Below are 57671 nucleotides of genomic sequence, written 5' to 3' on the forward strand. Positions count from 1 at the left end.
TCGGCTTCCGCGACGGCGCGGCCTTCTACCGCAACCGCTTCATCCGGACCGACGGCTTCCTCGCCGAGGCCGAGGCGGGCGCCCCGCTCTGGGCCGGTCTGGCCGAACGCCCCTCGCTCTCGCTGCGGGAGGGCTGGGGCGCGCGCGGCGGCCTGAAGGACTCCTCGTCGACCGACGTCATCGTGCACGCCGGGGTGGCGCTGACCAGCTTCTACCAGTGCGGCGACCTCTACCGGCTCGACCCGCTGACCCTGGAGACCCTCGGCAAGGCCGACTGGCACGGCGACTTCCCCTCCGCCTGCGGCGTCTCCGCGCACACCAAGGTCGACCCGCGCACCGGCGAGCTGCTGTTCTTCAACTACGGCACCGACGAGCCCTACATGCACTACGGCGTCGTCTCCGCCGACGACCGGCTGACCCACTATGTCGACGTGCCGCTGCCCGGCCCCCGGCTGCCCCACGACATGGCGTTCACCGAGAACTACGCGATCCTCAACGACTGCCCGATGTTCTGGGACCCGGCGCTGCTGAGACAGGGCAGGCACGCCGCCCGCTTCCACCCCGACCTTCCGCTGCGCATCGGCGTCATCCCCCGCACGGGTTCGAAGGTCCAGTGGTTCGAGGCGGCCTCGACCTACGTCCTGCACTGGGTGAACGCCTACGAGGAGGGCGACGAGATCGTGCTCGACGGCTTCTTCCAGGAGGACCCGGAGCCCAAGGACATCGGCGACGGCAGCTACTACCAGCGCATGTTCCGCTTCCTGGCGCTCGACCGGATGAAGACCAAGCTGCACCGCTGGCGGCTGAACCTGAAGACGGGTCAGTGCCGGGAGGAGCGCCTCACCGACTCCATCACCGAGTTCGGGGTGCTCAACTCCCGGTACGGCGGCGTCGGCTACCGCTACGCCTACGCGGCCACCGGCGTCGAGGGCTGGTTCCTGTTCGACGGGGTGACCAGGCACGACCTGCTGACCGGCAAGGAGGAGACGTACACGCTGCCCGCGAACGTCTACGGCAGCGAGCCCGCCATGGCCCCCCGGGCCGGGGCGGTCGCGGAGGACGACGGCTACCTGATCACCCTGACGACCGACATGAACCACGACCGGTCGGAATGCCTGATCTTCGACGCGGCCCGGGTCGCCGACGGCCCGCTGGCCCGCATCCGGCTGCCCGAACGCGTCTCCAGCGGCACCCACGCCACCTGGGCCCCCGGGGACTCGATCCCCGGCTGGCGGACCGCGGAGTCACCCGAACGGGCCGTCGGGCTTGCCTGACCCCGGATCCCGCCCCACCGCGCTGGCCCCGGGGGGAACCAACGCGGTCGGCATGACCCTCGGCCTGGTCGGCGACGAGTGGAACCTGCTCATCCTCCGGCACGCCATGATGGGCGTCCGGCGCTACGGCGAGTGGCGCACGGCCCTCCCCATCTCGCACGCCGTGCTGACCGGCCGCCTGGCCCACCTGACGGAGATGGGCGTCTTGGACAAGACGTCCATCGGGTCGAAGCGGCCGGAGTACCGGCTGACCAAACGCGGCCGTGACCTGTGGCCGGTCCTGCTGACCGTGTGGGCGTGGGAGTCGGCCTGGGTGCCCGAGCACGCGGAGTCGCTCCCGGTGATGGTGCACCGCGCCTGCGGCTCGCCGTTCGTGCCCGTCCTGGCCTGCCAGGGCTGCGGCAAGGCGGTCGTGCCCCGCGACGTCTCCGGCGCCTTCGGCCCCTCGGGGACGTGGGAACGCTCGGTGCCATCCGGCACCACCCGGCGACGTGTCGCCTCGTCTTCGGCCGGCCTCTTCCCGCAGACGATGACGCTGATCGGGAACCGGTGGTCGGCGGCGATCCTGGGCGGCGCGTTCCAGGGCCTGCACCGCTTCCGCGACTTCGAACAGCGCCTCGGCGCACCCCCGGCGATCGTGGCCGACCGCCTGAGGGTCTTCTGCGACCTGGGCATCTTCGAGCAGGTCCCGTCGGCCGACCGGGCCGACTGGACGACCTATCACCTGACCGACAAGGGCCGGGCCTTCTTCCCCGTGGTGGTGACCGCCATCGCGTGGGGCCAGCGCTGGTTCCGCGCCCCGGAGGGTCCGGCGCTCGTCTACCGGCACCAGGGATGCGGAGAGGGCTTCCTGCCCCGGCTGCTCTGCGGGGGATGCGGCGTGGCGCTGCGCGGGCAGGACGTCGTGGTCGCCGATCAGAGGAACTCGCAGAAGTATTCATAGTTGCATGCGTTCACCACGGCTACCGCCGGATTCGCGGCTGCCGCCTGCAAACACTTCTCCGGGCCGCTGAAGAAGTCGGACGTGGACGCGACCGCATGGCTCCATTCGTGGATGAGCGTGCCGGACTTGCCGTCGGGAATCCCGGACAGGGGAACACCCCAGAACGGTCCGCACAGCCAGACGGTATGAGAACCCGCATAGGTATAGCCCAACGTGCTTTCGTCGCAATCCCGCCCTCCGCTGAGCACGTAAGTCTGGACGGGGAACGTGGGGAAGTTCATGATCGATCTGATGGAATTGATGCCCATGGCGGCCACGGTGTAGGTCGTCAGGCCACCGAAAGGCAGATTGTATTTGGCGTTCACGCCGAACCAGCGCCGGTAGTGCCAATTGCCGGGGCCGGAGTTGATCACGTCGAGTGCTTTTCCCACCTTGAAAACCGCCTGGGCGTGAGCGGAGCGAACGTCCGCCTGCTGGGCGGGGGTGCCGCCGATGAGCCATGGCATGAAGGGCTCCCGCGCAGAGGGCTCCTGTCCCGGCCCACCCGGCAGCCTGGTCATCGATTCCAGCCGTGCAGCCTGACCGAGAGTCATTCTCGGCGGATCGCCGGCCTCCACAGTGAGCGTCGCACTCACGTGTTCGAGGGCATATCGTTCGTGGTTTCTGCGGACTCTCGGGGCGAGGGAGGAGCGGCCCGAAAGAGAATAGACATCGGCCAGTTCGGTGTTCAACGTGACCGTGTACTCACCCGGCAGCTGAATGGCGTAGAGCCTGGAGATGTCGACTTCGGCGGAGCGGGACTCGCCCGGCGCGAGACTGATGTACTCCTTCTCCGTGGGGTCAACCCGCCTGACCATGGGTCCGTCGTAGAGGAGCTCACTCCCCTCATGGCTGACCGACAGGAAGTTGAGCGGTGAGTCGAGCAGCGGTATATCCCAGGTCAGGATCCGATAGGGCTCCTCGCTCGTGTTACGGATCTCAAAGGAGACCAATATCTGGTCTCCCAGCCGATAGCGAGGCTGGGTCCGGAGCGCGCATTCGAACAGCTGAGTGTTCTGCATTGAAACTCCACCAAGAGTCGGTTTCACATGCGAACGCGTCGGCTGGTGCGTTGGCATTCAAGCGTGGTGATCTCCGATACGGCCGCCACCCAAACGCCCCCATCTGCTCACTATCCGGACATTTGCCCATTCGTTGGCCGGCTGGGATGGCATTGCGGGTCCACGGCCGGATCGAAATGATCGTGACCGGCGTCTCAGGCGATGAGCGGGGTGGCCACCTTCAGCTCGCCCTCGTCGACCAGCCGGCGGACCGACTCCAGGATCGCGTCCTCCGGGGAGTGATCCGGCGCGTAGCCCAGGAGGGTCGCCGCCTTCGCGATCGAGCAGTAGTGGTCGCGGTGGAGGTGCTCCCAGCTCGCCTGCGCGTGCTCGGCGGGCGTCTGCTCGCGGAACTCCTCCCAGGTCACCGTCTCCAGCGTCGCGGTCTGCCCGAACCAGGCCGCCGCCCGGTGGGCGTAGCCGCGCACGTTCAGGGCGGTGGCGGCGACGACGTTGAAGTCCTGGCCCGCCGCCGCGTCGCGCTGCCCGACCGCCAGTTCGAAGGCCTGGGCGACGTCGTCGGCGTGGACGTGGTGCATGAGCTCGCCGCCGATGCCCGGGATCCGGAGCGGGCGGCCGGCCGAGAGCGTGGTCCACACGCCGGGGTCGAGGTTGCCCAGGGGGCCGATCGGGTGCCAGCCGGGGCCGACGATGTGGCCGGGGTGGAGTGAGGTGGTGACCAGGCCGCCGCCGGCCGTCTCCTCCTTCAGCATGCGGGCGATCCGGTCCTTCTGGACGCCGTACTCGCCGACCGGGGCCGTGCCGGTGGCCTCGGTGATCGGCAGCGAGTGGCTGGGGCCGTAGCGCCAGATGGAGCCGCAGTGCAGCAGGTGGCCGGTCGCGCCGCGCAGGCGTTCCACCAGGGCGGTGGCCGATTCGAGGGTGAAGCAGACGAGGTCGACGACCGCGTCGGGGTCCAGGGCGGCCACCGTGTCGCCGAAGACGCCCTCGCGGTCCTGCTGTTCCCGGTCGGCGGCGACCTGCCGCACCTCGCGCCACTCGGGGGCGTCGGTGTAGGCGGCGCGGGTGCCCCGGCTGATGGTGACGACCTCGTGGCCGGCCCGCACCAGCCGGGGGACCAGGTAGGTGCCGATGTGGCCGCTGCCACCGATGACGACGACGCGCATGTTCGTTCCAATCCGTGCCGGATGTCCGCTGCGTCCTATCATCGCGCCATGGAGATCTGGCACGACCGCCACGGGACCGGCGACCCCCTGTTCCTGCTGCATCCGGGCGGCGTCGACTCCCGCGCCTTCGACGTGAACGTCGCCGGGTTGCGCGACCGGTTCACCGTCTGGCGGGCCGATCGCCGAGGGCACGGCCGGACGGCCGACGCCGACGGGCCGTTCACGTTCGCGGCGATGGCCGACGACATGATCGCGGTCCAGGAGCGGCACGTCGGGCCCGCCCACCTGCTGGGGTGCAGCGACGGGGCGGCGGTCGCGCTGACGATGGCGCTGCGGCGGCCCGACCTGGTCCGGCGGCTCGTGCTGGTCGCGGGGGTCTTCCACCACGACGGGTGGTTGCCCGGGGTGCTCGACGCCGACGAGGAGACGCTCGACTGGCTCGGGCGTGGCCACGCCGAGGTGTCGCCCGACGGCGAGGGCCACTACCGGGTCGTCGCGGCCAAGCTCGACGACCTGCACGCGCGCGAGCCGGCGTACACGGAGGAGGACCTGAAGGGGGTGACGGCCCGCACGCTGGTCATGGTCGGCGACGACGACGAGGTGCGGCTGGAGCACACGCTGGCCCTCTATCGGGCGCTGCCCGACGGGGAGCTCGCGGTGGTGCCGGGCGCCTCGCACGGGCTGCTGGTGGAGAAGCCCGAGCTCTGTCACCAGCTGATCAGCGAATTCCTGCTGCGTGATCCGGTGCCGACCTTCGCGCCGATACGCCGGCGGCCGGCGGGCGCTTCCGGGTGACGGGGCGGCCCAGCAGGATGCCCGCGAAGGTCAGCGCGAGGCCGCCCACCTGCACCGGGGTCAGGGTCTCGGCGGCGACCAGGGTGCCGACCACCACGCCGGTCACCGGGTTGAGCAGGCCGATGAGCCCGACCGTGCCGGCCGGGAGGCGGCGCAGGCCGGCGAACCACGCGGTGAAGGCCAGGGCGGTGGCGACCACCGAGACGTAGGCGTACGCGCCGATCGCCGGGGCGTCCACGGCCGGGGGCGCCCCCTCGGCCAGGATCGCGACCGGGAGCAGCACCAGGCCGCCCGCCGTGAGCTGCCAGGCCGTCGACGGCAGCACGTCGGCCCCCTTGCCCCACCGTTTGGCCAGGATGAAGCCCACGGACGACAACACCATCGCCGAGACCGAGGCCAGCACGCCCCAGCCGTTCACCGCCTCGGCGCCGGTCAGCACGGTCAGCGCGACGCCGGCCACGCCGACGCCCGCCCCGATCAGGTGGGTGACGGCCGGGCGTTCGGCGACCAGGCCCCAGGCGAGCAGCATCATCACCATCGGCGAGGTCGCCATGATCGTGGATGCGACGCTCGACGGCAGGAGCTGGGCGGCCAGGTAGATCAGGGCGAAGAAGACGCTCATGTTCAGCGTGCCGAGCACGAGTGAGCGCCACCACCACGATCCGCGGGGGAGCTTCCTGGTCAGCAGCAGCAGAAGCAGACCGGCGGGCAGGGCGCGGAACACGGCGCCGTAGAGGGGGTGGGAGGCGGGGAGGTATTCGTGGGTGACGTAGTAGGTCGTGCCCCACGCGATGGGGGCGATCGCCGTGACCGGGGCCCACCGCCAAGTAGCTTCCATGGAAGATAATATAGCTTCCAAGGAAGATATATCCTGACCCGCGTGATGGATCACGTCGCGCGCATCCAGCAGGAGTGGGCCCGGGAGCGGCCCGACGTCGACGTCGCGCCGGCCGGGGTGATCGGCCGCCTCCACCGCGTCGCCGGGCACCTGACCGAACGGCTCTGCCTCGTCTACCGGCGGTTCGGGCTGGCCGAGGGCGAGTTCGACGTGCTGGCCACGCTGCGCCGGGCCGGGGCCCCCTACGAACGGGCCCCCGGCGAGCTGGCCGCCCACACCATGGTGACCACTGGGGCGATGAGCAAGCGTATCGACCGGCTGGAGCAGGCCGGGCTGGTCACCCGCCGCCCCAGCGAGTCGGACGGCCGGGGCCGCGTGGTCGCCCTGACGACGGCCGGGCTGGAGCTGATCGACGCGGCGTTCACCGAGCACATGGCCAACGAACGCCGCCTCCTCGACGCGCTGGCCCCGGAGGACGCCGAGCGCCTGGAAGCGATCCTGACCACGTGGCTGGCCGTCTTCGAGCTGCCCGTCGGCGAACCTCCCACCTGAGACGCGTGAATCGTCGCGGCGTCCGGCCGGGCGGGTGCGGAGCGCCGGCCACGGCGCCGCCCGGGTGCGGCGGGCGGTGCCGTGGCAGGCGGAGCCGTAACGGAAAGGAGCCGTGACGGACCTGGGCCGGAGCGGACCCGAGCAGCGCCGGAAGTGCCCGACCCCTGGTCGGCTCAGCGGCGGAAGGGGCCCGTCACGCAGTAGGTGATGCCGCCCGAGGACGAACCCGACGTGCCGCGCTGCGAGGAGAAGTAGAGGCGGTCGCCCGCCGGGTTGAACGCCGGGCCGGTGATCTCGGAGGAGCCCTGGTTGTTGATGCGCAGGAACGTCGAGATCCTGTCGTCGGGGGTGATCATGCAGATCTCCATGTTCCCGCCGTCCTCGGCGACGTAGAGGTCGCCCGCGGTCGAGCCCGTCACGTTGTCGACGCCGGTCAGCGGGGGCGTGCCCGAGGTGACCAGGCTGTCGTCGTAGGCGAGTTCGTAGGTGTTGTTCGTCAGGTTGACCTGCCACACCCGGTTGTCGCCCTTGGTGGTGAACCAGACGGTGTCGTTGGCGTAGTAGCAGCCCTCGCCGCCGTTGAACGACTTCGAGCCGGACACCTGGTTGCGGGTCAGCGTCGGGCTGCCGTCGGGGTCGGGGACGGTGGCCCAGGTGAACGAGCCGCTGGTGGCCGAACCCGCCACCATGACCTGCAGCGTGCCCGACGACAGGTTGCCCCAGGTGGTCGGGACGAACCGGTAGAAGCGGCCGTTCGTCTCGTCTTCGGTCAGGTAGATCACGCGGCGGACCGGGTCGGCTGCGGCGGCCTCGTGGGTGAACCGGCCCATCGCGGGCCGCTGCACCGCCGCGCCGCCGAACGGGTAGGTCTCGTAGACGAAGCCCCGGCTGACCTCCTCGCAGGACAACCAGGTGTTCCACGGGGTCTTGCCGCCCGCGCAGTTCTGCCGGGTGTCCGACAGGATGCGGTTGGCCGAAACGACGTTGCCCGCCGAGTTGAAGCGGATCGCCGACGCGCCGCCGCCGGGGTTGATCTCGGAGTTGGAGACGTAGATCCAGCCGGACCCGTCGGCGAAGCAGGCCCCGCCGTCGGGGGCGTCGTGCCAGGTGTACGAGGTGCCCGGGACCGCCTGCCGCGACCGGGCGACCACCTGGCTGGTGAAGCCCGCGGGCAGCCGGATGCCGTTGGCGTCGGCCGCCTGGAGCGCGCCGTAGGGGCTGGTCGCCGGCTGGGCGGGGGCCGCCAGCGCGGCGCCCTGCCAGAGTGATCCGGAGAAGGCCACCGTGCTCGCACCCAGGACGGAAGCGCGAAGGAAATTGCGTCTTTCCATGATTTCTTACCTCCTTGACTGGGACTGTAAGCCTCGTAATGTTTACACACGGTGAACGCAGTGCGGGCGCTGAGTGACGGGTTTGGTATGTCCGAGTTTCCGGCATCATCCCGGAATGAGCACGTACACCCTGCCCTTGACCAGCGACTCCGCCGACGCCGGCACCGCCGGGGGGAAAGGCGCGTCGCTCGCCCGGCTCGCGTCGGCGGGGCTGCCGGTGCCGGGAGGGTTCCACGTCACCACCGCCGCCCGCGAGGCCGGGATGAACCGCGAGGTGACCGCCGAGATCACGGCGGCCTACCGGGCGATGGGCGACGACGTGCCGGTCGCGGTGCGGTCGTCGGCCACCGCCGAAGACCGGCCCGACGTGTCGTTCGCGGGGCAGCACGACACCTACCTCGGGGTCCGGGGGGCCGCGGCGGTGATCGACGCGGTGGAGCGGTGCTGGGGCTCGCTCGACAACGACCGCGCGCGGGCCTACCGCGAACGGGCGGGCATCCAGCGGCCGGGCATGGCGGTGGTCGTCCAGGAGCTCGTGGACGCCTCGGTGTCCGGGGTGCTGTTCACCGAGCTCGACGGGAAGCTGGTGATCAACGCGGCCTGGGGGCTGGGGGAGACCGTCGTGGGCGGCACGGTCACGCCCGACGTCTACGCCGTCGACCGCGACGGCCACATCGAGGAGACGATCTCCGACAAGACCGTCATGGCGGGCACGTCGGGGCTCGTGCCGGTGCCCGGCGACCTGCGGTCGGTGCCCACGCTGACGCGCGAGCAGGTGATGGCGCTGACCGGGCTCGGGCGGCGCATCGAGATCCTGTACGGGATGCCGATGGACGTCGAATGGGGCATCGCCGAGGCGAAGCCGTACATCCTGCAGGCCCGGCCGATCACCGGGCGGCGGGAGGTGTGGAACGACTCCCTGCGCGGCGACTACCTGTGGAGCAACGGCAACCTCGGGGAGGCCATCCCGAGCGTGATGACCCCGGTGACCTGGTCGGTCATCCAGCGGTTCATGGCCGACGCGATGATCGCCGGGTCGTTCGCCGGGCACCCGATGTGCGGCAACATCGGCGGGCGCTTCTACCTGAACCTGTCGGTCCTGCTCACGATCGGCGACTCGCTCGGCCTCAACCGGGTGATCAGGGACGGCCTGCGGCCGGTCTTCGGCCGGCTGCCCGACGACGCCGAGGTGCCGCTGCTCCGGCTGACGAAGCGGCAGCTGGCGCGGGCGGTGGTCCCGCTGCTGCGCGGCCGGCTGGCCCTCGTCCCCTACGCCCGGCGGCTCGACCGCATGTTGCCGAGGGTCCGGCGCCGGGCCGACGACCTGCGCACCCTGATCGCGGTCAGCAACGACCTGACCGGCCTGTGGCGGGGCGCGGTCGAGCCCTACTTCCGCGAGTGCAACCGCCTGCTGGCCGCCGCCGGACGGCAGGACGCCGGCAGCCTGGTCTTCCTGCGCAACCGCCTGGAGGACCTCGTCGGCGCGGCCGACGCCAACGCGCTGACCAGCGGCTTCGGCGCCCACCTGGAGAGCATGGGGCCCCTGCTCGGCCTCGGCGAGGTGAAACGCGGGCGGTTGTCGAGGGAGGAGTACGCCCACCGCTGGGGGCACCGCTGCCCCGACGAGCTGGAGCTGTCGGCCGCCCGGCCGGGCGAGGACCCCGAGTGGCTCGACCGCGAGCTCGACGGCCTCTCGGCGGACCCGATCGACCTGCTGAACCGGCAGGAGGGGGCGTCGCGGGCGGCGTGGCGGCGGTTCAAGGAGCACGACCCGCGCAACGCCTACCGCTACTGGGGCCGGATCCGGCGGTGGAGCGAGATCGTCCAGGCCCGCGAGGAGGCGCGGTCGGAGGCGGTCCGGGCCTTCTGGGTGCTGCGCGACTGGGTGCGCCGGGCCGGGTCGGTCACCGGGATCGGCGAGGACGTCTTCTTCCTGCGCGTCGGCGAGATCCTGCGGCTGCTCCGGGGCGACCGGGGCGTGCTCGGCCTGATCGACGCGCGGCGCGCGGCCTACCACCACTACCGGGCGCTGCCGCCCTACCCGGGGGTGATCCGGGGCGCGTTCGACCCCGAACGGTGGGCGGCCGACCCCGACCGGCGGTCCGACTACGCCGGCGAGACGACGGAGGCCGCCCCCCGGAGTGGGGCGATCAGCGGTTTCCCCGGCGCGGCCGGGGTGGTCGAGGGCATCGCCCGCGTGATCCCGTCGATGACCGAGGCGGAGCACCTGGCCGCCGGGGAGATCCTGGTGACGAACGTGACCAACGTCGGCTGGACCCCGCTGTTCCCCCGCGCCGCCGCCGTGGTCACCGACGTCGGCGCGCCCCTGTCGCACGCCGCGATCGTCGCCCGCGAGCTGGGCATCCCCGCCGTGGTCGGCACCGGCGACGCGACCAGCCGCATCCGCGACGGGGCCCGCGTCCGGGTCGACGGGTCGGCCGGGACGGTCGAGGTGCTGGACTAGGGAAGAATGGCCGGGTGGTCGAGACGGGTTGTCCTTGCGGTTCGGGCAAGGGATATCGGGAGTGTTGCGGGCGGTTCCACGCCGGTGCGGCGGCGGCGCCGACCGCCGAGGCGCTGATGCGGTCGCGGTTCTCCGCCTACGCCAAGGGCGACGCCTCCTACCTGCTGGTCACCTGGGCGGCCGCCACCCGGCCGATCAGGCTCGACCTCGACCGGAAGACCCGCTGGACCGGTCTGGAGATCCTCGAGACGACGGGCGGCTCGCCGGTCCACACCGAGGGCACCGTCCGGTTCCGCGCCCACTACACCGAGCGCGGGCGCCCCGGTGTGCTGGAGGAGCACAGCACGTTCGCCCGGGAAGACGGCCGCTGGGTCTATGTCGCCGCTCTCTGACCTCGGCCTGCGCCGGTTCCCCGACGACCCGCGCGACCCGTTCCGGGCCTGGGACGCCGCCGACGAGTACCTCCTCGGCGAGCTCGGCGAACCCCACGGCACGGTCGTCGTGTTCGGCGACCGCTGGGGCGCGCTGGTCACCGCGCTCGCGGCGCACCGGCCCGTCCAGATCACCGACTCCTACCTGACCCAGCAGGCCACCCGGGCCAACCTGGCCCGGCTCGGCCTGCCCGAGGCCACGCTGCTGTCGACCCACGACGCCCCGCCGCCCCGCGTCGACACGCTGCTGGTGCGCATCCCCAAGAGCCTCGCCCTGCTCGAAGACCAGCTGATCCGGCTCGCGCCGGCGGTCCACGAGGGCACCCGCATCCTCGGCGCGGGCATGGTCAAGGAGATCCACACCTCCACGCTGGCCCTGTTCGAGAAGATCCTCGGCCCCACCCGCACCTCCCTCGCGGTGAAGAAGGCCCGGCTGATCTTCACCGAGCCGCGCCCGACGCCGGTCGCGAGCCGGTTCCCGGTGACGTACCGTCACGAGGGCCTCGACCTGGTCAACCACGCCGGGGTGTTCTGCGCCGACCGGCTCGACGTCGGCACCCGGTTCTTCCTGAAGCACCTGCCCGCGACCGTCAAGGGGGAGCGGGTCGTCGACCTCGGCTGCGGCAACGGGATCGTCGGGGCGTTCGTGCTGCGCGACAACCCCGACGCCGAGGTGCTGTTCGTCGACGAGTCCTACGCGGCCGTCGCCTCGGCCCGCGCCAACGTGCCGGGCCCGGCGGAGTTCCGGGTCGCCGACGGGCTGGCCGGCGCCGAGCCCGGGTCGGCCGACCTGGTGTTGTGCAACCCGCCGTTCCACGCGCACCAGGCCGTCACCGACGCGACGGCGTGGCGCATGTTCACCCAGGCCAAGCAGGCCCTGCGGCCCGGCGGCGAGTTGCGGATCGTCGGCAACCGGCACCTCGGCTACCACGTCAAGCTGAAGCGCCTGTTCGGCAACGCCGCTCTGGTCGCCGGCGATCCGAAGTTCGTCGTGCTGAGCGCGGTCAGGCGCGGGCCTCGATGACCAGGTTGAAGTCGGTCGTCAGGGCGGTGCGCACCCGGCCGAAGCCGGCCTCGCGCAGCAGCGCCTCGATGCGCGCGGGGCCCGACTGGTTGCCCAGCCCCAGCCTGGCGCCCTCCGACAGGCCGTGCGGCAGGCAGAGCATGACCGACGACCCCGCGTAGATCGCCGCGATCGGGTTGCCGATCGTGTCCTCCAGGCGGTCGGCCGAGAAGGGCTCGACGACCAGGACGGTGCCGCCCTCGGCCAGCGCCGCGCGGGCCCGGGACGCCGCCGTCACCGGGTCGCCCATGTCGTGGAGGGCGTCGAAGAAGCAGATCAGGTCCCATTCGCCGTACTGCTCCTCGCCCGAGTCGGCGACGTGGAAGTGCACCCGGGCGTCGACCCCGGCGTCCTTGGCGGCCAGGCGGGCCGCCTCGATCGACGGCTCGTGGGTGTCGACGCCCTCGAAACGGGAGTTCGGGTAGGCCTCGGCCATCAGGATCGACGACGTGCCCATGCCGCAGCCGACGTCGAGCACGCGCGCCCCGGCGGCCAGCCGCTCGGTGACGCCGTCGAGGGCGGGCAGCCAGTGGTCGATCAGGCTGAACCGGTAGAGCGGGGCGAAGAACCGCGAGACGCCGTCGAAGAGGTTGTCGTCGTGGCGGTCCCAGGCGAATCCCTCGCCGGTGCGGAACGCCTCGGCCAGATGGTCGGCGGCCTTCCACGAGGCGGCCTGAATTTGCGAGGCCGAGGCGCGGGCGGCGATCGTGAGATCGTCGGCCAGCACCAGGGCGTGCTCGTCGGGCAGGGTGAACGTGCCCGCCTCGGGGTCGTAGCCGACGTGCTCGGCGACGGCCTGCACCCGCAGCCACTCGCGCACGTACCGCTCGGACAGGCCCGTGCGGGCGGCCAGGTCGGCGCTGGTGAGCGGGCCGGCGCCGGCCATGGCGCGGAAGAGGCCGAGCCGGTCGCCGAGGTGCGTCTGGAGGGTGAGGCCGGAGCCGAGGGCCTCCAGGGTGATCTTCATCGCGAAGTCTTCGATTTTCTTGGTGTCCATGTCGTACACCCTGCCCATTTCGCATTTCACCGCCCTTTCACCGTTCTGTCGCGGGTCATGAAAGGGTGAAATCTCGGACATTAGTATTGACGCCATTTCGGTGGGTAATGTGCATATTCCGGAACGGGGGATTTCGACATGCCGTACATCACCGCGAACGACGGGGTCAGGATCTTCTACAAGGACTGGGGGACCGGGCAGCCCGTCGTCTTCAGCCACGGCTGGCCGCTCACCGCCGACGTCTGGGACGGCCAGCTGCGCCTCGTCGCCGAGCACGGCTTCCGGGGGCTGGCCCACGACCGGCGCGGCGGCGGGCGGTCCGACCAGCCGTGGAACGGCAACGACATGGACACCTACGCCGACGACCTGGCCGCCCTGCTCGACACGCTCGACCTGCGCGACGTCGTCCTCGTCGGCCACTCGACCGGCGGCGGCGAGGTCACCCGCTACATCGGCCGCCACGGCACCGCCCGGGTCGACAAGGTGGTGCTGGTGAGCGCGGTCCCGCCGCACATGGCCGCCTCGATGCCGATCGAGGTCTTCGACGAGATCCGCGACGGCGTGGCGGGCGACCGGTCCCAGTACTACAGGGAGCTCGCGCTGCCCTTCTACGGCTTCAACCGGCCCGACGCCGAGATCAGCCAGGGCGCGATCGACGCGTTCTGGATGTGGAGCATGCAGGTCGGGGTCAAGAGCGCCTTCGAGTGCGTACGGGCGTTCTCGGAGACCGACTTCACCGAGGACCTGGGCCGGATCGACGTGCCGGTCCTGGTCGCCCACGGCGACGACGACCAGATCGTGCCGTTCGAGGCCTCAGCCCCGAAGACGGCCCGGCTGATCCCCGACGCCACCCTGCAGATCTACCCGGGGGCGCCCCACGGGATCAGGGGCGCGTACGAGAAGGCGTTCGACGCCGATCTGCTGACGTTCATCTCGAAGTAGCGACGCGGTGGTGCAGGGCCTTCATCTCGGCCTCCAGCGCGGGGATCGGGCCCTCGACGATCACGCCGGGCGCGACCTCCTGGATCGGGAGGGGGCGCACCGGCGCCGACGGCGCGCCCCACCCGTCGCGCCACTCGGACAGCTGAGCGGCCGAGACGACGTACACGATGCGGCCCAGGCCCACCCACGCGTGGGCGGCCGAGCACATCGGGCAGTGTTCGCCGGAGGTGTAGACGGTCGCGCCCGCCCGCTGCTCCGGCGTCAGGTTGTTCGCGGCCCAGCGGGCCAGGTCGAACTCGGGGTGGCGGGTCTGGTCGCCGGCGGCGGTCCGGTTGTGGTCTTCGGCCAGGACGGTCCCGTCGGCCGAGGCCAGCACCGAGCCGAACGGCTCCTCGCCCGCCTCGAACGCCTCGTGGGCCAGCTCGACGCAGCGCCGCAGATGCCGCAGGTCCGTCTCGGAAACCGCCATCGTCACCCTTTCACCGCACCGACCAGCCCGTTGACGAAGTAGCGCTGCAGGAACGCGAACAGCGCGATCACCGGCAGCACCATGATCAATGATGCCGCCAGCACCTCGTTGTAGCGGACGACGGTACCGGAAATCAGGGACTCCAGCCCGAGGGGCAACGTGTAGAGCGACTTGTCGTTCAGGGAGACCCGGCTCAGCACGTACTCGTTCCACGTCGGGACCGCCGTCAGCACCGCGATCGTGATGTGCGCGGGCCGGGTCAGCGGCAGGTAGACGCGCAGGTAGATGCGCGCCTCGCCGGCGCCGTCGGCCCGCGCGGCCTCGCGCAGCTCCTTCGGCACGCTCCGGTACGCCGCCGTCAGCAGCAGCACCGTCAGGGGGGCCGTGCCGTTGACGAAGGGCAGCACCAGCCCCATGTGGGTGCCGAGCAGGCCCAGCCGGTTCTCCAGGATCACCACCGGCAGCAGCACCGTGATCCCCGGCACGAACAGCAGCGCCACGAACAACCAGTAGAGCGTCTTGGCGCCCGGGAACCGGAGCACCGCGAACGCGTAGGACGCCAGGCTGTAGACCACCAGGACGCCCAGCACCGTCAGGCCGGTCACGATCAGGCTGTTGCGGAAGTAGTCGACGAACGCCAGCTGGTTCCACGTGGTCACGAGCGTGTCGAAGGTCGGCTCGCGCGGGATCAGGTGGCCGCCGTCGAGGATCTCCTCCCGGGTCTTGAACGCCCCCGACACCATCCACAGGAACGGATAGAGGCTCAGCGCGGCGTAGCCGATCAGCGCCGCGTAGGCGGCGGTCTTCGCGATGCGGGCGGCGGTCACCGCACCCTCCTCAGCAGCCGGGCGTTGGCCAGCGTCAGCAGCACGGCCGCCACGAACAACAACCAGCCGAGCGCGCTCGACAGGCCGAGCGTCGGCGCCAGCCCCTTGAAGAAGGCCAGCTCGTAGGTCTCCAGGGCGAGCACGTTGGTGTGCCCGCCGGGCCCGCCGTTGGTCATGATCAGGAAGATCTGGAACCCGTGCAGCGAGTCGCGCACGCCCAGCAGCACGATCCCGGCCGTCATCGGCGTCAGCAGCGGCACGATGATGCGCCGCAGCACCTGGCGCGGGGCCGCGCCGTCGATGCGGGCGGCCTCGACCATGCTCGGGTCGATCGCCTGGAGCCCGGTCAGGTAGAGCAGCGTCGCGGTCGGCACCGACGACCAGACCAGGATCAGGATCAGCGTCCAGAGCGCCGTCGACGGGTTGGCCAGCCAGCCCTGGGGTTGCGCCAGCGAGCCGAGGCCGACCGAGCGCAGCATCAGGTTGATCGAGCCCTCGGGTTCGAGCAGGTAGCGCCAGGCGTAGTAGGTGGCGATGCCGGTGGTGACGTACGGGAGGAAGTAGACCGAGCGCAGCAGCCCCCGCAGGCGGCGCACGGAGTTGAGCATGACCGCCAGCGGCAGCGAGATCAGCACGGTCAGCAGCGGCACCGCCAGGCACACCTGGAGGGTGTTCCAGGCGGCCCGGCGCACCCCCGGGGCCAGCGACGGGTCGGCCCACAGCAGGTCGGCGTAGTTCTCCAGGCCCACCCAGATCCACTCGGGGGTGAAGCCGTTCCACGACGCGAAGCTGAGCGCCAGGCCGCTGCCGATCGTGTAGACGCCCATCAGGGCGAAGAGGGCCACGGCCGGGAACACGAACGCCCAGCCGGTGACCCACTCCCTCCACCGGGTCGGCCTGGTTATTCGGCGGACTTCCACATTGCTCCGAAGATCGCGTCGAGCTCCTTGCCGGCCTGCGCCGGGCCGAGCTCCTTCAGCGGCGTCAGGCGGACGAACGCGTCACCCGGTTTGACCTGGTCGTAGCCGCCGGGGAAGAACGTCGTGTCGCCCGCGTCGTAGGTGCTCGCCGGGTCGCCGGTGAAGTACTTCTGCAGCGCGGCCAGCTCGGGCCCCATCAGCGTGGTGGCCTCGGCGCCCAGGTCGGTGGCCGGGAGGTCGAGCGACTCCTTGGCCACGATGCCCGCCCCGGCCGGCGAGGTGACGTAGTCGATCCACTTCAGCGCCGCGGCCCGGTTCTTGGACGTCGAGGTCACACCGAGGGAGGTCAGGGCCAACGGGGCCATCACGATGTCCTTGTGCGCCCCGGACGCCGACGGCGGGATCGGGAAGGTGAGCACCTTGTCGGGCGACATGCCGTTCTGGGCCAGGAACGCGAGGGTGAAGGTGCCGCCGACGTTGTAGGCCGACTTGCCCTGGGCGAACGCGATGTCGGCCTCGTCGATCCCGAGGGTCGTCGCGCCGGGCATCCAGTAGGGGGTGAGCTGCGCGAAGAGGTCGAGGGTCTTGACCCCGTCGGGCGAGCCGAACCCGGCCGTCGTGTCCTTGGCGAACAGCCCCTGGAACTTCTCCTTGCCCAGGTAGGCGTGGGCGAGCGGCTGGTAGATCCAGTTGAAGCCGACCTGGCTGACCTTCAGGCCGAGCGACAGGCCGCCCGCCTGCGGGTCCTTCTCCGTGGACGTCTTCAGCGCCGCCACGAACTCCTCCCAGCTGGCCGGGGGAGTGTCGGGGCTGAGCCCGGCCGCCTGGAGCTTCTCCTTGTTGGCGTAGACGATGCCGAACGCGCCGGCCGTGAACGGGACGGCGTACATCGACCCGGCCTTGGCCTGCTTGAACGGCGAGTCGGCCGCCGCGCGGTCGATCCGGCCCTGGTCGAGCACGCCCGCGTTCTGCGTGGACGGCAGGAACCGGCCCTTCCAGGCGTCGTTCACGTCGCCGCTGATGTCGGCGAGCAGGCCGGACGCGCCGAGCTCCAGGTCCTCGCCCGCGGCGTGGGCCTCCAGCACGTCGGGCAGGTCGCCCGTCTGGGCGGCGCTCTGGATCTTGCTCTTGAAGACGTCGTCGGGCGTGACGGCCTCGACCTGCACGCCGATGCCGGTCTGCGCGGTGAACTGCTCGGCGGCCTTCTGGAGTGCGGCCGCGTGGGACTGCTTGAAGGTCCACATCGTTATCGACTGTCCGGACGCGGCCGGTTCGCCGGTCTGCCCGCCGGTCTGCCCGCCGCCTGACGAACAACCGGCGGCCACCAAGGTGGCGACGGCGGCCAGGGACAGGATTCGCGCTTTCATAGATGCCATGTCGGCCCCCTGGGGGTGGGACGCAAATCGTTAAGACTGTCCCTGGAATTTACACGCGGGAAATCCTCTGTCAAGGGTCAGGCCGACTGGCGGCGGACCAGCCGGGCCGGGATGATCGTCTCGGTCGAGCTCTCGGCGACCGTGCCCGACAGGCGGGCGAGCAGGCGTTCGCCGCAGGCCCGGCCGATCTCGCGGGCCGGGTTGGCCATCGTGGTCAGCCGGGGCGAGACCAGGCTCGCGGCCTCGATGTCGTCGAAGCCCATCACCGCCAGGTCGCCGGGGATGCGCAGGCCGCGGGCCAGCGCGGCGTCGATCGCGCCCAGCGCCATGATGTCGTTGGCGCACAACACGGCGTCGGGCGGGTCGGGCAGGCCGAGCAGCCACGACGTGCCGCCCGCGCCGCCCGAGCGGCTGAAGCTGGTGTGCACGACCAGCCGGGGGTCGGCCTCGATCCCGGCCGAGGCCAGGGCCAGCCGGTAGCCGGAGACACGCTCGGCGGCGGGGCCCTCGGCGCGCGGGCCGCAGACGAAGCCGATACGCCGGTAGCCGGTCTCCAGCAGGTAGCGGGTCGCCTCGGCCGCGCCGCCCTCGTCGTCGCTGTGCACCAGGTCGACCCCGTCCTGCACCTGCACGCCGCCCAGCCGGACCACCGGCAGCCCGGCCTCGATCACCGGCAGCAGGTCTTCGGCGTGGGTGTGGAAGACGGCGAACGCCAGGCCGTCGACCTGCCGGGCGATCATCTGCTCGATCGCGGCACGTTCCATGTCGCGGTCGCCGTCGGTGTTGCTGATGATCTCGTCGTAGCCGGCCGGGCGCAGCACGTCCTGCAGCCCCCGGGCCAGCGCCGGGTAGAACGGGTTGGTGATGTCGGGGATGACCAGCCCGATCGTCTGGCTGCGGTTGGTGCGCAGCCCCCGGGCCAGCACGTTGGGCCGGTAGCCGAGCCGGTCGATCGCCTCGAGCACCCGCCGCCGGGTCTCGGCCGCGACCGGGCGGCGGCCGTTGAGCGTGTGGGACACCGTGGTCGCGCTGACCCCGGCCGCCTGCGCGACCAGCAGGATGCTCGGCCGCCGGGCGTCGGCGCGCGGAGCGGGGGCGCGGCGCACCGGCGGCGCGGCGAAGGAGGCCAGCGCCTCTTTCAGCTCGTCGCGGGCCTGCTCGGCGGCGGTGGGCGCGGGCGTGCCGTCGGCCACCCGCAGGATCGCCGACTCCCACACCCGCCGGGCCGCCGCCGCGACCAGCGCGCCGGTCACCCCGGCGCCGAGCTCCTCCTCACGCGCCGCGAACGCTTCGCGGGCGTGCGCCCGCAGGCCGGCGTCGTCGCGGTAGACCCGCGCCCGCTCCGGGTCGAGCACGCCGGTCGCGGCCACCCACCCGGCCACGACCTGCGGCACCGGCTCGGAGGGCAGCGGCCCGCGCGGCAGCAGCGGCGGGTCGGCGTCGAAGAACAGCTGCTCCTTGGCCGGGAAGTAGTTGAACACCGTCTTGACCGCGACGTCGGCCTCGGCGGCGACGTCGGCGACCGTGACGGCCGCGAACCCGCGTTCGGCGAACAGCCGCAGGGCGGCCCCGGTGATCGCCCGGCGCGTCTCGGCCTTCTTCCGCTCCCGCCGATCCATGGAGGGATCGTATATCCACACGCACCTTGCACCCGATGTAACTTCGTCACGGGGGTTCAACACCCCCGTCGGGGCGGCGGACGCGGGCCGACCAGCGCTCGTGGAGGTGCGTCACCGGCGGGTGCTTGGCGGCGGCGCGTTCGTCGAGGTCGACGCCCCAGCCCGGGGCGTCGTGGGGGAACAGGTAGCCGCCGACAGGGTTGATCGTGCCCGGGAAGACCTCGACGACCGGATCGGGGTAGACGTGGCCCTCCTGGATCTGGAACGCGTGGGTGGTGACGTCGAGCGCGATGTTGGCCGCCGAGCCGACGGGCGAGACGTCGGCGGGGGAGTGCCAGGCCGTGCCGACCCCGTTCAGCTCGCACAGCGCGACCAGTTTCCTGACCGGGGTGAGCCCGCCGACGGCCGAGACGTGCAGCCGGAGCAGGTCGACCCCGCCGTTCATGACCAGCCGGGCCGCGTCGGCGACCGAACCGAGTTGCTCCCCGGCCGCGATCGGCATCGGCGCGGCTACCCTGACCTCCGGGAGGCGGTCGTAGTACTCGGGCGCGATGGGGTCTTCGAGGAAGAACAGCCGGTACGGTTCGAGCGCCCGCGCCAGCTGCACCGCCTGCTTCACGGTGAGCCGCGAGTGGACGTCGTGCAGCAGCCCCGGCTCGTCGCCCAGCTCGTGGCGGGCCCGCTCGAAGAGTCTCGGGGTCTCCCGGAGGTAGCGCTGGACGTCCCAGCCGTCGGGGTAGGGCGCGTCCGGGTAGCCGTTGGGGGAGCCCGGCGCGCCGTAGTGGCCGAGGCCGGGCGCGCCGGTCTGCAGCCGGACGTTGCGGTAACCCGCGTCGAGGAGCCGGCGGGCGTGGTCGAGGGTGGCCTCGACGGTCGCGCCCTCGGCGTGGAGATAGGTGTCGGCGGCGGCCCTGACCCGCCCCCCGAGGAGCTCGTAGACGGGCATGCCGGCGCGTTTGCCCATGATGTCCCACAGGGCCTGGTCGACGCCCGAGAGCGCGCTGTTCAGCACCGGCCCGCCCCGCCAGTACGACGAGTAGTGCACCATCCGGACGATGTCCTCGATGTCGGCCGGATGGCGGCCGACCAGCATGGGGCCCACGTGCTCGTCGACGGCGGCGGCCACGGCGTGGAAGCGCTGGGTGAAGGTGGCGCAGCCCAGGCCGTACAGGCCCGGATCGGAGGTGTCGACCCGCACCACCACCAGCGGCGGCCCGCCGGGCGCGGTCACGATCGACCGGACCCCGGTGATCTTCAGGTTGTCGCGCGGCGGCCAGGGCGCCTGCGTCTCGGGGATCACGCGGCGGGACCGGGCGGAGCGGCGGCCGGCATGGGTCTCCATCAGACCTCCATCGGGAAGAGGTGCCGGGCGCGAAAGCCGAGCAGGGTCTCGGCGACCGTCAGATCGATGGGCGCCTCGCGGCCCTCGAACGGCCTGCGCCGTTCGACGCCGGGGTGGAAACGGTCGAGCAGCTCCTCGGTCGGCTGCGGGGCGAGGGTGTTCGGGGCCGTCACGAACACCGCGTGGTAGCCGGTGAGCGGGGCCGTCACGGCCAGCCAGGCCGCGCGGGCGGCGTCGCGGTCGTCGAGGTAGGTCCACAACTCGGCGGCCCCGGAGCCGGGGTCGTCCGCGTAGCGGGCGGCGGTGGTGTCGAACTTGTCGCCCGGCCCGCCGAGCAGCGGATAGCGCAGCGCCACCACGCCCATGCCGAAGCGCCGGGCCATCATCGCGCCGGTGGCCTCGTCGGCCTGCTTCGACAGCCCGTAGGGGTCCTCGTTCTGGAGCGGGAGCCGCTCGTCGATCGGCAGGTAGGCGGGGTGCAGCGGCTTGGCCGCCCACGGCATCCCGGTCACCGACAGGCTGCTGGCCAGCGCCACCCGGGACACCCCGGCCTGCCCGGCCTCCTCCAGGACCACGAAGGTCGAGCGGGTGTTGCCCGCGTAGACCGCCACCGGCGTGCCGAGCGTCGGCGCGGGGATCGCCGCGAAGTGCAGCACCGCGTCGACCCCGGCCAGCGCCCGCCGGACCGTCGCCGGATCGCCCGCGTCGCCCGCTACGGCCCCCGGCGCGTCGAGGGGTTCCCGATCGAGCGCGGTCGCCTCGACCCCCAGCTCGGCCAGCAGCGCGAGCGTGGCTTTCCCCAACCTGCCGGCGGCCCCCGTGACCAGCACCCGGCGGGGTGTGTCGGCCATTCGATCATCCTCTCGCAAAACGTTTTGCTTTCGAGCAAAACCCAGGGTGTGGGGGATTGTCAACGTACTTCGCCTGGGGATCTTGTAGTCGGTATATCAACCGGGCCCGCAGGCCTACGCTGGTCGCATGGTCGCATGGTCGACTGGGTGAACGCGCTCTGCGACATTCCCCTGGCCGTGGGCGAGGTCCCGGTCGCCGTCCAGATGGCTCCCGCCCGGCCGCACCTGTCCGATCGCGATGCGTTCCTCGCCGCCGTCAGGAGGCGCCTCGACGCCCGGCCGGAGCTGGTCGGGGCCTGGCAGGGCTACTCGTTCGACAAGCGCACCGGGGCCGGCCCCTATCTGGATCTCCGGCCCGGCTCCTGCCGGGTGGGCTTCTACGACGACGGTTTCCACGACGTGACCGTCCACGCCGACGCGGCCGGAGCCTGTGCCGACTTCATCCACCGTGAGGCGGTCTGGGTCTTGGGCAGGTGAAGCCGCACCGGTTTACGCCGACCGCCACCAGAACCGCCTGTGCGAGGCCGGCGGACGTATTCTCGATCTTCGCCGTGGTCGCAGGCCACCGGTTCCGGTGTCAGCAGCCGAGGGAGGCCGTGTTCCGGGGCCGGCCCGAGGCGGGGTCCAGGGTGATGGGGAAGGTGCGGCCGTCGTACACCCGGATCTCGATCGTGTGCGGGCCCGTCCACCTGACCGACTCGAAGCCCTCACCGAGGACGTCGTCGTTGAAGCAGCCGAGGTGCCATTCCCTGGTGAGCAGCCCGTCCTCCCTGCGGAGGCTGAGCCACATCACCTGGTCCGGCCCGAGTCCCGCCATCGACGACTGGAGCCGGATCTGGTAGGGGCCCGGCCCGTCGACGTGACCGGCCTCCTCGGCGGAGGAGAACATGACGGCGATCATCCCCTCGAACAGCGCGGTGACCAGGCCCAGCGCGGCGAGGACGACGACCGCGACTCGCATCCACGGCCGCCGCAGCCGGAAGGCGGCCACCGCCGCCAGGACGCAGGCCAGCGCGCCGAAGGCGTACGGGTGGTTCAGGTACGTCCGCAGGACCACCAGCTCGAAGGTGTGGACGTAGGCCAGCACCGCGAGGCCGCCCATGAGGAGCGCGAGGGCCGGCAGCAGGAGCGAGCGCTTCGATCTCATGACGGCCCCTACGGGAAGCGGATGAAATTCGGGGGCACGTGGGGGACCAGCCACACGCCGTTCGCGCTGACCCGGAACTCGTGGCCCTCGGCGTGCATGCGGCCCGACTCGACGGTCAGCACGATCGGGCGGCCGCGCCGCGCGCCCACCCGGGTGGCCGTCTCGACGTCGGGAGACAGGTGCACGTGGTGCCGCGCCATCTTCACCAGCCCCTCGGCCCTGATCGCGGCCAGCGCCGCCGGGGCGGTCCCGTGGTAGAGCACGGCGGGCGGCTCGACCACGGGCAGGTCGAGGTCGACCTCGATCGAGTGGCCCTGGCTGGCCCGGATGAGGCCGTCGTGGATGACGTACCGCTTCTTGTCGTTGGCCTCGACCACGTGGTCGAGCTCGGCCCGGTCGAAGGGGAAGCCGTGCGCGGCGGCGGCCGCGATCAGGGCCTCGACGGGGGTCCAGCCCTGCTCGTCGAGGACGAGGCCGATACGGCCGGGCTCGTGCCGCAGGTGCTTGGCCAGGTATTTCGAGATGCGCACCATGCGCCGTTCGTCCATGGTCGTCGAGTGTGGCCGGAAAAACCGGCCGCCGTCTTCCCGATTTCTGTTATCCGCAGGTCGTGGCGGGGTCTCCGGTTCAGACATCCCCTACGAAGGACAACCATGACTCAGACGACAGTTCCCCGCCGGCGCGCCGCGCTCGGGGGCGCCCTCGCGGTTGCCCTGAGCGCGTCCCTGATCACCGGCGTCGGGCCCGCGCAGGCCGCCGACACGCTGGTCTCGCAGGGTCGGCCCGCGGTGGCCTCGTCGGTCGAGCGGGGCGACCTGTCCGCGGCCGCGGCCTTCGACGGCAAGACGAGCACCCGCTGGTCCAGCAAGTTCGCCGACCCGCAGTGGATCCGCCTCGACCTGGGCAAGGTCACGCCGATCAGCCGGATCGTGCTCAACTGGGAGCGCGCCTACGCGACCGCCTTCCAGATCCAGACCTCGAACGACGCCGCGACGTGGCGGACCATCCACACCACCACCGCCGGCCGGGGCGGCGTCCAGACGATCGACGCGTCGGCCAGCGCCCGCTACGTGCGCCTGCACGCCACCAAGCGCTCCAGCCAGTACGGCGTCTCCCTCTGGGAGTTCCAGGTCTTCGGCACCGGCGGGACCACCCCCACCACCACGCCGGGCACGACCCCCAAGCCGACCCCCTCGTCGAGCCCCTCGACGACCCCCAGCACGCCCCCGGCCACCGCCAAGGGCAAGAAGGGCATCGCGGTCTGGCAGATCCCCGGCGTCAACGCCGCCGTGGCCAACGCCAAGGCCAGTTGGTACTACACCTGGGCCGTCGACCACGCCAACATCACCACCCCGGCCGACAGCCAGTTCGTCCCGATGATCTGGGGCGCCAACAGCGTCACCGACGCCAACCTGGCCAAGGCCAAGGCGGCCGGCCCCTACCTGCTCGGCTTCAACGAGCCCGACTTCGCCGACCAGGCCAACATGACGGTCGAGAAGGCCCTCGAACTCTGGCCCAGGCTCCAGGACGCCGGCAAGATCCTCGGCGCCCCCGCCGTGGCGTGGGGCGGCGACCGCGCGGGCGGCTGGCTCGACCGCTTCATGACCGGCGCCAAGCAGCGCGGCTACCGCGTCGACTTCATCCCGCTGCACTGGTACGGCGGCGACTTCGTCACCGAGCGCGCCGTCCAGCAGCTCAAGGGCTACCTCCAGGCCGTGTACGACCGCTACAAGAAGCCCATCTGGCTGACCGAGTTCGCCCTGATCGACTTCAGCAACGGCGTGCGCTACCCGACCGAGGCCCAGCAGGCGGCCTTCGTCACGGAGTCGGCCAAGATGCTCCAGTCCCTCCCGTTCGTCGAGCGCTACGCGTGGTTCGGCATCGGCGCGGGCGCGAGCGGCGTCAACAGCGGCCTCTTCCGCGACAACGGCACCCCGACCGCGGTCGGCCGCGCCTTCCAGGCGCTGCCCCGCTAGTCACCGAAACGGCAGGACCGCCATCCCGGGACCCGCACCCCCGGCTTTTCGCCCGGGTCCCGGGATGGCCCTTTTCTTCGGCATAATCCGACGATGCTCCGCTTGTTGATCTCCGTGGCTCTGGTGGCGGCGGCCGTGTCGGCGGACGGGGGCGCGGCGGCCAGGGACCCGTGGCCGCACATGTGGGACGTGTCGGTGTTCCTGTGCGGCGGTCTCGGCGCCGACCACTGGGGGTGCCCGGAAGAGGACCCGACGCCGGCTCAGCTGGCGTCCGCCACCGCCGCGGTCGCCGCCGATCCGAGGGTCACGGAGGCCCGTCTCGCCGACCGGCAGGAGGCGGCCGACGGCTTCAACCGCTCCGACCTGTCGAACGCCCCCGGCGAGAAGGGCTTCTCGACCCTCCTTACCGCCGACGACCTGGCCTTCCAGGTCGAGGCCACAGCGGTCGGCACGGCCGACCCCGACGAACTGACCGAGGATCTCGGCGAGATCCCCGGCGTCACGGTCGTCTACGTCTTCCCGGTCATGTACTGGACCGGCCGGGCCGACGTGCGCGTGCAGATGTGCGGACCCGCGAACGAAGAGGACCTCAGCTGCGCGGGGCGCGGCGCCGCCACGGGCGCCGAGATCGCCGCGGTCGCCGCTCACCTGCGCGCCCTGCCCGGCGAGCCGATCGTCTACGAGGAGACCCCCGCGCACTCCCTGTGGAACTACCTCACCTACCTGCACCGCCTGGGCCCGCGGTGGAAGCTGCCCACCGACGTCGACTTCAGCACCATGTTCTGGGTGGACCTGGACGACACGACGGGGCGGACCGCGCTCCTCTATCGCCTCGTCAAGCTGCCCGGAGTTCGCGAGGTCAGCCCGAACTGACACATGCGCCATAATCCGACGATGCTCCGGTTACTGATCACCCTGGCGCTCGTCTACGCCGGTTCTTCGGCCGCCGGAGGAGCGGTCGCGAAGGACCCGTGGCCGGAGGGCGGCCGCCTCGGCGTCTACATGTGCGCAGAGGAGTCCCTGGTCGACGGTTGTGACGCGGGTGCGGCGACACCCGAGATGGTGCGGGCGGTCCGCAAAGTGCTGGAGGCCGACCCCCGCCTCTCCGATCTGACCTACACCAGTCCCGAGGCGGCGCTGGAGGACTGGAAGCGGATCGGGGAGAACAACCGGCAGAACGGCACGCCGCTCCTCGACGCGGCGGAGATGGCGGAGATGGACCTGACCGAGGAGGATCTGGAGCTCGATCTCGCCGACTTCGGCGGCATGTTCAACGCCACGATCGCCCGCACGACGGACCTGGTGGCGGTGGACGCGGACTATCCCGGCTATCCGAACACACCCGGCCTTCCCGGGTCGTGGGGCGCTTCGGTGACTCCGAAGGGGTACTGGGAGGACAAGGGCGGTGAGCTCTTCGTGACGATGTGCGGCGAGCGCGCGAAGTACTCGTCGTACACCTGCGCGGGGGGACGGGGCGCGGCCACCCCGGCCGAGCTCCGGGCCGTCGAGGACGTGCTCAGAGCGCTCGAAGGAGGGGCCGTGTATCCGGTGAGCCGGGCTTTCACCCTGTGGGAACAGACCGAAGGCGATGTTCGCGAGTCGCTGGGGAAGCCGCTCGACCCGCCGGACTTCGAGATCACCGAGGCCTATTACGGCGAGGCGTTCGTGGTCGACCTCCCCGGCATGCCGGACTCCGCCCTGCTCGACCGGCTGATCCGCATGCCCGGGGTGCTGAGGGTCCAGTGAGCCTCCGCGAGATGCAGGAGCTGACCTCCCGCCTGTGGTTCCCCGGCGCCCGCTGGCACGTGGGCGACCTCGCCTGGGGCCTGCGCCAGCACACCGGCCGCGACCACGAGTGGCCCACCAAGATCTGGCGCGAGAACGGCGAGGTCGTCGCGTGGGGCTGGGCCGAGTTGCCCGGCCACCTCAACCTCCAGGCCGTCGACGAGCACTGGGCCGGTCAGGTCCTCGACTGGTTCGCGGAGATCACCGAGCCGGAGAGCGTCGTCGTGTCCAGCGCCGAGCCGCACCTGATCGGCGCCGTCGAGGCGCGCGGGTTCGTCCAGGAAGAAGGGCCGTTCTTCCTGCAGCTGGTACGGAACCTCGACGACCTGCCCGAGCCCGCGGCCGCCTGTCATCCCGTCACCGACGTCGCGGGCCGCGTCAGGGCCCACCGGGAGGCCTTCTACCCGTCCAGAGTCACGGAGGAGAGTTACCGGAACGTCCAGGCCACTGCGCCGTACCGGACCGAGCTCGACGTCGTCGCCGACGTGGACGGCCAGACCGCCGCCTACTGCCTCGCCTGGCTCGACGACGCCCGGAGGGCCGTGCTGATCGAGCCCGTCGGCACCGTCCCCGACCACCGGGGCCGGGGCCTGGCGCGGGACGTCTGTCTCGCCGCCCTGCGCACCGCGAGAGACCTCGGGGCCGAGGTCGCCACGGTCAGCCCCCGGGGTGACGACGCCTGGCCTATTCCGGCTCGTCTGTACCGTTCGATGGGGTTCACCCCTATCGCCCGGACCGTGCATTATGGTGTGGCCCGAGGATAAGGAGACCAGGTGGACCTCAAGGCTGCGTTCGACGCCATCGACGCCGACAGCGACGGATACGTCACCGAGGCGGAGATCGTCGCCCACTTCCCCCAGCTGCCCGCCGAGGCCCTGGGGGCCTACGCGACCGGTCTCGACGCCGACGGCGACGGCCGCTACTCCTTCGAGGAATTCTCCCGCCTCCTCGGGTAATGCCGGGGCCCGGAACGCCATAAGGGGGACGTGACCCCCGAAACCTTCGAGGCCGTCTTCCGCGACACCTACGAACGGCTCACCCGCTACGCGGTGCGCCGTTGCGCGTCCCCGCAGGACGCCGCCGACGTCGTCGCCGACACCTACGCCGTGGCCTGGCGAAAACGAGCGAAGATCCCGCCCGGCGACGAGGCGGTGCTCTGGCTGTACGCCGTCGCCCGCCGCGTTTTGTCGCAGCACCGCAGGAGCGGCCGCCGCGACGTGCTGCTCGACGCCGAGATGGCCGACCTCTACGCCGAGACGCCCGGCGTCGAGATGAACGTGATCGGGCAGACCTTCCGCGCGCTGCCCGACGGCGACCGCGAGCTGCTCGCCCTGGTCGCCTGGGAAGGGCTGAGCCACGACGAGATCGCCGTGACGCTCGGCATCACCCGCAACAACGTCCGCGTCCGCCTCCACCGCGCCCGCCGCCGGTTCGCGAAGGCGCTGGCCGCCAACGGCGTGCCCACCTCGTTCGCCCTGGCACCCCTGGGAGACATGCGATGATCGACCTTCTCACCGACCCGTCCAGGAAGGGCGGCGATCCGGACGCCCCGGGCGCCCGCGCGCTGCTGGCCCACGTGATGAGCGAGTCTGCGAAGGTCCGGCGGCGCCGCGTCCTGCGGCCCGCGTTGGTGGCCGTGGCCGCCGGGCTCGTCGTGACGCTGATGCCGCCCCAGCCGGTCACCTCCTACGCCAACGCGGCCGTCGAGATCCGCCTGGAGGGCAGGCAGTACGTCGCCCGGATCCTCGACCCCTTCGCCGACCACGAACGGTTCACCGAGGCGTTCCGGGCCGTCGGGCTGGACGTGCGGATCCGGCCGCTGCCGGTCTCGCCGCTGTCGGCGGGGCGGTCGCTCGGCCTGATGATCGCCGGCACGTTCGACCGGCCGGAGGAGATCGGCGGCGAGTTCGCCTACGACGGGGTCGTGCTGAGCGCCAACCCCGAGCCGGAGGGCTGCGCGCCCGCCCGGCCGGGGTGCTCGATGATCGTGCGGGTGCCCGCCGGGTTCCCCGGTTCGGTCGACGTCCGGCTCGGGCGGCCGGCCCGGCCGGGGGAGGACTACGCCGACTTCGACAAGGCCCTCGGGCCCGGCGGGCCGCTCCACGGGGTGCGGCTGCGCGACGGCGCGCCCGTGCGGGAGGTGCGGGCCGAGGCGGAGCGGCGGGGCCTGCGGGTGACGTACCGGCGCGTCGACATCGCGGCCGACGGAGGGCTCTCCTTCACCGACGTCACCCCCGGCGACCAGTGGACCGTCTGGAACGCCTGGCAGGTCCGCGAGGGGGTGGTGCGGCTGCTGGTGACCGAGCGGCGGCTCAGTCAGAACCCGTTTTACAACGGGTCCGCGCCCCCGCCGAACCTGTAGCCGGCATTGACCCGAGATGTACCGCACCGTAACAATATGGACGTCTCGGGCTTGGCGGCGGTGGCACGTCATAGGTCAAGCAGGGTTTTTTGAACCGTAGACGCGTTCGGCGTGCGCGTCCTCCGACCGGGGACTCAGCGTGCCATAGGCCGGCTCCATCCGACCTCACCAAGCCGTCCCTTCGGAGATATATCGAAAGGGAAGCCGGTGATGGTGAAGCAGAGTCGGACGGGCGTCTGGTTCGTCGGTGTTCGTGGGTCGGTGGCGACCACCGCGATGGCGGGCGCCACCGCGGTGCGGTTAGGGCTCGCGGCCCCGGTCGGCCTGGTCTCGGAACTGCCGGATTTCGCACCGCTTCCGTTGGCCGGATTCGGGGAGCTCGTGTTCGGCGGTCACGACATCGTGGCCACGCCCCTGGCCAAGCGCGTGGAGCAGTTGACCACCTCGGGGGTGGTCCCGCGGGACATCGCCGCGGCGGTGCTGCCGGAGGTGACGGCGGTCGAGGCGGAGATCCGCGACGGCGTGCACGTCGAGGACGCGGTGCCGCAGCTCCAGGTCGTGGCGCGGCTGGCGGCCGACATCACGGCCTTCCGCGAGCGGCACGGGCTCGACCGGGTCGTGGTGATCAACGTGTCGTCGACGGAGCCGCCCAGCGCCTACCGTCCCGAGCACGACGACCTCGCGGCCCTCACGAAGGCCATGGAGACCGACGCCTACGTGCTGCCGCCCAGTTCCGTGTACGCCTACGCCGCCTTCGAGGCCGGCTGCGCCTTCGTCGACTTCACCCCGTCGACCGGCGCCCGCCTGCCCGCGCTCGACGAGCTGGCCAAGTCGCGCGGCGTCCCGTACGCCGGCAGCGACGGCAAGACCGGCGAGACGCTCATGCGGTCGGCGCTCGCGCCGATGTTCACCACGCGGGCGCTGCGGGTCCTGTCGTGGTCGGGCACCAACCTGCTGGGCGGCGGCGACGGGGCGACCCTGGCCGACCCGGCCGCCGCGGCCAGCAAGACGGCCTCCAAGCAGCGGGGCATGGCGAAGATGCTCGGGTACTCCGCCGGGGGCGAGGTCCACATTGACTACGTTCCTGACCTGGGCGACTGGAAGACCGCGTGGGACCACATCCTGTTCGAGGGCTTCCTCGGCGTCCGGATGACCATGCAGTTCACCTGGCAGGGCTGCGACTCGGCGCTGGCCGCGCCGCTCGTCCTCGACCTGGCCCGGTTCACGTCGTGGGCGCACGAGCAGGGCGAGTCGGGCGCGCTGACCTCGCTCGGCTTCTTCTTCAAGGACCCCGTCGGCACCGACGAGCACCGGCTGCTCGCCCAGTTCGACGCGCTGCGAGAGTGGGCGCTGCGATGACGCCCGACGACCTGCGCGCCGCGCTCGACCTCGGCCCGCAGGCCGAGGAATGGTTGTCGTCCGCGCGGGCCCAGGTCGCGGACGACCCCGCCCGGCTGGCCGTGTTGTTCCCCGCCGCCGGCCGCAAGGTCGGCCGGGGCGCCCTGGACGGCCTGACCGGGTGGACGGCCGACGACGCCGCCCGCGCCCTGCTGCTCGACGCGCTGCCGCGCCCCAGGGCGGCGGCGGTGTCGCGGGCGTACACCGAAGGGGACAACGCCGAGAAGCGGGCGGTGCTGCGCGCGCTGCCGATCCTCGGCCTCGGTGACGAAGGGCTGCCGCTGGTCCGCGACGCCCTGCGCACCAACGACACCCGGCTCGTGGCCGCCGCCATGGGCCCCTACGCCGCCGCCCACCTCGACGACGAGGGCTGGCGGCACGGCGTGCTCAAATGCGTTTTCGTCGGCGTCCCCCTGGCCGCGGTCGCGAGTCTCGCCGACCGCGCGGACGCCGAACTCGCGCGCATGCTGGCCGACTTCGCCAAGGAGCGCGAAGCGGCCGGCCGCGTGGTGCCCGACGACGTGCACCTCGTGCTCAACCTCGTCGACCAGGAGGCCTAGCCCGTGCGCATCTTCGACCCGCACATCCACATGACGTCGCGGACCACCGACGACTACGAGGCCATGTACGCGGCCGGCGTCCGCGCCCTGGTCGAGCCCGCCTTCTGGCTGGGCCAGCCGCGCACCGGGGTGCGTTCGTTCCTCGACTACTTCGACTCCCTCGTGGGCTGGGAGCCCTTCCGGGCCGCGCAGTTCGGCATCCGCCACCACTGCACGATCGCGCTGAACCCGAAGGAGGCCAACGACCCGCGCTGCGTGGACGTCCTCGACGAGCTGCCGCGCTACCTCGAGAAGGACGGCGTGGTCGCGGTCGGCGAGGTCGGCTACGACTCGATGACGAAGGAGGAGGACGAGGCCTTCACGCGTCAGCTCGACTTGGCGAAGGAGCACGAGCTGCCGATCATGGTCCACACCCCGCACCGCGACAAGGCCGCCGGCACGAAGCGGACCCTCGACGTCGTGCGCGAGTCGGGCATCGCGCCCGGCATGGTCGTGGTCGACCACCTCAACGAGATGACCGTGCGGATGGTCGTCGAGTCGGGCAGCTGGGCCGCGTTCTCGATCTACCCCGACACCAAGATGGACGAGGACCGCATGGTCCGCATCCTCCAGGAGTTCGGCACCGACCGGATGCTGGTCAACTCGGCCGCCGACTGGGGCCGCAGCGACCCGCTGAAGACCCGCAAGACCGGCGACGCGATGCTGGCCGCCGGGTTCACCGCCGACGACGTCGACAAGGTGCTGTGGCGCAACCCGGTCGAGTTCTACGGCCAGTCGGGCCGCCTCGACCTGGACGACCTGAAGACCGACGAGACCTTCGAGGGCAACTCGGTGCTGCGCGGCGTGCGCAAGGACGCCTGACATGCGGCTCCGGCATCCCGACGGGTCGACGGTGCACGTCGCCTACTGCACCAACGTCCACCCCGCCGAAAGCCTGGAGGGTGTCCTGGGCCAGCTCGCCCGCTTCGGCGAGCCGGTCCGGGAGGCCCTCGGCGTCGACCGCCTGGGCCTCGGCCTGTGGCTGGCGCGCGACGTCGCCACCGCCCTGGTCGAGGACCCGGTCCAGGTGGTGCGGCTGCGCCGCGAGCTGGCCGCGCGGGGCCTGGAGGTGGTGACGCTGAACGCGTTCCCCTACCGGGGCTTCCACGACCCGGTGGTCAAGCGCAAGGTGTACGTCCCCGACTGGACCACCCACGACCGGCTGCGCTACACCCTCGACTGCGCCTCGGTGCTGGCCGGGCTGCTGCCCGACGACGCCGCGCGGGGCAGCGTCTCGACGCTGCCGCTGGCCTGGCGGACCGACTGGGACCCGTCCCGGGCGGCCGAGGCGCGCGGCAGGCTGGGCGAACTGGCCGAGGGGCTCTCGAAGCTGGCCGCCTCCAGCGGCCGGACCATCCGGGTGGCCCTCGAACCCGAGCCCGGCTGCGTGGTGGAGACGATCGAGCAGGCGTGCGCGGAGTTCGCCGGCCTCGACCACGACTGGCTCGGGGTCTGTCTGGACGTCTGCCACCTGGCCGTGCAGTTCGAGGACCCGGTGGAGGCGCTGGCCTCCCTCGGCCGGGCGGGCCTGCCGGTCGTGAAGACCCAGGCGTCGTGCGCCCTGCACGTCGAGGACCCCGCGTCCGCCAAGGCCGAGCTGGCCGCCTTCCACGAGGAGCGGTTCCTGCACCAGACGCGGGAACGCGGCGGCGGGTCGTGCGACGACCTCGACGAGGCCCTCGCCGGCCTGCCCGGGGACGACGCGTGGCGGGTGCACTTCCACCTGCCGCTGCACGCCGACCCCGAGCCGCCGCTGTCGAGCACGAGCGGCGTGCTGACCAGCACTCTGGAGGCCCTCTTCGGCGGCCCGGCGGCGCTGACCGACCACGTCGAGGTGGAGACCTACACCTGGCAGGTCCTCCCCGAGGACCGCCGCCCGCAGGGAGACGCGGGCCTGGTGGCGGGCCTCGCCGCCGAGCTCGCCTGGACGCGCGACCGCCTGGTCGCGCTCGGACTGGAGGACGTGGCCCGATGACGAGACTGCTGGCCCGGTTGCTGATCGCGGTGCTCTGCCTGGGCACGACGACGGTCCTCCTGGAGGGCCCGGCGTTCGCCCACGGCCAGCTCGTCGAGTCGACCCCCGAGAAGGGCGGCACCCTCGCCGAGGCGCGCCAGACCCTGACGTTCTGGTTCACCGAGGCGCCGCCGCGCAACGCCCACTTCACCCTGACCGGCCCCGGTGGCGAGCGCCTCGAACAGCCGTGGCTCGTCGGCGCGAGCAAGCGCCTCGACGAGCCGGTCACGGAGCTGTTCCTGATCGACGGCAAGTGGGAGCCGCGCCTCTACCACGAGGGCTACTCGGTCGAGCTCCCCGTCGCCTACTGGCCGAAGGCGGGCGACTACACGGTCGAGTACCTGTCGATCGCCAGCGACGGCGAGCAGGTCAAGGGGAAGGTGGAGTTCAGCTACGCGGGCAAGCCCACCAAGGCCCCCGACGGCTGGACCGAGCCGACCGCCGGCCCCGACCCCGGCCTGCTGGCCGCGATCGAGGCGGCCCACTCGCAGGAGAACCAGCAGCCGGCGACCCTGCCGTCCACCGACACCCAGACCGTGACGACGGCCGCGCCCAGCGTGGCCCCGTCGCCGGTCGCGGCGCCCGACACGGGCGACGACAGCCCGCTGGTCTGGCTGATCCCGGTCGTGCTGGGCGTCGGCGTGGTGGTCCTGCTGGCGCGGGCGATGCGGCGTCCACCGGCGAAGAAGACCGGCCGGTCGGGGAACCCCGCGAAGAACAACCGGCCCAAGGCCGGCGCGAAGAAACGTTGACTGGAGAACCGATGAGACACCTCGCCGCGCTGCTCGTGGCGGTCCTGGCCCTCACGGGCTGCGCCACCGGAGGCCCGGCCGCCGCGGTGGGCCCGATCAAGGAGATCACGATCACGATCTCCGGCAAGAAGGTCAGCCCGCCGCCGGGCCGGATCGAGGTCCGCCTCAACCAGGGCGTCAAGCTCACCGTGACCAGCGACGTCGCCGACGAGGCCCACGTCCACGGCTACGACAAGGCCGCGACGCTGCTGCCGAACCACCCCTCGGTCATCTCGTTCCTGGCCGACGAGACCGGGTTGTTCGAGGTGGAGACGCACGACCAGGGCCTCCAGCTCTTCCAGCTCGTGGTGAGCTGATGCTGCTCGCGCACGGCGTGGGCGGCCGTCAGGACCTGCCCATCCCGTTCTCGGCCGCCCTGATCGGCGCGATCGTCTGCCTCGTGGTGTCGTTCGCCGCGCTGGGGTTCCTCTGGCGGGAGCCCCGGCTCGGCCTCGGCCTCGACGACGCCCGCCCCCTGCCCAGGTTCCTGCAGTGGCGGGCGCCCGAGTGGGTGTGGCGGGCGGTCGGGCTGGTCGCGACGGCGTACTTCCTGATCGGCTTCTTCGGGCCGGACGACGCCGACAACCCGACGGCCGGGGTGGTCTACGTCCTGTTCTGGGTCGGGCTGGTGCCGCTGTCGCTGGTGTTCGGCGGGGTGTGGCGGCTGTTCAACCCGCTGCGCACCGTCGTCCTGCTGGTCCGGGGCGACCGCGCGGCCCGCCCGCTGCCCGAGCGGCTCGGCTACTGGCCGGCCGCCGCCGGGTTGTTCGCCTTCGTCTGGCTGGAGCTGGTCGCCCCCGGGCGCGTGACCCTGCCGGTCATCGGCGGGTGGCTTGCCCTGTACGCCCTCGCGATGCTCGCCGGCGGGTTCGTCTACGGCGTGCGGTGGTTCGACAAGGGCGACGCCTTCGAGGTGTACAGCGACCTGGCGGGGCGGCTCTCCCCGGTCGCCCGGCGCGACGACGGCGTGCTGGTCTGGCGCAACCCCCTCGACGGCATGACCACGCTGCGCCCCGCGCCGGGCCTGGTCGTGCTGGTGATCGTGCTGCTGGGCTCGACCATGTACGACAGCGTCTCCAACGCGCCGGTCTGGGTCAGGTTCGTCCAGGAGAACAGCCTGCCCTCACCCGTGCTGGGCACGGCCGGCCTGGTGTTCGTGATCCTGGTCGTCCTGGCCGCCTACCTGCTGGCCACCCGGCTGGCCGGCCGGCGCGGCATGGCGGAACAGGGCCGGACGGCGGGCGAGATCGCCCACTCGATCGTGCCGATCGCCATCGGCTACGTGCTGGCCCACTACTTCACCCTGTTCCTGTACGAGGGCCAGCGCACCCTCGCCCTGCTCTCCGACCCCCTGATGACCGGCGCGAACTGGCTCGGCACGGCCGGATGGACGATCCAGTCGGCGTTCCTGACCCCCGCCGCCGTGGCCATGCTCCAGGTGACCCTGATCGTCATCGGCCACGTCCTGGGCACGGCCCTGGCCCACGACCGGGCCCTGGTGCTGTTCCCGAGGCGCACGGCCGTGGCGGGCCAGGTGCCCCTGCTGGTGCTGATGGTCGTCTACACCGTCACGGGGCTGATGTTGCTGTTCGCCGCGTAGCCCGTCAGGAGAACTTGGTCTTCGGCCGGGGCTCCAGCTCGCCGTCGACGTAGACGTCGACCTTCTCGTTGTAGAAGGCGACCAGCCCGGCGATCTTCTGGCTCTCGGGCAGCGGCGTGCGGTAGGACCAGGCGAGGTCCTTGCCGCCGTTGACCGACCAGTATTCGGCCGACCCCTTGTAGGGGCAGTGGGTGACGGTGTCGGTCGCCTCCAGCAGGTCGAACCGCACGTCGGTCTTGGGCAGGTAGTACCGCGCCGGCAGCCCGGTCTCGAACAGGATGCGCCCGTTCCGGGAGTCGGCGACGGTCTGCCCGTTCACCTCGACCCGGATGTGCCGCGAGGAGGGCAGGATGTCCACCCGGGTGTACGGGTCGCGCGGGTGGACGAAGACCTCCTCGTCCTCCTCGAACCAGGCGTCCATGGCGTCCCACTCGAACCGGACGTGGTTCCGGATCTCCTCGATCGGCGAGTCGGCGTAGACGATCGCCGGAGCCTCCTTGCCGCCGGACGTCACCGTGTAGAGGGTGGCGTCGCCCCGCGAGGGCGAGTGCGGCCCCGGCCCGGCCTCCTTGAGCGCGCCGGGCACGACGTCCGTGATCGGGATGTAGTAGGTCGGATAGTAGGGCGCCTCCCAGACCATCAGCGCCGAGGTGGTGTCGGCCACCGGCTGACCGCCGAGGTAAACGCGCAGACGTTTGGCCGTCGGCTCCAGCCGGACTCGGCCTCTGGTTGTCGTCATACCGGCGGAAACCGTGCCGGCAGGGGCGGTATTCCGGGAAATTTTCAGCGCACCGGTCGGCTGGGGCGGCCGCCGCCGCAGGCAGGCGTGCCGGACGTCGAAGGCGAGACCGGGCGCTCTTGACGGCCGGATCCGGCCGATGCGATGTTAGCGCTCACATTCAGTGCTCCCGCGAGAGGCCGGTCATGTCTGCTGGGAAACGATTACTCACCATGGTGCTCGGAGCCGTGACCGTGCTCGCCCTCCTGGTGGGCGTCCGGGTGACCGCCGCCCAGGCGGAGTCGAACGGCGGGGTGCGCGTCATGCCCCTGGGCGACTCCATCACCGAGGGCACCCAGGTGCCCGGCGGTTACCGCATCGGGTTGTGGCAGCGGCTGGCCGCCGCCCGCTACACCGTCGACTTCGTCGGCACCCAGTTCAACGGGCCGGGCTCGCTCGGCGACCACGATCACCAGGGGCATCCCGGCTGGCGCATCGACCAGATCGACGCCAACGTCACCGGCTGGTTGCGCACGCACAACCCGCGCACCGTGCTGCTGCACATCGGCACCAACGACATCCTGCAGAACTACAACGTGTCCACCGCGCCCCAGCGGCTGTCCACGCTGATCGACCGCATCACCGCGACGGTCCCGAACGCCGACGTCTTCGTCGCGACCATCATCCCGCTGTCGTCGGCCGGCCAGGCGGCCGCGGCCCGCACCTTCAACGCGGCCATCCCGGACATCGTCTGGAGCAAGGTCTCCGCCGGCAAGCGGGTGCACCTGGTCGACATGTACAGCAAGCTCACCACCGGCGACCTGATCGACGGCATCCACCCGACGGCGGGCGGCTACGACAAGATGGCCGCCGCCTGGTACGCGGCCCTCCAGTCGGTCCCCGGCACCATCGGCACTCCGGGTGTCCCCCCGAGCCCGACCCCCACCCCGTCCCCGTCGGGGACGAGCTCCATCCGCGGTGTCGCTTCGAACCGGTGCGTGGACGTCACGGGCGTCTCCCAGGCCAACGGCGCGCAGGCGCAGATCTGGGACTGCAACGGGCAGGCCAACCAGCGGTGGACCGCCACCTCGGCGGGCGAGTTGCGCGTCTACGGATCCAAGTGCCTGGACGTGAACGGCGGCTCCACCGCCGACGGCGCATCAGTGATCATCTGGGACTGCAACGGCCAGAACAACCAGAAGTGGCGCTTCAACACTGACGGCAGCATCACCGCCATCGGCGCGAACAAGTGCCTGGACGCCCCCAACTATTCGACGGCCAACGGGGTGAAACTGCAGATCTGGTCCTGCAACGGGCAGGCCAACCAGCGCTGGAACCGCACCTGACCCCGGCTCAGCGGCGGCAGCGCACCTCCGTGCGGGTGGTCGTGGCCGTCCCGTCGACGAGGCGGTGGACCTGACAGGCCCCCGGGGGCGCCTCACGGCTGGCCACCACGACCGCGAGACCCTCCTTGGTGAGGCGGCCGAGCGGGTCGAGGTCGGCGGGCGCGTCGAGGAGCAGGATCCGGGGGTTGGCCATCAGGGCCCGGCCCACGGCGGCGGCCTGGTGTTCGGTGAGGGAAAGCGCCGCGGCGTGAGCGCGGCGCTTTTCCCGCAGGTACGGATAGAGCTCGTAGACCCGGCTCAGGTTCCACGGCCCGGACGCTCCCCAGCGCGCGCCGACCAGGAGGTTCTCCTCCACGGTGAGCGAGGTGAACAAACGATGATTCTGCGGCATCAGACACAACCCACGGGCTTTCCGCCATTCAGGGCGTTCCCGGGTGATGTCGGTGTCGTTGAAACGAATCGTCCCGTTCGCGGCGGGGTGCAGGCCGACGACGGTGCGCAGCAGCGTCGTCTTTCCCGAGCCGGGGCCGCCCACGATCGCGTGGTGTTCTCCCTGCTCAACCCGTATCGTGACGGCGCGGATCGCGCGCGCGGTGCCATATCCGGCGGACAGTGCGGTGACTTCCAGTACGGCCTTCATTTGCGGTCAATTGTGGAAATTGCGGCAAGCTTTCGTCTTGTACCTAACGGCACACGACTTGACGCAGAGCGCACCGAGTCCCAATCTGCACACATGCTCTATATCGCTCACACTGCGGGCGTGCCCGTCGAGGAGCGTCAGGATTTCTGGCAGGATGTCGTTTCTTCGGCGTTTGTACCGCTTGAAGCTGTTTTTCCGAAAGACCGTTTTGACGGGAAACTCCGGTCCACCTCACTGGGCCCGATCGACGTGATCGACGTCGGCGCGACGGCCCACCAGGCCCGCCGGACCCCGCGACTGGTGTCGGCCGCGCCGTCCGACACCCTGAAGCTCGGCCTGTTCGTGCGCGGTCGCGGCCGGTTGGAGCAGGGCGGCCGGCAGGCCGTCGTCGAGACCGGCGAGATGGCCGTGTACGACACCGACCGCCCCTACTGGCTCGACTTCGACGTGCCGACCCGCATGGTCGTGTTGTTGTTCCCGCGCGCCATGCTCGGGCTGCCCCCCGACCGGGTCGACGAGGTGACCGGCAGGTCGATCCCGAGCACCGGTGGCATCGGCGCCCTGGTCGCGCCGTTCCTGCTGCGCCTCGCGGGCCACCTCGACGACGTCGAGGTCCGCGACGGCGCCCGGCTGGCCGGCAACGTCGTCGACCTGGTCGCGACGATGCTGGCCGACCGGCTCGACCTGCCCCCGGCCGACCCCGACGCCGCGCGGCGGGCGATGTTGCTGCGCATCACGTCGTACATCGAAGCGCACCTGGGCGACCCCGGCCTCGACCCGGCGCGGATCGCGGCCGCCCACTACATCTCCACCCGCTACCTGCACAAACTCTTCAGCGCCGAGAGCACGACGGTGGCCGCCTGGATCCGCACCCGCCGCCTGGACCGCTGCGTCCGCGACCTGCGCGACCCGCTCCAGGCGGCCCGTCCGGTCAGCGCGATCGGCGCGCAGTGGGGCTTCCCGGACGCCTCCCACTTCAGCCGCCTGTTCAAGGCCGCCTACGGCCTCTCACCCCGCGACTACCGCAGCGCGGTGGGCGAGGACGGAGTCGCGGATCTCACCCGCCCTGATCGCCGTGGTCGACAGCAGGGTTGAGGTCAGGCCGTGGGAGTGCTCGGTGCCGCCCTGGAGGTAGACGCCGGCGGTCACGGCGGAGGCGAACTGGACGCGGTGGTCACGGCTCACCCGGAGCGCGTCCTCGTCGTCGCGCAGGCACAGTTTGCCCGCCTCGCCGAGCAGCGCGGCCACGTCGTGGGGACGGTAGCCCGTGGCGTGCACCAGCACGTCGGCCTCGATCGTGACGTGCTCGCCGGTCGGCAGGTACTCGACGGTCACCCGCAGGCCGCCGGGGCCCTCCTCGACGTCGCGGATGCGCGAGACGTTGAGCATCTGGAGCCGCTGGCGGCCGTGCACCTTCTCGCGGTACATGGTGGCGTACAGGGCCTGGATCAGGTCCATGTCGACCACGGAGTAGTTGGTGCTGCGGTGGTAGTCGACGAGCGACTGCTTCACCTCTGCGGGGGCGGTGAAGTAGACGTCGACCGCGTCGGGGTCGAAGATGCGGTTGGCGAACGGGCTGTCGTCGGCGGGGGTGTAGCCGTACTTGGCGAAGACCGCGCAGACCTCGGCGTCGGTGAACGTGCGGTGGAGGTAGTCGACCGCCTCGGCGGCGCTCTGGCCCGCGCCGAGCACTAACGCGCGGGAGATCCGGTCACCGCCGGCCACCTTTTCGGCCACCTTCGGCACCAGCCCGCTGGTGTGCCACACCCGGTCCGAGAGCACCGTCCCGGGCGGCAGGTGCGGCTCCAGGCCGACCGCCACCGAGATGTTCCGGGCCCGGCGGACCCGGCCGTCGGAGGTGAACACGTCGAAGTAACGGATCTCGCCGTCCTCCTTGACGCCCTTCACCGCGGTCACCTCGGCCGAGTAGGTCACCGCGTGCGCCATCCGCGCCGCCGCCCACTCGAAGTAGTCGTGGAACTCGGCGCGGAGCGGGAAGAGCGTCTTCTGGTTCAGGAAGTCGACCAGGCGGCCCTTGTCCCGCAGGTAGCAGAGGAAACTGAACTCGCTGGCCGGATTCCGCATCGTGACCAGGTCCTTCGGAAAGGAGACCTGCATCGTCGCGTCGTCGATGAGCATGCCCCGGTGCCAGCCGAAGCGCGGCTGTTTCTCCAGGAAGGCGGCGGCCATCCTGTCCGATGGCGCGGCCTGCGCGTTGTGTTCCTCGATGGCTATGGCCAGTGCCAGGTTCGACGGCCCGAATCCGATCCCCAGAACGTCGTAGACCATCGTGGTCACGCGATCGCCTCCCTTGTCGCTCGTATGGTAAATAAGGTTAGCCTTACCTTGCAATATTGGCCGACGGAGAGGGAGCCCCCACCATGCGGGTCGTCATGTTCGGACACCAGACCTGGGGGCACCGCACCCTGCGGGCGCTGCTGGAGTCGTCGCACGAGGTCGTGCTGGCGGTGACCCATCCGAAGAGCGACCACGCGTACGAGAAGATCTGGGACGACAGCGTCGCCGACCTGGCCGCCGAGCACGACGTGCCCGTCCTGCTGCGCAACCGCCCGACCGACCCCGAATTACTGCAGGCCGTGAAGGACGCGCAGGCCGACGTCATCGTGGCCAACAACTGGCGCACGTGGCTGCCCCCGGAGATCTACGACCTGCCCCCCCACGGCACCCTGAACGTGCACGACTCGCTGCTGCCGAAGTACGCCGGCTTCTCACCCATCATCTGGGCCCTCATCAACGGCGAACCCGAGGTCGGCGTGACCGCCCACCGCATGACCGAGGACCTCGACGCGGGCGACATCCTCCTCCAGCGCTCGGTCCCGGTCACCCCCACGTCGACCGCGACCGACCTGTTCTTCGCCACCGTCGACCTCATCGCCCCGATCGTCCACGAGGGCCTCGACCTCATCGAGTCGGGCCGCGCGGTCTGGACGCCCCAGGACCGCTCGCAGGCGTCCTTCTTCCACAAGCGCGCCGTCGACGACAGCCGCATCGACTGGACGTGGCCCGCGGAGGACCTGGAGCGCCTCGTGCGCGCCCAGTCCGACCCGTACCCGAACGCCTTCACCTTCCACAAGGGCGAACGCGTGCGCGTCCTGGAGGCCGCGGTGTCCGAGGGCAACTACGGCGGCACGCCGGGACGGGTGTTCATCCGCGAGGGCGACGGCATCGTCATCGTGGCGGGCCGCGACGCGCGGTCGGGCCGGCTTCCGGGCCTGGCGATCAGAAAGGTCCGCCTCGACGACGGGACCGAACTCGCGGCGACGGAGTACTTCCGCACGATGGGCGGCTACCTGGGCTGACCGCAATAAGCGGTACGAGGGGCGCTGATGCCTAAGGTGAGCTCATGCCGACGAGCGGAACGCCTGAAGAGATGAGCGGTGACCGCTGCTCATCTCTAAAGGCGCACCATCTCGCGGTATCCCAGCTCATAGTGGAGTGGTCCGGACCGCGCGATGTCTTCGCGGCCGCCCTGCGCATGCATCAGTTGTGGGTCCCCAAGCCCACGTCCGTCACCTTTCAGCGTGGCGCGTGGTGGAGTGAGGCAATTCGTCGGCGGCTCGCGGATCTAGTCGGATACGAGCCTTCGCGTCGACCGGAATGTCACGATTGCTGCGCCAGCCGGAACCTCGAAACAGCTCTGGCCGGGTTCGAACGCTCGCGCCGCCTCATCTCTCCCAAGAGAATCCCGTCGCTGCTAGTCCGCCGGGAACTGCTCCCGTCGATGAAGCCCGTTTCCCCGTTCGATCCCGTTCTCGCCACCGGTGCCCTCTTCGAAGGTCCGCTGCCCGCGCTCTCCTCGTTCGACGCGCTCCTCCGGGTGGTTCCGCCGATCCGGCTCGCCCTGGCTCGCCAGCCCGACCATCCCGAGATGCTGCTTCGGCTGCTGCGGCGCGTGATCCGCCTCGTCGTGCTCTACCGAAGGCTCGTAACCGCCCATTTCAGAAGGTTGTCGCACCTCCCCAGGTTCAGCCTGCTCGTGCGATCCGTCATGCTCCGGTTCGGTCATCGTCACGACGGTGACGACCACCTTGGCCTTCCGCCGCGCCGATTCATGTTCACGGCGGGGGTGGCGACGACCGTCTGATCGATCGCCCCCCGCTTCCTGCGGAAGACCGGGAGATCGAACCCAGATGGACATCCTCCTCCGCGTCATGGCGGAGCTGGTTCCCGCGGCGGGATGGGCCGCCGCACTACTGGCGACGGTGGTCGTCGCCTTCGTGTTGTACGTCGGGGTCGCCATGGCGGCCACCCTGCTGAGCGGCGACCGGGAGACGGCCAGGGTCCGTTACCGCGTCTTCGCCGACCTGCTGGAGCTGTTCCGAAGGCGGCCGAGATGACCGCGGTCGAGCCCTCTCGCCGCCGGGGCCGGCCGCCGTGCTGCCCGCCCGACGTGGCGATGCGGGTCGTCGAACTGCGCGATCAGGGGTTGAGCCTGGCCGCCATCAGCCGCGTCCTCAACGACGAGGGGGTGCGAACCCCGGCGGGCGGCCGGTTGTGGCAGAAGTCCCACGTGGACCGGCTGCTGCACACGCTCCACGCGCGGGACCTGCGCGACGACCGGTCATGAGGTGTGGTGGCGGCCCATCGGGATGACCAGTGGGGTTCCGCTCACCGGGTCGGTCGTCACCTGGCAGCGCAGGTCGAAGACCTCCGCCACGTTCTCGGCCGTGATGACGTCGGCCGGGTCGCCCTCCGCGACGATCCGGCCGCCCTTCATGGCGATCACGTGGTCGGCGTAGCGGCACGCCTGGTTGAGGTCGTGCAGGACCATCACGATCGTGCGGCCCTCGTTGCGGTTCAGGTCGTGGATCAGGTCCAGGACGTCGATCTGGTGCGCCAGGTCGAGGTAGGTCGTCGGCTCGTCCAGGAGCAGCACGGGCGTCCCCTGGGCGACCGCCATCGCGATCCACGCCCGCTGGCGCTGGCCGCCCGACAGCTCGTCGACCGCGCGGCCGGCCAGGTCGGCGATGCCCGTCGCGGCCAGGGCGCCGTGGACGGCCGCCTCGTCGGCCTTCGACCACTGCCGCCACCAGGTCTGGTGGGGGGAGCGGCCGCGGGTCACCAGGTCGAGCACGGTCAGGCCCTCGGGGGCCGTCGGGCCCTGCGGCAGGATGCCCAGTTGCCGGGCCAGCTCCCGGGTCGGGATCGAGTGCAGGGCGCGCCCGTCGAGCTGCACGGCGCCCTTGCGGGGGGACAACAACCGGGCCAGCGCGCGCAGCAGCGTCGACTTGCCGCAGGCGTTGGCGCCGACGATGGCGGTGATGCGGCCCGGGGGCACCTTCACGTCGAGGTCGTCGACGACGACGCGCTGGTCGTAGGCGAGCTGGAGGCCGCCGGCCTGGAGTTCGGGAATCATGGGGGGTCAGCCTCCTGAGCCCGCGCGGTTGGCGCGGATGAGCAGCCAGAGCAGAATCGGGGCACCGAGGACGCCGGTGACGATGCCGACCGGGAGTTCCATCGGGAACAGCCGGGCGGCGGCGAGGTCGGAGCCGACCACGAACAGCGCGCCGGTCAGGCCCGCCGCGAGCGGGGGAGGCCAGGCGGTGCCGGCCAGCCGCTGGGCGATCTGGGGGGCGGCCAGGGCGACGAACGCGATGGGGCCGCCGGCGGCGGTGCCGAAGGCGACCAGGCCGACGCCGGTGACGAGCAGGGCGAGCCGGACGAACTGGACGCGGGTGCCGAGGCCGATCGCCACGTCGTCGCCCAGCTGGAGGGTGCGGGTGAGGCGGCCGAGCGCCAGGGCCGCCGGGACCAGCACGGCCATGGTGAGCGCCAGCGGCAGGGCCTGGGACCAGTCGCGGCCGTTGAGGTTGCCGGTGAGCCAGCCGAGGGCGGCGTGCGCCTGGAACTGCATGCCGCGGGCGACCAGGTAGTCGGTGGCGGAGGTGGCCATCCACTGGAGGCCGATGCCGACCAGGATGATGCGGTAGCCGGTGGTGCCGCGCCGCCAGGCCAGGACGTACACGAGAGCGGCCATGACGAACGTGCCGAGCAGGCCGAGCACCTGCGTGCTGACGGTGCTGGTCCAGCCGAAGACGATGCCGGCGACCACGGCGGTGCCGGCGCCCTGGGTGAAGCCGATCATGTCGGGGCTGGCCAGCGCGTTGCGGGTCATCGTCTGGAAGATCGCGCCCGACAGGCCGAACGCGAAGCCGACCAGCACGCCCACGACGGCGCGCGGCAGCCGCAGCTCCTGCACGATCAGCAGGGTGCCCGGGTCGCCGACGCCGACGACCGCCTTCAGTGCCTCGGTGAAGGTGATGGGGAAGTCGCCCATCGACACCGCCCAGCCCACCGCGAGGAAGGTGGCCGCGGCCAGCGCGGTGCAGACGGTGATCAGGCGGGGGCGCAGCCGCCCGGAGAGGGGCGGCAGGGCGAGCCGGAAGTGCGCGCCCGATTTGGGGGAGAGGGTCTTGGTCGCCACGTCACACCTCCGCCAGCTTGCGGCGGCGGACCAGCATGATGAAGAACGGCCCGCCCAGGAACGCGATCAGCACGCCGGCCTGCACCTCCGTCGGTTTGGCGATCAGGCGGCCGGCGATGTCGGCCACGAGCAGCAGCGCCGGGGCGATCAGCGCCGAGAGGGGCAGCAGCCAGCGGTGGTCGGGGCCGAGGCCGGCCGCCTGGGCCAGCGCGCGGGCCACGTGGGGCACGACCAGGCCGATGAAGACGACCGGGCCGATCGCGGCGACGGCCGCGCCGGTCAGCAGCATGATGGCGACCACCCCCTGGGTGCGGACCAGGGCCAGGTTGCGGCCCAGCGAGGTGGCCACGTCGTCGCCGAGCGCGAGGCTGTTGAGCGCGGGCGCCGAGGCGAGGGCGAGCACCGCGCCGACCACCACGAACGGGAGGATCTGCACGGCCACGTCGCCGTTGAGCCCGGCCAGCGATCCGGCCGACCAGAAGCGGTAGCGGTCGAGCGCCTCGACGTCCATGAGGACCATCGCGCTGGTCACCGAGCCGAGGAACGCGGTCACCGCGATGCCGGCCAGGGCGAGCTTCACCGGGGTGAGGCCCGAGCGGCCCATGCGGCCCAGCACGAACACGACCACGCTGGCCGCCGCCGCGCCGAGCAGGGCGAACCAGATGAAGCCGTAGAGGGTGCCGATGCCGAAGGCGACGATCGAGACGACGATGCCGAACGACGCGCCGGCGCTGACGCCGAGCAGGCCCGGGTCGGCGAGCGGGTTGCGGGTGAGCGCCTGCATCAGGGTGCCGCCCAGGCCGATGGCGACGCCGGCGGTCAGGCCGATGGCGGTGCGGGGGCCGCGGACCGACCAGACGATGTTCTCGACGTTCGACGACACCGGGTCTCCGGTGACGGCGGCGACGACCTGGCCGAGGGGGATCGCGACGGGACCGAGCGCCAGGGACAGCAGGCAGACGAGGACGAGCAGGGCGACCAGCAGGGTCAGCAGCACCGCTGGCCGGACCCCGGGGGGTGACTTACTGGGAGTAACTGAACCGATCGCCACGAATCCTCATCTTAGGTTAGGCAGCCCTTAACTCTAGCGCCCGGGTTTAGGTAGCCTTTCCCGAGAACTTAGGTAATGCTTACCTTAGTAGTAGCGTTTATGGTTTGGGAGGCTCGGTCTTTCGTGTCCGCTATCGATCAGTCGGCGGCTTTCTGGCGCCAGCGCCTGACCCCTCTTCCGCAGCGGCTCACTCTCCCGGTGGACACGGCACTCCCGCCCGGACCCCGGCGCGGGCGGCGGTCGCTGCCCGCCGTCCCGGAGGCGACGGGGCTGGCCGCCGTCGCGGCCCTGCTGCACCGCTACAGCGGCACGACCGACTTACTGATCGGGTACGACACCCTCCCGCTCCGCCTGGCGATCACGGGGTCCACCCCCTTCTCCGATCTTGTACGCAGCGTCACCGCCGCCCTGGAAGAGGCCCGCGCCCACGGCCGCCCGGAGGACCTCCCCGAGGTCGCCGTCGCGGTGGGCCCGTGGCCGGCCGACGTCGCGCTCACGGTGACCTTCGACGACAACGGCGTCGTCTTCGACGGGCCCGGCGACCCCGCCCACCTGGCCACCCTGCTGGCCGACGCGCTCGCCCGCCCCGGCACGCCGGTCGCCGACCTGGACCTGATCCCCGCCGCCGAGCGCACCCTCATCCTCGACGGCTGGAACCCGACCACGCACGCCGTGCCACTGCGCACGTGGCCGGCCATGTTCGCCGACCAGGTCGCCGCCCGCCCCGACGAGGTCGCGCTGGTCTTCGAGGACCAGTCGCTCACCTACGCCCAGCTGAACGCGCGCGCCAACCGCGTCGCGCACGCCCTCATGGCGCGCGGCGCGGGCCCGGAGAAGGTCGTCGCGCTCGCGGTGCCCCGCTCGCTCGACCTGATCGTCGCCGAGGTCGCGGTGCTCAAGTCGGGCGCCGCCTACCTGCCGGTCGACACCGACTACCCGCCCGACCGCGTCGCCTACATGCTCCAGGACGCCCGGCCGGTCTGCATGGTGACCACCACCGAGACCGCCGAACCGGGCAGCCTGGTGCTCGACGCGGCGGAGACCGTACAGGAACTGGAGACCAGGCCGGCCACCGATCCGGTGATCGACCTGCGCGTCGGCAACGCCGCCTACGTCATCTACACCTCCGGCTCCACCGGCAAGCCCAAGGGCGTGGTGTTGTCGCACGCCGGGGTCGCCAAGCTGGTCGCCACCCAGGTCGAGCGGTTCGGGATCGGGCCGCACAGCCGGGTGCTGCAGTTCGCCTCGCCGTCGTTCGACGTCGCGTTCTGGGACCTGTGCCTCGGGCTGCTGTCGGGCGGCCGCCTGGTCGTGGTGCCGTCGGAGCGGCGGGTGCCCGGACGGCCGCTGGCCGACTACGCGCACGCCCACGGCATCACCTTCATGATCCTGCCGCCCGCGCTGCTCGACGCGATGCCCGCCGACGTCGTGCTGCCCCCGGCGACGCTGCTCGCCGGCACCGAGCGGGTCTCGCCCGAGCTGGTGAACCGCTACGCGCGCGGCCGGATGATGTTCAACGCCTACGGCCCGACCGAGGCGACCACCAACTCCACGCTCGGCCTCTGCGACCCCGACATCGCCCCCGGCTCCATCGTGCCGATCGGCGTGCCCGACCCCGGCACCCGCGCCTACGTGCTCGACGACCGGCTGAAGCCGGTCCCGGCGGGTGTCCCGGGCGAGCTCTACCTGGCGGGCGAGGGCCTGGCCCGCGGCTACCTCGGCCGCCCCGCGCTCACCGCCGAACGTTTCGTCGCCGACCCGTTCGGCGGCCCGGGGGAGCGCCTCTACCGCACCGGCGACCTGGTCAGATGGCGGTCGGACGGCCGCCTGGAGTTCCTCGGCCGGGTCGACTCCCAGGTCAAGATCCGCGGCTTCCGCATCGAGCCCGGCGAGATCGAGTCGGTGCTGCGCGCCCACCCGGCCGTCGAGCAGGCCGCCGTCGTGGTGCGCGAGGACCGTCCGGGCGACCGCCGCCTGGCGGCCTACGTCGTGCCCTCGCTCGACGCGGGGGCGAGCGTCGCGGAGTGGAAGGACCTGCACGAACTGCTCTACTCCGCCTCGGCCGGCGACGGCTTCGCCGGGTGGAACAGCATGTACGACGGCCTCCCGATCCCCCTTGAGGAGATGCGCGAGTGGCGCGAGGCCACCGTCGCCCGCATCGCCGCCCTCTCCCCGGAGAGGGTGCTGGAGATCGGCGCGGGCAGCGGCCTCATCCTGTCGCGGATCGCGCCGTCGACCGAGGCGTACTGGGCGACCGACCTGTCGGAGGAGGCGATCCGCGCCCTCGGCGACCGCCTCGACCCCGCGCTGGCCGGCAAGGTCCGTCTCCAGGCTCAGCCCGCCGACGACGTCACCGGCCTTCCCGAGGCCTTCTTCGACGTGGTCGTGGTGAACTCGGTGGCGCAGTACTTCCCCGACGCCGCCTACCTGGAGCGGGTCCTCCGCCGCGCGGCGACGCTGCTCGCGCCCGGCGGCGCGGTCTTCGTCGGCGACGTGCGCAACCTCCGGCTCCTGCGCACGCTCCGGGCCGCCGTGGAGACCCGCCGCCACCCCGACGACAAGCAGGCGATCCGCGCGGCGACTGACCGCTCGGTGGCGTGGGAGGGCGAACTCCTCCTCGACCCCGACTTCTTCGCCACCCTCGACGGCTTCACCGCCGACATCCGGGTCAAACGGGGCCGCTTCCACAACGAGCTCACCCGCTACCGCTACGACGTCGTGCTGCGCCCCGGCGCTTCCGCGCCCGCCGGACAGCCGGCCGTCCGCTGGACGGGCCCGGACCTCACCCTGGCCGACGGCCTGCGCGTGACGGGCATCCCCAACGCCCGCCTGACCACCGACCTCACCGCGTTGTACGCCATCGACGACACCAGCCGCCCGGCGGCGGCCGACGCCGTCGACCCGGAGGACCTGCACGCCCTCGCCGAGGCGCAGGGCTTCGAGGCGACCATCACCTGGGACGCCCAGGCGGACGACGGCTCCCTGGAGGCGGTCTTCACCCGGCCGGGAGCCGGCGCGCCGGTCTACCGTCCCTCCGGCGGGTTCCCGCCGGCCAACCGGCCCGCGCCCTTCCGGGACGTCCAGGCGCTCATGCGGGTGCTGCGGGCGCACGCCGCCGAGTTCCTGCCCGACTACATGGTCCCGGCCGCGTTCACGCCGCTCGACCGGCTGCCCGTCACGGCCAGCGGCAAGATCGACGCCGCCGCGTTGCCCGCGCCCGACTACGCCGCGCTCAGTTCCGGCCGCGCGCCGCGCGACCCCCGGGAGGAACTGCTCTGCGCGTCGTTCGCCGAGGCGCTCGGGGTGCCCGGCGTGACGATCGACGACGACTTCTTCGCGCTGGGCGGCGACAGCATCACCGCCATCCGGGTGCTCGCGGGCGCCCGTGCGGCCGGGCTCCGGCTGACCTCCCGTGACGTCTTCCGGCACCGCACGGTCGCCGCGCTGGCCGGCGTCGTGGGCGACGTGCGGGCCGCGACCGTCACGGCGCTGGAGATCCCCGAGGGGGCCGACGTCAGCGGGCTCGACGTCGAGGAGCTGCTGCCGCTCAGCCCGCTCCAGGAGGGGTTCTACTTCCACTCGCTGGCCGACGACCACGACGCCTACGTGGTGCAGCAGGTCGTCGAGCTCGACGGCGACGTCGACCCCGAGCGGCTGCGCCGGGCGGCGGAGCGGCTGCTCGCCCGGCACGCGCCGCTGCGGGCCTGTTTCCGGCCGGGCGCCGACGGGCGTCCGGTGCAGGTGATCCGGCGGGAGGCGGTGCTGCCGTGGCGGGAGGCCGCGCACGACGTCACCGCCGAGGAGCGGGCCCGGCCGTTCGACCTGGCCGGCGCGCCGCTGCTGCGGTGCGCGCTGATCGGCGGCCGGCGGCTGGTGCTCACGTTCCACCACATCGTGGCCGACGGGTGGTCGCTGCCGGTGCTGCACCGGGAGCTGCTCGCGCTGTACGCGGGTGAGGAACTGCCGGAGGTCACGCCGTACCGGGAGTTCCTGCGCGGCCTCGCCGGGCGCGACGGCGAGGGCGCGCGGGCGGCCTGGGCGCACGCCCTGGCCGGGTTCGACGAGCCGGCCCGCATGATCGACGCGCCGCCGGGGCCGGTGGCGCCGGCGCACGTGCGGGTCGAGCTCGCCGAGGACGTCACCGAGCGGCTCACCGCCCGGGCCCGCCAGCTCGGGGTGACGCTGAGCACGGTCGTCCAGGGGGCCTGGGGGCTGCTCCTCGGCCGCACCCTCGGGCGCGGCGACGTCGTGTTCGGCACCACCGTGTCCGGCCGCGACGCCGAGGTGGCCGGGATCGAGGACATGGTCGGCCTGTTCATCAACACGCTGCCGACCCGGTTCCGGTGGAGCCCGGCGGCGACGCTCGCCGACCTGCTGACCACGCTCCAGAACGAACAGGCCGCCCTGCTCGACCACCAGCACCTCGGTTTGGCCGCCGTCCAGCGGGCCGCCGGGCGCGCGGGCGGCGGGGAGCTGTTCGACACCCTGGTCGTGTTCGAGAACTACCCGTCCAGCGGCGGCCTCGCGGCGGGCGGCCTGCGGATCGCGGGCGCGGAGTTCCACGACACCGTGCACTATCCGCTCGCGCTGATCGTCAAGCCGGGCCGCCGCCTCGACCTGCGGCTGAAGTTCCACGACGGACGGGTGCCGCGCGCCGACGCCGAGGGGATCGCCGACCGGCTGGCCCGCCTGCTCACCGCCGTCGCCACCGACCCCGGCCAGCGCGCCGCCCGCGTCGACCTGGCCGAGGACGTCCGCCCGCAGCAGGGCGAGACCGTCGCGATCACGCCCACGACCCTGACCGAACGCATCGCGGCCCAGACCGCCCGGACCCCGCACGCGCTCGCGGTCGTGTACGAGGACACCCGCCTCACCTACGCCGAACTCGACGCCCGCGCGGCCGAACTCGCGACCCGGCTGCACGCGGGGCGCGGCGACGTCGTCGCGGTGGCGGTGCCCCGGTCGGAGCAGCTGCTGATCGCGCTGCTGGCGGTGCTGAAGTCGGGCGCGGCCTACCTGCCGATCGACACGGGCTACCCGGCCGACCGGATCGCCTACATGCTGTCCGACAGCGGCGCGACGACGGTGATCCGGGGTCGAGAACTATATGTTGAAATGTCGGGCGGCGAGAGCCGCCCGAACCCCGCCGGGGCGCGGCCCGGTGATCCCGCGTACCTGATCTACACCTCCGGCTCGACCGGCCGGCCCAAGGGGGCGGTCGTCTCGCACGAGGCCATCGTCAACCGCCTCCGGTGGATGCAGGGCGCCTATCCGCTCGACGCGGAGGACAGGATCCTGCAGAAGACCCCGGCCAGCTTCGACGTCTCCGTCTGGGAGTTCTTCTGGGCGCTGTGTGAAGGCGCGGCGGTGGTGTTCGCCAAGCCCGACGGCCACCACGACCCCGCCTACCTCGCCGATCTCATCGCGGCCGAGGGGGTCACCACGATGCACTTCGTGCCGTCGATGCTGGAGGCGTTCCTCGCCGCCCCGGAGATCACCGCCGACCCCTCGTGGGCGACGTCGTTGCGCCGGGTCTTCTCCTCGGGCGAGGCCCTCCCCGGCCAGGCCGCCCGACGCTGGACCGACCTCACGCGCGTGCCCCTGCACAACCTCTACGGCCCCACCGAGGCGGCCGTGGACGTCACCTTCCACCCGTACACGACCGACCAGGACGACGTCGTCGTCCCGATCGGCAGGCCGGTGTGGAACACGGGACTGCGCATCCTCGACACGTGCCTGCGGCCGGTGCCCGACGGGGTGCCCGGCGAGCTCTACCTGACCGGCGTCCAGCTGGCCGTCGGCTACCACGACCGGCCCGGCCTGACCGCCGAGCGGTTCGTCGCCGATCCGTTCGAGGCGGGGCGGCGCATGTACCGGACCGGCGACCTCGTCGCGCGGCGTCCCGACGGCACGGTCGACTACCTCGGGCGCACCGACCGGCAGGTCAAGCTGCGGGGCAACCGCATCGAGCTCGGGGAGGTCGAGGCCGCGCTCGCCGCCGTCGACGGCGTGACCCGGGCCGCGGTCACCATCCGGTCGAACACGCTGGTCGCCTACGTGGTCGGCGACGTCACCGAGGACGAGGTCCGGCACGCCGTCGCCGAACGCCTTCCGGCCGCGATGACGCCCGGGGCGTACGTGATCCTGGACGCCCTTCCCCTGACCCCGAGCGGCAAGCTCGACCGCGACGCCCTGCCCGCGCCGAGCGCGCGGCGGGCGGCGGCCCGCGCGGCGGGCAACCCGCGCGAGGAGCTGCTGACCGCGATCTTCGCCGAGGTGCTGAAGCTCGCTGAGGTGGGCGCGGACGACGACTTCTTCCTGCTCGGCGGCGACAGCATCAGCTCGATCGGCGTCTCCAGCCGGGCCCGCGCGGCCGGGCTGGCCGTCAGCCCGCGCGACGTCTTCGTGCACCGCACCCCGGCCGCGCTCGCCGCCACCGCCGGGGCCGTGACCGCGCAGCGGGCCGCCGTGTCGGAGTTCCGCCTCACCGACGAGGAGCGGGCGAGGCTCGGCGACCTGGAGGTGTGGCCGCTGGCCCCGCTCCAGGAGGGGCTGTTCTTCCACTCGAACTTCGACGCGGGCGAGCTCGACGTCTACACCGTCCACGAGACCTTCGACCTCGACCGGCGGCTCGACCCCGAGCGGCTGCGCGCCGCGATCGGGGCGCTGCTGGCCGCCACGCCGGGCCTGCGGGCCGGATTCACCAGCGACGGGCTGCGCCAGCCGGTGCAGTTCATCGCGACCGACTACGAGATCCCGCTGGAGGTGCACGACGACCCCGAGGACCTCGACGCCCTCATGCGGGCCGAGCGCCTCAAGCGGTTCGACCTCGGCGAGCCGATCCTGTTCCGGGTGCTGCTGATCCGCCTCCCCGACCGCGACCGCCTGGTCGTCGGCCGCCACCTGCTCCTGTGGGACGGCTGGTCGGCGTGGTTGTTCCTCGACCGGCTCTTCTCCCTGTACGAGAACCTCGACGCCCCCCTGGGCGCCGGCGGCTACCGCGACTACCTGACCTGGCTCGACGCCCAGGACGCCGCCGTCGCGACCGCCGCCTGGCGGGCGGCGCTGAAGGGTCTCGACGAGCCCACCCTGCTCGCCCCCGGCGACCACGACCCGGTCATCCCCGAGGAGCTCGACCGCGACCTGCCCGGCACCCTCCGCGACGTCGCGCGCAACCGGGGCCTCACCCTGAACACCCTGTTCACCACGGCGTGGGGGCTCACCCTGGCGAGCGTCACCGGCCGCAGCGACGTGGTGTTCGGCACCACCGTGGCCGGACGCCCCTCGGAGGTGCCCGACGTCGAGAACGTCATCGGCCTGTTCCTGAACACCGTCCCGGCCCGCATCGCCTTCGACCCGGCCGAGCCGGTCGGCGCGCTGCTGCGCCGGGTGCAGGACGAACGCCTCGCGCTGATGCCGCACGAGTGGCTGGGCCTGGGCGTCGTGCAGGCCGAGACCGGGCACCGCAGGCTGTTCGACACGCTGTTCGTCATGCGCGACGGCGACACCCGCGAACGCCTCGCCGACCTGCGCGAGCGCCACGGCGCGACGGCGGTCGCCAACGTCGACGCCACCCACTACCCGGTCAACCTGATCGTCACCCCGGGCGATCCGACCCGGGTCACCCTGGCCTACCGCCCCGACCTGGTGACCGAGCGGTACGCCGCCGACCTCCTCGACCGGTTCGCGCTCATCGTCACCCGGCTGGCCGCCGACGCCGACGCCCCCGCGGGCCGCCTCGACCGGTCGCTCCCGGCCGAGCTCCCCGACCCGGGGGAGAACCGCGTCGACGAGCCGGCCGACACCGTCGCCGACCTGCTGGCCCGGCAGGCGGAGCGCACCCCGGACGCCACCGCGCTGGTCTTCGGCGACGTCACGGTCACCTACGCCGAGCTCGACGCGAAGATCAACCGCATCGCCCGCCTGCTGATCGCCCACGGGGCCGGGCCCGAGGCCGTCGTGGCGCTGGGCCTGCCCCGCTCGATCGACATGGTCGCGGCGCTGTTCGCCGTGCTCAGGACGGGCGCGGCCTATCTGCCGCTGGAGCTCGACCACCCCGACGACCGCCTGGCCGCCATGCTCGACGACGCCCGGCCGGTCGTCCTGGTCACCACGCCGGAGGTGTCGGCCCGCATCGCGACCGCCACCCCGAGGGTCTACCTCGACCGGCTCGACGACCACGCCGCCGACCCGGTCGAGGTCTCCTTCAGCCTCGACCATCCCGCCTACGTCATCTACACCTCCGGCTCGACCGGCCGCCCGAAGGGCGTCGTCACGCCCTACCGGGGCCTGACGAACATGCAGCTCAACCACCAGAGCGAGATCTTCGACCCGGCCGTCGCCTCGGCGGGCGGCCGGCGGCTGCGCATCGCGCACACGGTGTCGTTCGCGTTCGACATGTCGTGGGAGGAGCTCCTGTGGCTGGTCGAGGGCCACGAGGTGCACGTCTGCGACGAGGAACTGCGCCGCGACGCCCTCGCGCTGGTCGCGTACTGCGAGGCCAACAGGATCGACGTCGTCAACGTCACGCCCACCTACGCCCACGTGCTGATCGACGAGGGGCTGCTGGAGGGGCACCGGCCGCCGCTGGTGCTGCTCGGCGGCGAGGCGGTCTCCGACCACGTCTGGTCGGTGCTGCGCGACACCGAGGGCACCTACGGCTACAACCTCTACGGCCCGACCGAGTACACGATCAACACGCTCGGCGGCGGCACCCACGACAGCGACAGCCCGACCGTCGGCACCCCCATCCGGGGCACCCGGGCGCACATCCTCGACGGCTGGTTGCGGCCGGTGCCCGAGGGGGTCGCGGGCGAGTTGTACATCTCCGGCATCGGCCTGGCCCGCGGCTACCTGCGCCGTCCCGGCCTGACCGCCGAACGGTTCGTCGCCGACCCGTACGGGCTGCCCGGCGAGCGCATGTACCGCACCGGCGACCTGGTGCGGCGGCGTCCGGACGGCAACATCGACTTCCTCGGCCGCACCGACGACCAGGTGAAGATCCGCGGCTACCGCATCGAACCGGGCGAGGTGGAGAGCGCCCTGACCCGGCTGCCGCAGGTGGCCCAGGCCGCCGTGGTCGTCCGCGACGACCGGCTGGTGGCCTACCTCGTGCCCGTCCCGGGAGACCGCCGCGAGACCGAGAGCGCCCAGATCGGCGAGTGGCAGGAGATCTACTCCGACGAGTACGAAGAGATCGGCACCGCCGTCTGGACCGAGGACTTCGCCGGCTGGGACAGCTCCTACGACGGCGCCCCGATCCCGCTGGAGCACATGCGCGAATGGCGCGAGGCGACGGTCGACCGCATCCGCTCGCTGAACCCGAGGAACGTGCTGGAGATCGGCGTCGGCTCCGGCCTGCTGCTCTCGAGGCTGGCCCCCGAGGCCGACAGCTACTGGGCCACCGACTTCGCCGCCCCGGTCATCCGCAAGATCGGCGAAGACCTGAAGCGGGACCCCGGACTGGCCGCCAAGGTCACCCTCCGGCACCAGGCGGCGAACGTCACCGACGGCCTGCCGCGCGACTTCTTCGACACGATCGTCATCAACTCCGTCATCCAGTACTTCCCGAGCCTCGACCACCTGACCGAGGTCATCGAGGGGGCGATGGCGCTGCTCAAGCCGGGCGGCGCGCTGTTCGTCGGCGACGTGCGCAACCTGCGGCTGAACCGGCACTTCCACGAGGCGATCCAGGCCGTGAAGGGCGGCGACGCCGACCGCAGCCTCGCCCTGGAGAAGGAGCTCCTGGTCGACCCCGACTACTTCGCCGGCCTCGGCCACCCGGTGGACCTGCGCACCAAGCGCGGCCACCACCACAACGAGCTCACCCGGTACCGCTACGACGTGGTGCTGCACGCCGCGGAGCCCGAAATCTCGGTACGAGACGTCCCGGCGATCGCCTGGCCCGACTTCACCGGGTTCGACGGAAGCCCGGTCCGGGTGACCGGCATCCCCGACGGCCGGATCGTCGAAGGCGGCGTCGAGCCGGAGTTCCTGCACTCCTTCGGCCCGGCCCTCACGACGTGGTCCGCCGAAGAGGGGTGCTTCGAGGCCGTGTTCCTCGCCGAGGTCCCGCGTGCGGTCGAGGGCGTCTACCGGACGACCGGGGGAGTTCCCCTGGCCAACGACCCCGGCGACGCCCGCCGGGCGAGCGACCTGGTCGCGGCCGTCAGGGAGGACGTCAAGCGGGAACTGCCCGACTACATGGTGCCGGGCGCGTTCGTCGTGCTGCCGAAGTTGCCGATGAACGACAACGGCAAGCTCGACCTGACCGCCCTGCCCTCACCCGAGCCGGTCGCGGGCGGGGGCGGCCGCGCGCCGCGCACGCCCGTCGAGGAGACCCTCTGCCGCATCTTCGCCGAGGTGCTGGGCCTTGCGCGGATCACCGCCGAGGACACGTTCTTCGAGCTCGGCGGCCACTCGCTGCTGGCCACCCGGGTGGTCAGCCGGGCCCGCGCCGAACTCGGCGCGGAACTCGCCATCAGGGACCTGTTCGAGGCCCCGACCCCCGCGCTGCTGGCCGAACGCGTCGCGGGCAGCGCGCCGGCCCGCCCGGCGCTGACCGCGCCGCCTCGGCCCGCTCGGGTGCCCGCGTCGGCCGCGCAGCGGCGTCTCTGGTTGGCCGAGCGCCTGTCGGGCGGCGACGCCTACCACTTCCCGCTGGTCGTGAAGGTGCGCGGCGCGTTCGACGCCGCCGCGTTCGAACGCGCCGTGCACGACGTCACCCGCCGCCACGAGGTGCTCAGGACCGTCATCGAGGAGATCGAGGGCGAGCCCCACCAGGTCGTCACCGACCTCCCGCCGACCTTCACCGACGACCCCCACCGGCCCTTCGACCTGGCGGCCGAGCCGCCCATCCGGGTCTCCGTCCGGCCGACCGGCCCGGACGAGCACGAAGTGGCGATGATCCTGCACCACATCGCCACCGACGAGTGGTCCGACCGCCCGTTCCTGCGCGACCTGGACACCGCCTACCAGGCCCGGCTCCGCGGAGAAGCCCCCGCGTGGGACCCCCTGAAGGTCCAGTACGCCGACTACACCCTCTGGCAGGAGCGCCTGCTGGCCCAGGACGGTGAACGCCAGCTCGCCTTCTGGCGCGACCGCCTCGACGACCTGCCCGACGAGATCGCCCTCCCGTACGACGGCCCCCGGGTGCCCGGCGGTGCGTCGGGCCTGGTCAGCCTCGACGTGCCGAACGCCGAGGCGCTCAGGGAGCTGGCCGCCGCCACCGGGACCAGCGTCTTCATGGTGCTCCAGGCGGCCGTCGCGGCGCTGCTGCACCGGATGGGCGCGGGCGACGACATCCCGATCGGCGCGCCGATCGCGGGCCGTACCGACGAAGGGCTCGACGACCTCGTCGGGTTCTTCGTGAACACCCTCGTCCTGCGGGCCGACCTGTCGGGCGACCCCACGTTCGGGGAGCTGCTCGGCCGGGTGAAGGAGGCCGACCTGGCCGCCTTCGAGCACCAGGACCTGCCGTTCGAGCGGCTCGTCGAGGACCTCAACCCGTCCCGGGTGCCCGGCCGCAACCCGCTGTTCCAGGTCATGATGGGCTACCACCACCGTCCTGGTGGCGACCCCGACGTGCTGGGCCTCGCGACCGAGTGGGTCGACACCCGGATCGAGACGGCCAAGTTCGACCTCGACTTCACCTTCGTCGACGGCCCCCGCATGACCCTCCTGCTGGAGTACGCCGAGGGCCGGTTCACCGAGCGGACCGCCGCCGACCTCGCGGCCCGCGCGCTGCGGCTGCTCGGCGGCCTGCGGCTCGACATGCGGGTCAGCGAGCTGCCCGTGCTGCTCGACGGCGACGCCCCGGTCCGGAGCGCGGCCCCGGCCCTGCCGTTCCGGTCGATCCCGTCGATCCTCGACGAGCTGGCGGCGACCAGGCCCGCCGACACCGCTCTGGTCACCGCCGACCGTTCCTACACCTTCGCCGAGCTGGCCGAGCGGGCCCGCGCGGTGGCCGCGCACGTCATCGCCAAGGGCGCGGGGCCGGAGAAGGTCGTCGGGCTGGCGGTCTCCCGGGCCGAGATGGTGCCCGCCATCCTGGGCGTGCTGGCCTCGGGGGCGGCGTACCTGCCGATCGACCGGGGGTATCCGGCCGACCGGCTGGCGTACATGATCGCGGACACCCGGCCCGTCTGCGTGCTGGCCTCGCTCGACGGCCTGACCGGCACGGCCGACGTCGCCGACGTGCGGCCCGACAGCGCGGCCTACGTGATCTACACCTCCGGTTCGACCGGCACCCCGAAGGGCGTCGTCGGCACCCACCGGGGCCTGGCCAACCTGTTCGCCAGCCACGCGGGCAACCTGATCGCCGCCGAACCGGCCAGGGCGCTGCACGCCGCGTCGTTCAGCTTCGACGGCTCGTGGGAGCCGCTGCTCTGGCTGCTGGCCGGGCACCCGCTGTACCTGGCCGACGAGCAGACCATGACCGACCCGGCCGCCCTGCTCGCCCTGATCGAGCGCGAGCGGCTCGACTACGTCGACCTCACCCCGACCTACCTGCGGGAACTCATGCACCACGGGTTCCTCG

Annotated in this window: 50 protein-coding genes (2 of these 50 running past the window's edge); 30 read left to right on the forward strand and 20 right to left on the reverse strand. The window is 72.0% G+C overall.

Annotated features, from left to right (window positions below; translation table 11 throughout):
• Positions 1-1274: the 3' portion of a carotenoid oxygenase family protein gene (locus AW271_RS03415; RefSeq protein WP_062331517.1), read on the forward strand. Its footprint begins 235 nt before the window's first position; the window shows 1274 of its 1509 coding nt (coding positions 236-1509); its start codon lies off the left edge, out of view; it ends in the stop codon at positions 1272-1274.
• Positions 1267-2217 (forward strand): winged helix-turn-helix transcriptional regulator, encoded by a 951-nt coding sequence (locus tag AW271_RS03420; protein ID WP_245652910.1) that lies wholly within the window; start codon positions 1267-1269, stop codon positions 2215-2217. Before AW271_RS03415 ends, AW271_RS03420 begins: the two co-directional genes overlap by 8 nt.
• Here the strand turns inward: AW271_RS03420 and AW271_RS03425 are convergent.
• Both AW271_RS03425 and AW271_RS03430 read right to left on the reverse strand, forming a co-directional pair.
• The gene (locus tag AW271_RS03425; protein WP_062331521.1) at positions 2190-3278 is read right to left on the reverse strand and encodes a M35 family metallo-endopeptidase; all 1089 of its coding nucleotides are present in this window, start codon (positions 3276-3278) and stop codon (positions 2190-2192) included. The two genes, AW271_RS03420 and AW271_RS03425, sit on opposite strands and share 28 nt — an antisense overlap.
• 194 nt (positions 3279-3472) lie before the next feature.
• On the reverse strand, positions 3473-4444 hold the full coding sequence (locus AW271_RS03430) for an NAD-dependent epimerase/dehydratase family protein (RefSeq protein ID WP_062331524.1): 972 nt from the start codon (positions 4442-4444) through the stop codon (positions 3473-3475).
• Positions 4445-4492: 48 nt separating this feature from the next.
• On the opposite strand from AW271_RS03430, the gene AW271_RS03435 reads away from it, so the two are divergent.
• On the forward strand, positions 4493-5239 hold the full coding sequence (locus AW271_RS03435) for an alpha/beta fold hydrolase (RefSeq protein ID WP_157553874.1): 747 nt from the start codon (positions 4493-4495) through the stop codon (positions 5237-5239).
• Here the strand turns inward: AW271_RS03435 and AW271_RS03440 are convergent.
• Positions 5163-6077 (reverse strand): EamA family transporter, encoded by a 915-nt coding sequence (locus AW271_RS03440; RefSeq protein ID WP_083976013.1) that lies wholly within the window; start codon positions 6075-6077, stop codon positions 5163-5165. The genes AW271_RS03435 and AW271_RS03440 overlap by 77 nt on opposite strands.
• Positions 6078-6122: 45 nt before the next feature.
• On the opposite strand from AW271_RS03440, the gene AW271_RS03445 reads away from it, so the two are divergent.
• Positions 6123-6629: a MarR family winged helix-turn-helix transcriptional regulator gene (locus AW271_RS03445; protein ID WP_062331529.1), complete on the forward strand. Its 507-nt coding sequence runs from the start codon at positions 6123-6125 to the stop codon at positions 6627-6629.
• A gap of 173 nt (positions 6630-6802) precedes the next feature.
• Here AW271_RS03445 and AW271_RS03450 read toward each other — a convergent pair whose 3' ends face one another.
• Positions 6803-7960: an alkaline phosphatase PhoX gene (locus AW271_RS03450; RefSeq protein WP_062331532.1), complete on the reverse strand. Its 1158-nt coding sequence runs from the start codon at positions 7958-7960 to the stop codon at positions 6803-6805.
• Between the two features lie 115 nt (positions 7961-8075).
• Here AW271_RS03450 and AW271_RS03455 point away from each other — a divergent pair, with 115 nt between their 5' ends.
• The 3 genes from AW271_RS03455 to AW271_RS03465 are packed head-to-tail and all read left to right on the forward strand — an operon-like array spanning position 8076 to position 11879.
• Positions 8076-10424 carry a PEP/pyruvate-binding domain-containing protein gene (locus AW271_RS03455; RefSeq protein WP_062331535.1) on the forward strand — a complete coding sequence of 783 codons (2349 nt, stop codon included), beginning with the start codon at positions 8076-8078 and terminating at the stop codon, positions 10422-10424.
• A gap of 14 nt (positions 10425-10438) precedes the next feature.
• Positions 10439-10816, forward strand: a complete 378-nt coding sequence (locus AW271_RS03460) for a YchJ family protein (RefSeq protein WP_062331538.1) — start codon at positions 10439-10441, stop codon at positions 10814-10816.
• On the forward strand, positions 10800-11879 hold the full coding sequence (locus AW271_RS03465) for a methyltransferase (protein WP_062331542.1): 1080 nt from the start codon (positions 10800-10802) through the stop codon (positions 11877-11879). Before AW271_RS03460 ends, AW271_RS03465 begins: the two co-directional genes overlap by 17 nt.
• Here the strand turns inward: AW271_RS03465 and AW271_RS03470 are convergent.
• Positions 11860-12915, reverse strand: coding sequence for a class I SAM-dependent methyltransferase (locus AW271_RS03470; RefSeq protein WP_169806272.1), 1056 nt, complete (start codon positions 12913-12915; stop codon positions 11860-11862). The two genes, AW271_RS03465 and AW271_RS03470, sit on opposite strands and share 20 nt — an antisense overlap.
• A 138-nt stretch (positions 12916-13053) precedes the next feature.
• On the opposite strand from AW271_RS03470, the gene AW271_RS03475 reads away from it, so the two are divergent.
• Positions 13054-13857: an alpha/beta fold hydrolase gene (locus tag AW271_RS03475; protein WP_062331549.1), complete on the forward strand. Its 804-nt coding sequence runs from the start codon at positions 13054-13056 to the stop codon at positions 13855-13857.
• Here the strand turns inward: AW271_RS03475 and AW271_RS03480 are convergent.
• The 7 genes from AW271_RS03480 to AW271_RS03510 all read right to left on the reverse strand — a co-directional run bounded on the left by AW271_RS03480 (position 13844) and on the right by AW271_RS03510 (position 21261).
• The gene (locus AW271_RS03480; protein WP_062331552.1) at positions 13844-14326 is read right to left on the reverse strand and encodes a nucleoside deaminase; all 483 of its coding nucleotides are present in this window, start codon (positions 14324-14326) and stop codon (positions 13844-13846) included. The genes AW271_RS03475 and AW271_RS03480 overlap by 14 nt on opposite strands.
• Positions 14327-14328: 2 nt before the next feature.
• Positions 14329-15153: a carbohydrate ABC transporter permease gene (locus AW271_RS03485; RefSeq protein WP_218007928.1), complete on the reverse strand. Its 825-nt coding sequence runs from the start codon at positions 15151-15153 to the stop codon at positions 14329-14331.
• Entirely contained in the window at positions 15150-16073 is a 924-nt protein-coding gene (locus AW271_RS03490) for a carbohydrate ABC transporter permease (RefSeq protein WP_062331555.1), read from the reverse strand. The genes AW271_RS03485 and AW271_RS03490 overlap by 4 nt, the downstream gene beginning before the upstream one ends.
• Positions 16055-17440: an ABC transporter substrate-binding protein gene (locus AW271_RS03495; protein ID WP_062331557.1), complete on the reverse strand. Its 1386-nt coding sequence runs from the start codon at positions 17438-17440 to the stop codon at positions 16055-16057. Before AW271_RS03495 ends, AW271_RS03490 begins: the two co-directional genes overlap by 19 nt.
• Positions 17441-17526: 86 nt before the next feature.
• Positions 17527-19068: a substrate-binding domain-containing protein gene (locus AW271_RS03500; protein WP_062331560.1), complete on the reverse strand. Its 1542-nt coding sequence runs from the start codon at positions 19066-19068 to the stop codon at positions 17527-17529.
• A gap of 46 nt (positions 19069-19114) precedes the next feature.
• Complete coding sequence (locus AW271_RS03505; RefSeq protein WP_062331563.1) at positions 19115-20410, reverse strand: enolase C-terminal domain-like protein; 1296 nt, start codon at positions 20408-20410, stop codon at positions 19115-19117.
• Positions 20410-21261, reverse strand: coding sequence for an NAD-dependent epimerase/dehydratase family protein (locus tag AW271_RS03510; RefSeq protein ID WP_062331566.1), 852 nt, complete (start codon positions 21259-21261; stop codon positions 20410-20412). Before AW271_RS03510 ends, AW271_RS03505 begins: the two co-directional genes overlap by 1 nt.
• Before the next feature lie 135 nt (positions 21262-21396).
• Between AW271_RS03510 and AW271_RS03515 the strand changes: the two genes are divergently transcribed.
• Complete coding sequence (locus AW271_RS03515; RefSeq protein WP_062331569.1) at positions 21397-21738, forward strand: hypothetical protein; 342 nt, start codon at positions 21397-21399, stop codon at positions 21736-21738.
• A 100-nt stretch (positions 21739-21838) separates the two neighbouring features.
• Here the strand turns inward: AW271_RS03515 and AW271_RS03520 are convergent, their stop codons facing one another.
• Positions 21839-22408, reverse strand: coding sequence for a hypothetical protein (locus tag AW271_RS03520; protein ID WP_062331571.1), 570 nt, complete (start codon positions 22406-22408; stop codon positions 21839-21841).
• A gap of 8 nt (positions 22409-22416) precedes the next feature.
• Positions 22417-22956 carry an RNA 2'-phosphotransferase gene (locus AW271_RS03525; RefSeq protein WP_062331573.1) on the reverse strand — a complete coding sequence of 180 codons (540 nt, stop codon included), beginning with the start codon at positions 22954-22956 and terminating at the stop codon, positions 22417-22419.
• A 105-nt stretch (positions 22957-23061) separates the two neighbouring features.
• On the opposite strand from AW271_RS03525, the gene AW271_RS03530 reads away from it, so the two are divergent.
• The 14 genes from AW271_RS03530 to AW271_RS03595 all read left to right on the forward strand — a co-directional run bounded on the left by AW271_RS03530 (position 23062) and on the right by AW271_RS03595 (position 34933).
• Positions 23062-24384, forward strand: coding sequence for a glycosyl hydrolase (locus AW271_RS03530; protein ID WP_062331576.1), 1323 nt, complete (start codon positions 23062-23064; stop codon positions 24382-24384).
• A gap of 93 nt (positions 24385-24477) precedes the next feature.
• Entirely contained in the window at positions 24478-25257 is a 780-nt protein-coding gene (locus AW271_RS03535) for a hypothetical protein (RefSeq protein ID WP_157553875.1), read from the forward strand.
• Positions 25258-25278: 21 nt separating this feature from the next.
• Positions 25279-26130, forward strand: a complete 852-nt coding sequence (locus AW271_RS03540; RefSeq protein WP_062331581.1) for a hypothetical protein — start codon at positions 25279-25281, stop codon at positions 26128-26130.
• Entirely contained in the window at positions 26127-26933 is an 807-nt protein-coding gene (locus AW271_RS03545) for a GNAT family N-acetyltransferase (protein WP_062331584.1), read from the forward strand. The genes AW271_RS03540 and AW271_RS03545 overlap by 4 nt, the downstream gene beginning before the upstream one ends.
• Positions 26934-26942: 9 nt before the next feature.
• Entirely contained in the window at positions 26943-27125 is a 183-nt protein-coding gene (locus AW271_RS03550; RefSeq protein ID WP_062331587.1) for an EF-hand domain-containing protein, read from the forward strand.
• A gap of 30 nt (positions 27126-27155) precedes the next feature.
• Positions 27156-27671, forward strand: coding sequence for an RNA polymerase sigma factor (locus AW271_RS03555; RefSeq protein WP_062331591.1), 516 nt, complete (start codon positions 27156-27158; stop codon positions 27669-27671).
• Positions 27668-28531 (forward strand): hypothetical protein, encoded by an 864-nt coding sequence (locus AW271_RS03560; RefSeq protein WP_062331593.1) that lies wholly within the window; start codon positions 27668-27670, stop codon positions 28529-28531. The genes AW271_RS03555 and AW271_RS03560 overlap by 4 nt, the downstream gene beginning before the upstream one ends.
• 210 nt (positions 28532-28741) lie before the next feature.
• Complete coding sequence (locus AW271_RS03565) at positions 28742-29890, forward strand: inositol-3-phosphate synthase (protein WP_062331596.1); 1149 nt, start codon at positions 28742-28744, stop codon at positions 29888-29890.
• Positions 29887-30489, forward strand: coding sequence for an EboA domain-containing protein (locus tag AW271_RS03570; protein ID WP_062331599.1), 603 nt, complete (start codon positions 29887-29889; stop codon positions 30487-30489). The genes AW271_RS03565 and AW271_RS03570 overlap by 4 nt, the downstream gene beginning before the upstream one ends.
• Positions 30490-30492: 3 nt before the next feature.
• Positions 30493-31350, forward strand: coding sequence for a TatD family hydrolase (locus tag AW271_RS03575; protein ID WP_062331602.1), 858 nt, complete (start codon positions 30493-30495; stop codon positions 31348-31350).
• A 1-nt stretch (position 31351) separates the two neighbouring features.
• Entirely contained in the window at positions 31352-32503 is a 1152-nt protein-coding gene (gene eboE, locus AW271_RS03580) for a metabolite traffic protein EboE (protein WP_062331605.1), read from the forward strand.
• Positions 32500-33294, forward strand: coding sequence for a copper resistance CopC family protein (locus tag AW271_RS03585; protein ID WP_062331608.1), 795 nt, complete (start codon positions 32500-32502; stop codon positions 33292-33294). Before eboE ends, AW271_RS03585 begins: the two co-directional genes overlap by 4 nt.
• An 11-nt stretch (positions 33295-33305) precedes the next feature.
• Positions 33306-33650: a hypothetical protein gene (locus tag AW271_RS03590; protein ID WP_062331611.1), complete on the forward strand. Its 345-nt coding sequence runs from the start codon at positions 33306-33308 to the stop codon at positions 33648-33650.
• Positions 33650-34933: a hypothetical protein gene (locus tag AW271_RS03595; RefSeq protein ID WP_062331614.1), complete on the forward strand. Its 1284-nt coding sequence runs from the start codon at positions 33650-33652 to the stop codon at positions 34931-34933. The genes AW271_RS03590 and AW271_RS03595 overlap by 1 nt, the downstream gene beginning before the upstream one ends.
• A 4-nt stretch (positions 34934-34937) precedes the next feature.
• Here AW271_RS03595 and AW271_RS03600 read toward each other — a convergent pair whose 3' ends face one another.
• A complete protein-coding gene (locus AW271_RS03600; RefSeq protein ID WP_062331617.1) occupies positions 34938-35672 on the reverse strand; it encodes a DUF427 domain-containing protein in 735 nt (244 codons plus the stop codon).
• 212 nt (positions 35673-35884) lie between these two features.
• Between AW271_RS03600 and AW271_RS42155 the strand changes: the two genes are divergently transcribed.
• Entirely contained in the window at positions 35885-36997 is a 1113-nt protein-coding gene (locus AW271_RS42155; protein ID WP_157553876.1) for a lectin, read from the forward strand.
• 7 nt (positions 36998-37004) lie between these two features.
• On the opposite strand, the gene AW271_RS03610 is transcribed toward AW271_RS42155, so the two are convergent.
• A complete protein-coding gene (locus tag AW271_RS03610) occupies positions 37005-37637 on the reverse strand; it encodes an ATP-binding cassette domain-containing protein (RefSeq protein ID WP_062331623.1) in 633 nt (210 codons plus the stop codon).
• A gap of 93 nt (positions 37638-37730) precedes the next feature.
• Between AW271_RS03610 and AW271_RS03615 the strand changes: the two genes are divergently transcribed.
• Positions 37731-38732, forward strand: coding sequence for an AraC-like ligand-binding domain-containing protein (locus AW271_RS03615; protein WP_083976019.1), 1002 nt, complete (start codon positions 37731-37733; stop codon positions 38730-38732).
• Here AW271_RS03615 and AW271_RS03620 read toward each other — a convergent pair.
• On the reverse strand, positions 38646-39926 hold the full coding sequence (locus AW271_RS03620) for a lysine N(6)-hydroxylase/L-ornithine N(5)-oxygenase family protein (RefSeq protein ID WP_062333053.1): 1281 nt from the start codon (positions 39924-39926) through the stop codon (positions 38646-38648). The two genes, AW271_RS03615 and AW271_RS03620, sit on opposite strands and share 87 nt — an antisense overlap.
• 92 nt (positions 39927-40018) lie before the next feature.
• Between AW271_RS03620 and AW271_RS03625 the strand changes: the two genes are divergently transcribed.
• The 4 genes from AW271_RS03625 to AW271_RS40540 are packed head-to-tail and all read left to right on the forward strand — an operon-like array spanning position 40019 to position 42225.
• Positions 40019-40957, forward strand: a complete 939-nt coding sequence (locus AW271_RS03625) for a methionyl-tRNA formyltransferase (protein ID WP_062331625.1) — start codon at positions 40019-40021, stop codon at positions 40955-40957.
• 44 nt (positions 40958-41001) lie between these two features.
• Complete coding sequence (locus AW271_RS39395; protein WP_157553877.1) at positions 41002-41742, forward strand: hypothetical protein; 741 nt, start codon at positions 41002-41004, stop codon at positions 41740-41742.
• Positions 41743-41788: 46 nt separating this feature from the next.
• Complete coding sequence (locus AW271_RS40535; RefSeq protein WP_062331633.1) at positions 41789-41995, forward strand: hypothetical protein; 207 nt, start codon at positions 41789-41791, stop codon at positions 41993-41995.
• Complete coding sequence (locus AW271_RS40540) at positions 41992-42225, forward strand: recombinase family protein (RefSeq protein WP_062331635.1); 234 nt, start codon at positions 41992-41994, stop codon at positions 42223-42225. The genes AW271_RS40535 and AW271_RS40540 overlap by 4 nt, the downstream gene beginning before the upstream one ends.
• Here AW271_RS40540 and AW271_RS03645 read toward each other — a convergent pair.
• Genes AW271_RS03645 through AW271_RS03655 form a run of 3 tightly spaced genes read right to left on the reverse strand, consistent with a single transcriptional unit; the run spans position 42220 to position 45079 of the window.
• Positions 42220-43014: an ABC transporter ATP-binding protein gene (locus AW271_RS03645; protein WP_062331638.1), complete on the reverse strand. Its 795-nt coding sequence runs from the start codon at positions 43012-43014 to the stop codon at positions 42220-42222. The two genes, AW271_RS40540 and AW271_RS03645, sit on opposite strands and share 6 nt — an antisense overlap.
• A gap of 6 nt (positions 43015-43020) precedes the next feature.
• The gene (locus tag AW271_RS03650) at positions 43021-44082 is read right to left on the reverse strand and encodes a FecCD family ABC transporter permease (protein ID WP_062331641.1); all 1062 of its coding nucleotides are present in this window, start codon (positions 44080-44082) and stop codon (positions 43021-43023) included.
• A gap of 1 nt (position 44083) precedes the next feature.
• Positions 44084-45079, reverse strand: coding sequence for a FecCD family ABC transporter permease (locus tag AW271_RS03655; protein WP_062331644.1), 996 nt, complete (start codon positions 45077-45079; stop codon positions 44084-44086).
• A 153-nt stretch (positions 45080-45232) separates the two neighbouring features.
• On the opposite strand from AW271_RS03655, the gene AW271_RS03660 reads away from it, so the two are divergent.
• On the forward strand, positions 45233-57671 hold the 5' portion of the coding sequence (locus AW271_RS03660; protein ID WP_083976023.1) for a non-ribosomal peptide synthetase. It continues 7559 nt past the right edge of the window; 12439 of the gene's 19998 nt are visible here — the first part of the coding sequence; its start codon is at positions 45233-45235; its stop codon lies beyond the right edge, outside the window.

The organism is Herbidospora sakaeratensis (genome assembly GCF_001570525.1).
GTDB lineage: Bacteria > Actinomycetota > Actinomycetes > Streptosporangiales > Streptosporangiaceae > Herbidospora > Herbidospora sakaeratensis.

Coding starts and splice junctions, on each gene's coding strand:
- AW271_RS03475 (WP_062331549.1), top strand. CDS start 13,054: ATGCCGTACATCACCGCGAACGACGGGGTCAGGATCTTCTACAAGGAC.
- AW271_RS03535 (WP_157553875.1), top strand. CDS start 24,478: ATGCTCCGCTTGTTGATCTCCGTGGCTCTGGTGGCGGCGGCCGTGTCG.
- AW271_RS03515 (WP_062331569.1), top strand. CDS start 21,397: ATGGTCGACTGGGTGAACGCGCTCTGCGACATTCCCCTGGCCGTGGGC.
- AW271_RS03620 (WP_062333053.1), bottom strand. CDS start 39,926: ATGGTCTACGACGTTCTGGGGATCGGATTCGGGCCGTCGAACCTGGCA.
- AW271_RS03530 (WP_062331576.1), top strand. CDS start 23,062: ATGACTCAGACGACAGTTCCCCGCCGGCGCGCCGCGCTCGGGGGCGCC.
- AW271_RS03450 (WP_062331532.1), bottom strand. CDS start 7,960: ATGGAAAGACGCAATTTCCTTCGCGCTTCCGTCCTGGGTGCGAGCACG.
- AW271_RS03495 (WP_062331557.1), bottom strand. CDS start 17,440: ATGAAAGCGCGAATCCTGTCCCTGGCCGCCGTCGCCACCTTGGTGGCC.
- AW271_RS03425 (WP_062331521.1), bottom strand. CDS start 3,278: ATGCAGAACACTCAGCTGTTCGAATGCGCGCTCCGGACCCAGCCTCGC.
- AW271_RS03500 (WP_062331560.1), bottom strand. CDS start 19,068: ATGGATCGGCGGGAGCGGAAGAAGGCCGAGACGCGCCGGGCGATCACC.
- AW271_RS03615 (WP_083976019.1), top strand. CDS start 37,731: ATGCTCTATATCGCTCACACTGCGGGCGTGCCCGTCGAGGAGCGTCAG.
- AW271_RS03590 (WP_062331611.1), top strand. CDS start 33,306: ATGAGACACCTCGCCGCGCTGCTCGTGGCGGTCCTGGCCCTCACGGGC.
- AW271_RS03510 (WP_062331566.1), bottom strand. CDS start 21,261: ATGGCCGACACACCCCGCCGGGTGCTGGTCACGGGGGCCGCCGGCAGG.
- AW271_RS03520 (WP_062331571.1), bottom strand. CDS start 22,408: ATGAGATCGAAGCGCTCGCTCCTGCTGCCGGCCCTCGCGCTCCTCATG.
- AW271_RS03435 (WP_157553874.1), top strand. CDS start 4,493: ATGGAGATCTGGCACGACCGCCACGGGACCGGCGACCCCCTGTTCCTG.
- AW271_RS40535 (WP_062331633.1), top strand. CDS start 41,789: ATGGACATCCTCCTCCGCGTCATGGCGGAGCTGGTTCCCGCGGCGGGA.
- AW271_RS03585 (WP_062331608.1), top strand. CDS start 32,500: ATGACGAGACTGCTGGCCCGGTTGCTGATCGCGGTGCTCTGCCTGGGC.
- AW271_RS03560 (WP_062331593.1), top strand. CDS start 27,668: ATGATCGACCTTCTCACCGACCCGTCCAGGAAGGGCGGCGATCCGGAC.
- AW271_RS03480 (WP_062331552.1), bottom strand. CDS start 14,326: ATGGCGGTTTCCGAGACGGACCTGCGGCATCTGCGGCGCTGCGTCGAG.
- AW271_RS03455 (WP_062331535.1), top strand. CDS start 8,076: ATGAGCACGTACACCCTGCCCTTGACCAGCGACTCCGCCGACGCCGGC.
- AW271_RS03505 (WP_062331563.1), bottom strand. CDS start 20,410: ATGGAGACCCATGCCGGCCGCCGCTCCGCCCGGTCCCGCCGCGTGATC.
- AW271_RS03540 (WP_062331581.1), top strand. CDS start 25,279: ATGCTCCGGTTACTGATCACCCTGGCGCTCGTCTACGCCGGTTCTTCG.
- AW271_RS03610 (WP_062331623.1), bottom strand. CDS start 37,637: ATGAAGGCCGTACTGGAAGTCACCGCACTGTCCGCCGGATATGGCACC.
- AW271_RS03430 (WP_062331524.1), bottom strand. CDS start 4,444: ATGCGCGTCGTCGTCATCGGTGGCAGCGGCCACATCGGCACCTACCTG.
- AW271_RS03625 (WP_062331625.1), top strand. CDS start 40,019: ATGCGGGTCGTCATGTTCGGACACCAGACCTGGGGGCACCGCACCCTG.
- AW271_RS03465 (WP_062331542.1), top strand. CDS start 10,800: ATGTCGCCGCTCTCTGACCTCGGCCTGCGCCGGTTCCCCGACGACCCG.
- AW271_RS03525 (WP_062331573.1), bottom strand. CDS start 22,956: ATGGACGAACGGCGCATGGTGCGCATCTCGAAATACCTGGCCAAGCAC.
- AW271_RS42155 (WP_157553876.1), top strand. CDS start 35,885: ATGGTGCTCGGAGCCGTGACCGTGCTCGCCCTCCTGGTGGGCGTCCGG.
- eboE (WP_062331605.1), top strand. CDS start 31,352: ATGCGGCTCCGGCATCCCGACGGGTCGACGGTGCACGTCGCCTACTGC.
- AW271_RS03565 (WP_062331596.1), top strand. CDS start 28,742: ATGGTGAAGCAGAGTCGGACGGGCGTCTGGTTCGTCGGTGTTCGTGGG.
- AW271_RS39395 (WP_157553877.1), top strand. CDS start 41,002: ATGCCGACGAGCGGAACGCCTGAAGAGATGAGCGGTGACCGCTGCTCA.
- AW271_RS03470 (WP_169806272.1), bottom strand. CDS start 12,915: ATGGACACCAAGAAAATCGAAGACTTCGCGATGAAGATCACCCTGGAG.
- AW271_RS03595 (WP_062331614.1), top strand. CDS start 33,650: ATGCTGCTCGCGCACGGCGTGGGCGGCCGTCAGGACCTGCCCATCCCG.
- AW271_RS03600 (WP_062331617.1), bottom strand. CDS start 35,672: ATGACGACAACCAGAGGCCGAGTCCGGCTGGAGCCGACGGCCAAACGT.
- AW271_RS03570 (WP_062331599.1), top strand. CDS start 29,887: ATGACGCCCGACGACCTGCGCGCCGCGCTCGACCTCGGCCCGCAGGCC.
- AW271_RS03440 (WP_083976013.1), bottom strand. CDS start 6,077: ATGGAAGCTACTTGGCGGTGGGCCCCGGTCACGGCGATCGCCCCCATC.
- AW271_RS03445 (WP_062331529.1), top strand. CDS start 6,123: ATGGATCACGTCGCGCGCATCCAGCAGGAGTGGGCCCGGGAGCGGCCC.
- AW271_RS03645 (WP_062331638.1), bottom strand. CDS start 43,014: ATGATTCCCGAACTCCAGGCCGGCGGCCTCCAGCTCGCCTACGACCAG.
- AW271_RS40540 (WP_062331635.1), top strand. CDS start 41,992: ATGACCGCGGTCGAGCCCTCTCGCCGCCGGGGCCGGCCGCCGTGCTGC.